The sequence below is a fragment of the Pseudarthrobacter sp. NIBRBAC000502770 genome (genome assembly GCF_006517815.1).
Taxonomy (GTDB): Bacteria; Actinomycetota; Actinomycetes; order Actinomycetales; family Micrococcaceae; genus Arthrobacter; species Arthrobacter niigatensis.
This window is the reverse complement of the sequence record NZ_CP041198.1, coordinates 3,289,067-3,344,498: the sequence shown is the minus strand read 5'-3', so window position 1 is coordinate 3,344,498 and position 55,432 is coordinate 3,289,067. Positions and strand designations below refer to the sequence as shown.

The window sequence follows — 55,432 nt, the reverse complement described above, 5'->3', positions numbered from 1 at the left end:
GGTCCGCGGAACGGGAGCCGACGACGCCGTCCGACGCCGCGTCCAGGGCCTCCAGGTGCGCCGGGGTGAGGTCCAGGGCAAGCGCGCCAAGGTTTTCGTCGATGCGTGCGGCCTTGCGGGTGCCGGGGATGGGGACGACCGGAAGTCCGAGCCGCTTGCCCTGGGCGAGGAGCCACGCCAGGGCAACCTGCGCCGGCGTGGCGGCCAGCTGGTCCGCCACAGTCCGGACGGCGTCCACCACCGCCTGGTTGGCGCTCGCGGCGTCCGGGGCGAACCGGGGGATGTTCCGCCGGAAGTCCTTCTCGCCCAGGCTGGCAGTATCCACGGTTCCGGTGAGGAAGCCACGGCCCAGGGGGGAGTACGGGACGAATCCCACTCCCAGCCCGGCGGCGGCGGGAACAACATTGCGTTCCACGTCCCGGCTCCAGATGGACCATTCGCTCTGGACCGCGGCGATCGGGTGGACCGCTGCCGCGTCCTGCAGTTCCTGTGCCGTCACCTCGGAAAGGCCCAGGTGCCTGACCTTTCCCTGCGCGACCAGCTCCGCCATGGCGCCCACGGTTTCCTGGATAGGGACGCGGACGTCACGGCGGTGCATGTAGTAGAGGTCGATCACGTCGGTGCCAAGCCGCTGAAGGCTCCGTTCCACTGCCTCGTGGACATAGGCGGCGTCACCGCGGATGTCCGTGTAGCCGTCAGTGGGTGTGCCCACCAGCGCGAACTTGGTGGCCAGCTGGACTTCGTCCCGCCGGTCCTTGAGCAACTGGGAAATGAGTTCCTCGTTGCTGCCGCCGCCGTAGATGTCAGCGGTGTCGATGAAGCTGACCCCGGCGTCGACGGCGTGGTGCAGGGTCTGCAGCGCCTCGGCAGGGTCCACCTCGCCGTAGACCGGCGTGAGGGCCATGCCGCCGAAGCCCAGGGGGCTGACGGTCAGTCCGTCGCCGAGCTGGACAGTTTCTGCGGGTCCAGTGCTGCCGGATTCGGTGGGTGCGTTTGCCATGGTTCTCCTGTTCGGTTCCTGCGTTGAAATTACAGCCAAGGTAGGACGCGGTCCGCTGCCGGGCGGGTGGCCTGGATCAGGCGGGCATTGGCTTCGTCAGGTCCAGTGGCCCAGGCAACCGCAGCCTCCCGTTCCATGCCGAACGAAACGTGCCGTTCCACCAGGCGCTGCAGCCGGAGCGCGGGCGGCGTTTTGAGGAACCACACTTCGTCCAGCTGCGCCCGCACGTCCTTCCACGGTTCCTGGTCCGCCAACAGGTAGTTTCCCTCGGTGATCACCAGCTGGACGTCGGCCGGGACGGCGATCGAAGCGGCCACCGGCTCGTCCAGGGTGCGCCTGAACTCCGGTGCGTACACAACTGCCTCGTCCCGGAGCGACAGGCGGCGCAGCAGGGAAAGGTAGCCACCGGCGTCGAACGTATCAATGGCTCCCTTGCGCTGCCGGAGCGGGGTCCCCTCGATAATTGCGTTGCCCAGGTGGAACCCGTCCATCGGCACCACCACTGAGGCGCCGGGGCTGAACTGCTCCTGCAGCCAGGCGGCGAAGGTGGATTTGCCGGACCCCGGCGCCCCCGCTATGCCCAGGATGGTCCGCGTTCCGCGCACCAGCCGGCGCCGCAGCGCGTCGACGGCCATGGTGATCTCGGGGGAGTGCATGGCAAAAGCCTAGTCACCGCCGGGCGCCAGCGGCGCATCTTTTTCTGCCGGCAACGCCTTCAGGCCTGCGGCGCAGCCCACAATCCCCGTGATGAACAGCAGCTTCACCACGCTGAACGGCTCCACGCCGGTGGCCATGGCCCAACCCACGGTGAGCGCGGCGCCGATGCCCACCCAGATGGCATAGGCCGTACCCAGCGGGATGGTCCGGACGGCCATGCCCAGGCCCAGCATGCTGAGCGTGGCGGTGACGGCGAAGACCACGGTGGGCAGCGGGCGGGTGAAGCCGTCGGACAGGCCGAGCGCAGTGGCCCAGACAGCTTCCAGGACGGCCGACGCCAGCAGCACCAGCCACGGAACGGAACGCTTCACCATCACGCCACCACCTTCAGGCCAACCACGCACGCGGCGATGCCGGACAGCAGGAGCAGGCGCGCCGCCGTCGGGCGTTCAACCCTGGTGACCATCGCGTAGGCGGAGGTGAGGACCACCCCCACGCCCACCCACACGGCATAGGCCGTTCCGGTGGGAATGGCCTGCATGGCCACGGCAAGGCCGCCGGTGCTGGCGGCAACGGCCGCCAGGAACAGGGCCGCGGGGGCGATTCGGCGGCGTCCGGAAACCTGCGAGGTCCGGTGCAGCGCCGCTGCCCACACGGCCTCCAGCGCGCCGGAAAGAATGAGGATGATCCACGGCATGACAGTTCCTTTGGCCAGTCTTGTCGCGTGCCGGGTACTGAACCGTCGTCCGGAGGCCCGGGGAGGGCCTTGGCTTCCAAGGTAGCAAGGCACGACGACGGGCTGCCACCGGTGGTGCGCAACCTCACCACCCGCGCGTGTGCTTACGTCGCAGGTTCCAGGGGGTCGATGGACACCACAGCCAGGAAGCCGCGGCCCAGGATTTCCGGGGAATCGCTGTCCGACCCCACCACGGCGTCGTAACGGCCGAGCTCAAGCGGGTCTCCAGCACTGTCGCTGACCTTCGCCTGGCCCTGCAGGAGCACCCCGAGTTGCCCTTCGAACACGGGGTGGGCGCGTTTTTTGGACAGTTCGACGATGGAGGTGAAGGCCTTGAACGCCCCGGTCCGGGTGATGACGTTGAGGTCACGGATGTCGCCGGTGGGCAGTGCAGCTGTTGTAGCTGCGCCACCGTCGAACCGGAACGGACGGTACTTTTCAAGGGGTTGTTCCGCGCCGCCAACGGTCAGCAGCAGCAGTTCCCCCTCGATGACCGTCAGTACGCGCTCCATTCCAGGGAAAGCGGAGAAGTCGCCGGCCTTGGCCACATCGGCGATGCTCACCCGCCAGTCCCAGCCGCCGTCCGCCGACCCCTGGCGTGCGATTTCCCTTGTCACCCCGCCACCGTTGCGCCATGGTTCGGCTTTGAGCCCTTCGAAGCGGATGATCTGCATCAGCCCAGCGTAGTTCCCCGCCGTGGCTGCCCGTCGCACACCGGTCCCGTGCCTGCTACTCTCCTCCGGGGGGTCAACACGAAAACAGCCTGAAGGAGCCCGGGAATGTTCGTCAAAGTGTGTGGTCTCAGCACGCCCGAATCGGTCCGCGAAGCAGTGGACGCCGGCGCGGATGCGGTGGGGTTCGTCCTCACCGCCAGCCCCCGGGTTGTCTCACCGTCACAGGCCGCCTCCCTGCTGGCCGGAGTACCGGACAGCGTCTCCCCGATCGGGGTGTTCCGCGACGAGCCTGTCACAGACGCCATCGCCATCGCCCGCGCCGCCGGCCTGGAATGGATCCAGCTGCACGGCGCCCGGTCCCGCACGGACGTGGAGACAGTGCACGACGCCGGCATGAAGCTGGTCAGGGCCATCACCATGGGTGCCTCACCGGACGAGTTCGAGGACTGGGGTGAGGACCTCCTCCTGATCGATGCCGCCGTTCCGGGTTCCGGGGAGTCCTGGGATTACGCCTCCGTGGCGGGCCTGCCCGTGCTGGAGGGCCGGAACTGGGTGCTTGCCGGTGGCCTCGAGGCGGCCAACGTGGGCCAGGCAGCAGCCGCTGCCCACGCCTGGGGCGTTGACGTCTCCTCCGGCGTTGAAGCGTCCCGCGGCGTGAAGGACCTGGCTAAGATCCGCGCGTTCGTCAATGCTGCCAAGGCCGCTGCCACGGCTTAGCGGCCATCCGCCTGCGCCTGACCGGTGCCGGGTCAGGGCCCGCTCAGGGATGTCCCCCATCTTTTGGCCGGACAGCCTTTTTGTCAGGGGGTCGAGGGCACAATGGGTGCATGAAGACACTTTTGAACATCATCTGGCTGGTTTTCGGCGGCTTCTGGCTGGCCCTGGGCTATTTCCTCGCGGGCGTGGTCTGCTGCCTGCTGATCATCACCATCCCTTGGGGCATCGCCTCATTCCGGATTGCCTCCTACACCCTGTGGCCGTTTGGCCGGATGGTGGTGGACAAGCCCGGCGGTACGGGTGTCTTTTCGCTGCTGGGCAACGTGATCTGGCTGCTCGTGGCAGGGATCTGGATTGCCATTGGCCACGTGGTCACCGCGTTCGCCATGGCCGTGACCATCGTCGGCATCCCGCTGGCCATCGCCAACATCAAACTCATCCCGGTGTCCCTGATGCCCCTGGGCAAGCAGATCGTGCCAACCAGCACGCCGTTCGTCAGCACGTACCGCTAAGGTTTGCCGGCTGGTTACAGCGGCCGGAACGATCCGTCCCGGAGGATGGCCGCCCGCTCGCTTCCGTCCAGCTCAGCGGCGATGTCCACGTCCTCGGCGTAGCCTGCCCCGGACAGTTCGCGGCCGCTGGAGCAATTCTGCAGCAGCTCGCGCAGCCGTGGTTCGGCGGACTCGAAAACAGCCATGGCCGCCACGGCCTCCGGAGCATAGCCGTGCCGTCCGTCACCGGCTTCGTAGCCGCCCTTGCTGGCGGCCACCAGCCCCGCGATGAAGGCGCCGGCTCCGATCTGGTCCTCCACGGAGGGCCGGATTGTGCCGTCGGGCCACCGCTCACCGGCGGCGACCACGGCCACCACGGCATCGGCGGCAAGGTTGGCGGCCACCCATTCCGCCGTGGCCGCCGCGTTCCGCAGGCAGGCTGCGGCCACGAGTGGCACTTCGGCGGCCAGCGCATGGCAAAGTTCGGAACCGTTGGGCGAGGGCAGCACCACACGGTCCAGCGAATCCGCAGCGCGGAGGCTTGCGGGGGAGAGGCTCAGGCCTCCGCCGCCGCGGGGCCCGGCCAGCTGGGCGCGGTGGTGGGCGGCGAAGTCCTCGGCCGTGGTGTCCCGCCAGCGGTAGGGAAAGACTTCAGCGCCCCGGTCCAGGGCCACGCTGACGCAGGTACTGAAGGACAGGACATCCACCACTACCGCGATGTCGGCCCCGGGTGCCACCGTCCTGGCTCCCTCCAGCCCCCATTCCAGCCGGACGGCGAAAGGGAGTTGGCGGTGGGCTGCATTGGCGGAGTGCGTGTGCCGCGGACTGGTGCCGGGTGCGTTCATGCGAGTTCGCCTTCCAGGTTGCGGTGTGCGGCGTCCAGCCACAGGGCCCTGGCCCGCCGATGGTGGAACAGCGGGTCCAGTTCCAGCAGGTGGCGGACGACGGCGGACCTGCCGGCTGCGAAGTCGGCGTCGCCGATGTGCGCGTAATCCTTCCGCACGGCAGCGACGTAGCGGGCGTACTCGTCCGGTTCGGCGCCCAGGATGGAAAGGTCCGCGTCGCAGAGGAGGGCCCCGCCGTCGTCACCAGGCTCCGGCCGGTGGTCCGACGTCAGGCGGACCAGCCGGGCAACTTCCGCCACTTCTTCCTCCGGAAGCCCGGCGTCGGCCAGCCGGTCTTCGGCCAGGCGAGCTGACTCCTCCTCGTCCTGTTCAGCGATCCCGCGGTAGACGGCATCGTGGAACCAGGCCGCCAGCAGCACTGCCCGCGGCGGCTCGCCAGGTTCCGTGAGCAGGTCGATCGCCTCCAGTACGGAAAGCAGGTGGGTGCAGCCGTGGTAGTGGCGGTGTGGTTCGCTCCACCGGTCCAGCAGGTCCAGGAAGAGTGCGTCGTGCCCGGGCATGATGACTTCCCAGCGGTTCAGCAGCGGGACCTTCAGCGACTTGTTCCGCCGGCGCGCCGGGATCCGCAGGCCGCTGGCGATGAGCCGGCGCACCAGCACCCTTCCCTCCACCGGAGCCGCGCCGGCGGCCACCAGGTCATTGAACCGGCGTTCCGGCACATCGTAGTGATCGCCGTCGAACGCCCGCTCAGGAATCCCGGCGGCGGCCGCGAACGAATGAAGCTCGTCCAGCGATACGTCCGACACCAAGTGCGAGAAGTGCGTTCCGTGGGCAGGCCACAGCGGCGGGTCGATGTAGATGGCCATGGAAGGAGTCTAGTGCCGCCGCCGGCTGGGCCCGCGGAGCGGCCGGGAGGCCTGCCCGCAACCTCGCTTGCGAATACATGCAGGCCAAAAAACCGTATTTGCGGAATATAATCCTCCTATGGCACTCATCCGCATTTCGGAGGCTGCACGGTTCCTGGGCGTGAGCGACGATACTGTCCGCCGGTGGACAGAGCAGGGGACCCTGACCGCGCTCCGGGACGCTTCCGGCCGCCGGGCGGTGGACGGGCTGGAACTGGCAACGCATGCACAGAAGCTCGCCCAGCTCCCGGAGGACCCCAAAGGCGGCAGCAGTTCGGCACGGAACCGGTTCGTCGGGCTGGTCACCAATGTCATTACGGACAAAGTCGTGGCGCAGGTGGAACTGCAGTGCGGTCCTTTCCGGGTGGTCTCCCTGATGAGCAGCGAAGCCGTGCGTGAACTGGGGCTGGAACCGGGGGCCGTTGCCACCGCCGTGGTCAAGGCGACCACTGTCATCATCGAATCCTCGAAGGGCCGGGCCACTGCATGAAACAGCCACCTGCCCGGTCCGGGCACCCGCCACTCCGGAAACACGTGCTTTCCCTCGGTGTCCTGCCGGTGGTCGCGCTGCTGCTGGCCGTCCTCCCGGGCTGCGCCGCAGGGGGCTCCGTAACCGGTGCCGGTGCGGGCACCACCGCAAATGACAAGCCCAGCGGCGAAATCACCGTCTTCGCGGCGGCCTCCCTCAAGCAGGCTTTTACCGAGCTCGCCGGCACCTTCGAAGCGGAACATCCCGGCACATCGGTCGCGCTGAGTTTCGCCGGTTCCTCGGACCTCGCAAGCCAGATCAGCCAGGGTGCGCCCGCGGACGTCTTCGCGTCCGCGGATACTGCCAATATGAAGAAGGTGCAGGACGCGGGCCTGGCTGATGGCACGCCGGAAAACTTCGCCACCAACACCCTGGCAATCGCGGTGCCGCCGGGCAATCCTGCCGGTGTCACATCGCTGAAGGACCTGGCCCGGCCGGGCATCAAGCTGGTGACCTGCGCCAGGCAGGTTCCCTGTGGGGCCGCCGCGGCCAGGGTGGCCCAGGCGGCGGGGCTCACGCTGAGCCCGGTCAGCGAGGAAAACGCAGTCACCGACGTCCTGGGCAAGGTCACCTCCGGCGAGGCGGACGCCGGACTGGTCTACGGCACCGACATCAAGGCGGCGGGGTTCAGGGCGGCAGGCATCCAGTTCCCGGAGGCGGGGAGTGCCGTGAACACCTACCCGATTACGGGCCTCGCCGGCGGCAGGAACAAGGCCGCCGCCCACGCATTCATCGACTTGGTGGCAGGCCCGGAGGGCCAAAAAGTCCTGGCCGCCGCGGGTTTCGGGCCCGGCGGACAGTAGGGTGGGGCGAGGAACGGCCGGCAGGTCCGCCGGGCCGTGCCGGTCGACACCACCGTCAAGCATCCAGCGTTCTTAGCCGACATGTCCGAAGGAAACCAGCATGGCCCACGCAGAAAACAGCATCACCATCAACCGGCCGGCACGCGAGGTCTACGACTTCCTGGCCGACGGCCTGAACAACATCGCCTGGCGTGAGGGCGTAAAATCCATTTCCCTCAAGGAAGGCAGGGCAGGTGAGCCCGGCGCAATCTACAGCCAAACGCTGACCGGACCCAAGGGCCGCCCGTTGCAGGGTGACTACAAAATCACCACCGCAGAGCCGGGCCGCCTGCTGGGCTTCGAGGTGGTTGCGGGGCCGGCCCGGCCCACAGGCACGTATACCTTGGCCGGGGAAGCCGGCAGCACCACCGTTCACTTTGCCCTGGACGCCAAGCTTCCGCTCCTGATGCGTGTCCTTGATTCGATGGTCACCAGGACCATGGAATCTGAGGTAGCCCAACTGTCCAGGCTCAAGCAGGTCCTCGAAGGCCGCTGAGCACTTGGGTACAGCAGGCACGGAAACGGGGAAAGGCAGAGAGGGAGTGCGGCAGGTGGACAGGCGCGCGTACTCCGGCATCCCCGCCTGGGTCCGGGTGCTGGCCGTCCTGGCGGCCGTCGTCGTCGTCCTGCCCCTGCTGGCCATGGTGCTGCGCGTCGACTGGGCCCAGTTCATTCCGTTGGTGACGTCGGGCCCATCACTGACTGCGCTGGGGCTGAGCCTTCGAACGTCCGCGGCGAGCACCGTGCTGTGCGTCGTGCTGGGGGTTCCGCTGGCACTGGTCCTCGCCCGCGATTCCTTCCGGCTGCAGGGGCTCCTGCGCTCATTGGTGCTCCTGCCGCTGGTGCTTCCGCCGGTGGTGGGCGGAATCGCCCTGCTGTACACGTTCGGCCGCCAAGGGCTGCTGGGGCAGGCCCTGGAGGTGCTTGGGCTGCGCATCGCCTTCTCCACCACGGCGGTGGTCCTGGCGCAGACGTTCGTGGCGCTGCCCTTCCTGGTAGTCAGCCTGGAGGGGGCCCTGCGGACGTCGGGCTCCCGCTACGAAGCAGTGGCCGCCACGCTGGGAGCCCGGCCGGGAACGGTGTTCCGGCGGGTCACGCTGCCGCTGGTCCTGCCCGGCCTCGCGTCCGGCGCCGTCCTCTCCTTCGCGCGCAGCCTGGGCGAGTTCGGTGCCACGCTCACCTTCGCCGGCAGCCTCCAGGGGGTGACCCGGACCCTGCCCCTGGAGATCTACCTGCAACGGGAAACGGACCCCGCTGCCGCCGTCGCGCTGTCCCTGGTCCTGGTGGCAGTCGCCGTCGCCGTCGTGGCGCTCGCGTACCGGCAGCCGGCAAAGAGCCGCCCATGGACTGCCAAACGGACGACGACGCCCGCACCCGTTCGCGGGGAAGTCCCGTGACGCTGTCCTTCCAGGCAGCCGTGGCCGGGCGGGGCTTCGACGTGGACCTCGCCGTCCGGCCGGGCGAAACGCTGGCCGTGATGGGACCCAACGGCGCCGGCAAATCCACCCTGCTGGCCAGCATCGCGGGCCTGCTGCGGCCGGACAGCGGCCGGGCGGAACTCAACGGCAGGACCCTTTTCGACCTCGACGGCGCCAACCGGACCTGGCTGCCTCCCCATCACCGCGGCACGGCCCTGCTTGCCCAGGAACCCCTGCTGTTCCCCCATCTCAGCGCGGTGGACAACGTATCCTTCGGGCCCCGCAGCGGCGGTGTCCCGAAGCGGGACGCGAAGCAGCAGGCCATGCGCTGGCTGGCTGATGTGGAAGCGGAACACCTCGCCGGACGCCGTCCCGCACAATTGTCCGGCGGCCAGGCCCAACGCGTGGCGGTGGCCCGCGCGCTCGCCGCCGATCCCGCACTCCTGCTGCTCGATGAACCGCTGGCCGCCCTGGACATCCACTCTGCTCCGCTGCTGCGCCGCCTCTTCAAGCGGGTCCTCGCGGGGCGGCAGGCCATCATCGTCACGCACGACGTCCTGGATGCGCTGGTGCTCGCGGACCGTGTGGTCATCCTGGAGAACGGGAAGGTTGCGGAGGAAGGGCCCACGCGGACGGTCCTGGAACGTCCCCGCAGCTCCTTTGCCGCCGGACTGGCTGGACTGAACTTCATCCCTGGCACGTTGGACGGCGCTGGGGTGCATACCTCCCGTGGCATGAGGATCGCGGGGCACCACCAGGAACAAGCCTTCCCCGAAGCCGGCTTCCCGAAAGCAGGCGGTCCGGGCGTTGCCGTCTTCCCGCCGTCGGCTGTGTCAGTGTTCCTCGACGACGCCCACGGAAGCCCGCGGAACTCGTTCGCGGTCACCATTACCGACCTCGAACCCCACGGTGACCAGATCCGGGTGAGGGCAGGCGGCCTGGCCGCCGACATCACGCCTTCCGCTTCCGCAGACCTGGGCCTTGCGCCGGGCATGACGGTGCACTTCGTGGTCAAGGCCGCCGCCGTCTCCGTGTACGGGACTTAGCGACCGGAAGGGGCAACCAGGGGATTCCCGGCGGGAGGGACCTCCGGCTCTGGACAGCCGTTTCGCCGTGGGCAAACATGGCTAAGGAACGTCGCCACGCAAAGTTGAGCGTAGTACACTCAACTTAGTCAACCAGCCCCCGAAAGGAGCTCTCTTTGGACGTCAAATTCACCACCAAGAGCCAGGAGGCTCTTTCCGCGGCGGCAATGAACGCCTCCACGGCCGGCAACCCGCAGGTGGAACCGGCACACCTCCTCAAAGCGCTGATGGACCAGCGGGAAGGCGTGGCCGTTGCGCTCCTCCGCGCCACCGGCACGGACCCGGACGTTGTCAGCGTGCAGGCCAGCAGCGGGATCAAGGCCCTGCCCGCCACCTCCGGCGGCTCCAGCCAGCAGGCGCAGCTGTCCCGGCCCGCCCTGCAGGCCATCCAGCACGCCAAGGAGGAGGCGGACCGGCTGGGTGATTCCTTCGTTTCCACCGAGGTGCTGCTGGTGGGCCTCTCCGCCGGCAACGACGCTGCTGCCCGGCTCCTCCGCGAAGCCGGAGCGTCCCGGGAAGCCCTGCTCGCTGCGCTGCCCGGGGTCCGCGGCGACCGGAAAGTGGACAGCCCGGACCCCGAAAACACCTTCCAGGCCCTGGATAAGTACGGCACGGACCTCACTGCCATGGCCCGCGCCGGCAAGCTGGATCCGGTGATCGGCCGGGACTCGGAAATCCGCCGTGTTGTCCAGGTGCTCTCACGGCGCACCAAGAACAACCCGGTGCTGATCGGCGAACCCGGTGTGGGCAAGACGGCCGTCGTCGAGGGCCTGGCCCAGCGCATGGTGGCGGGCGACGTCCCGGAAAGCCTGCGCGGCAAGACGCTGATCTCCCTGGACCTTGGCTCCATGGTGGCCGGCGCCAAATACCGCGGCGAGTTCGAAGAGCGGCTCAAGGCTGTCCTCGAGGAGATCAAGGGCTCCGAGGGCCAGGTTGTCACGTTCATCGACGAGATCCACACGGTGGTGGGTGCAGGCGCCACCGGAGATTCCTCCATGGACGCCGGCAACATGCTCAAGCCCATGCTGGCGCGCGGCGAGCTGCGCCTGATCGGTGCCACCACCCTGGATGAGTACCGCGAGAACATCGAGAAGGACGCAGCCCTGGAACGCCGCTTCCAGCAGGTGTACGTGGGCGAGCCCAGCGTGGAGGACACCATCGGCATCCTCCGCGGCCTCAAGGAGCGCTACGAGGCGCACCACAAGGTCGCCATCGCAGACTCTGCCCTGGTGGCCGCCGCCACGCTGTCCAACCGCTACATCACGGGCCGCCAGCTGCCGGACAAGGCCATCGACCTTGTGGACGAGGCAGCCTCGCGCCTCCGCATGGAGATCGACTCCGCTCCGGAGGAAATCGACCAGCTGCGGCGGCAGGTGGACCGGCTCACCATGGAGGAGCTGGCCCTGACCGGCGAATCGGATCCCGCGTCCGTGGAGCGCCTCGCCGCACTCCGCGCCGACAAGGCGGACAAGGAGGAGGAGCTCTCCGCCCTGAATGCCCGGTGGGAAGCGGAGAAGGCCGGCCTCAACCGCGTGGGTGACCTGAAGGCAAAGCTGGACGAACTGCGCTCCGCGTACGACAAGGCTGCCCGCGAAGGCGACCTCGAAACTGCCTCCCGGATCCTCTACGGGGAGATCCCGGCCCTCGAGCGCGAGGTGAACGCCGCTGCCGAGGCAGAGGCCGCCGTGACGGACAAGTCCACGCAGATGGTTGCCGAGGAAGTGACTGCCGAGGATATCGCTGAGGTCATCTCTGCGTGGACGGGCATCCCGGCGGGCCGCATGCTGCAGGGCGAAAGCCAGAAGCTGCTCCACATGGAAGAGGAGCTGGGACGCCGCCTGATCGGCCAGGCCAAGGCCGTGACGGCCGTGTCCGACGCCGTCCGCCGCGCGCGGGCCGGCATCAGCGACCCCAACCGGCCCACCGGTTCCTTCCTGTTCCTGGGACCCACCGGCGTGGGCAAGACCGAACTGGCCAAGGCGCTGGCGGATTTCCTGTTCGACGACGAACGCGCCATGGTGCGGATCGACATGTCCGAGTACGGCGAGAAGCACAGCGTCGCCCGGCTGGTCGGGGCGCCTCCGGGATATGTGGGCTACGAGGAAGGCGGGCAGCTGACCGAGGCCGTGCGCCGCCGCCCCTACTCCGTGGTGCTGCTGGACGAAGTGGAGAAGGCGCACCCGGAGGTGTTCGACATCCTCCTGCAGGTGCTCGACGACGGCCGCCTCACCGACGGCCAAGGCCGCACCGTGGACTTCCGCAATGTCATCCTGGTGCTGACATCCAACCTGGGCAGCCAGTTCCTGGTGGACCAGACCCTGGACGCGGAGGCCAAACGGAACGCCGTGATGGCCACCGTCAACGCTTCCTTCAAGCCGGAGTTCCTTAACCGGCTCGATGAAGTGGTCCTCTTCGACGCCCTCAATGTCGAGGAACTGGGCCGCATCGTGGAGCTGCACGTGGACGAGCTGGGCCGGCGCCTCCATGACCGCCGCCTCACGCTGGAGGTCACCGACGGGGCCAAGGCGTGGCTGGCGCTGTCCGGCTTCGACCCCGCCTATGGTGCCCGGCCGCTGCGCCGCCTGGTGCAGCGTGAGATCGGCGACCGGCTGGCCAAGGCCATCCTCGCCGGGGAGATCAGCGACGGCGACACCGTGGTGGTTGACACCGCCGCGGACCTTGGGGAACTTACCGAGGGCAACGTGGACGCGCTTACGGGTGTCCCGAGCTCTGGCCTCTCAGTACGCCGGAAGGATTAACCGCAGCGGCCGTGATGCAGGCTGTGCTGCTCTGGTGACTGTCAGGGCAGCACGCTCGCGTTAATCACGTTGCCGGCGTCGGCCGTAACGTAGCAATCCACCCTGCGGTCCCCGGATTCCCAGCTGGTGTTGCTGGGATAGCTGCGCTGGTAGTTGAGCTGGAACTGCTTGGCCGCCGGGCCGAGCTTCGCTGCCTGGCAGACTTCCAGCGCCTTGGCCTTGAGCGGGTCCGCCCCCGGATACTTGGCGCTCTCCGGGTAGTGGAGGGTGGCGACGAGCTGTGCTGAATGGCCCGTGTCGCATGGCACCAAAGTGGACGCCAGGGCCTGCGGGTCGAAGTCCTTGAAGCAGTCGCCCACGGCATAGTCTGCCGGTGCAACCCCATCGCGGGGCAGGGGCTGCGGGGTGGCCGGCGGGGTCACGGCGGTCTGCAGCACGCCGGGGCCTGAACTTGTCGCCGAGTCCGTCCCGGGCGACGAGTTCAGCCACACGGCGAGCCACACCAACGAACCGGCGACCGCGATGATGACCGTGACGAGGAATGCCTTCCAGAAGGCAGGCCTCCTGTTGACGCGCTGGTCCGGTCCCGGCTCCCGGCGCGGCTGGGACCAGGTGACCGACTCCGGGGCGGGCGCTGGACCGGCGTCCCGCCCCGGCACCAGGGGCAGGTTTCCGGTTCGAGGCGGGAGGGCCGGCTTCGGCGGGACGTCCTGGTTCACGGGTGCGCATCCTCCTGGGTTGTGGTTCCGCGGCTCGCCAAAGGCCACACAAAATCGACACTTCTTTAGTGACTCTACCGAAGAAAAATCCCGGAATCCTGCGGGTGGAGGTGCGTCATGGTACCCCACGCCACTGCACGGGCCGATTGGCGGCAAGCAGGGGGCGCCGAAAGCATGTAATCTAGGTGTACGACAAATTGACCAAACATTCCGGGGCCTCACCGATCGCCAAGGTGACCACCTCCGGTCCAAGTACAAAAGGGGGTCACGCCATGGGGCGCGGCCGTCAAAAGGCAAAAGCTACCAAGCAGGCTCGGGACATTAAGTACTACTCCCCGAACACTGACTATTCGGCACTTCAGCGGGAGCTGACGGGTCCGGGCAGTCGTTCGACGAGCCATTACTCGAGTGAGCCGGTTGAGCCGGACTATTCGGCTTATGTGGACAAGTACGCGGATGATTTGGATGACGATGACGACGAGGTTGACAGCCGTCGCATCGGCTAGTTGTCGCAAGCCTGCCGTGGCCCCGCGCCCGGCTGCTGTGATCTCCTTCTTGTAACCCGGTTTCGGGTCACCGCATACATCATGGAGCCCGTTTCCGCCCCGGAGTACCGGTGCGGCAGCGGGCTTTCCGTGTTTCTCCGATGCCCGGCTTGGTAACCTGACCGGATGAGTGTTCGAACCACCTATGCCACCGGCGAGCCCTGCTGGGCAGACCTGCAGACTCCCGATGTTGCGGCCGCGAAGGTTTTCTATAACCGCCTCTTCGGCTGGACCTACCAGGATTTTCCCACCCCGGACGGCCGCAGCTATGCGCAGGCCTTTGTCGGCGGGCAGCTGGTGGCCACCATTGCGCCGCAGAGCCCGCTGCAGCTGCAGGCCGGCACCTCCGCGAAGTGGAACGTCTACTTTGCCGCCGCGGACGCTGCGGAAGTGCTGGAGGAGGCCGGACACGCAGGAGGGACGGCCCAGTTTGGGCCGGAGCAGGTGGGTGATACCGGTGTACTGGGCTTCCTTGCCCCTCCAGGTGGCGGAACCACAGGTATCTGGCAGGCAGGAACCCACTACGGCAGCCAACTCTTCAACGAGCCGGGCGCGCTGGCCTGGGCGGAACTTTTCACACCCGAGCCCCAGGCCGCCGTCGGCTTCTTCCAGCAGCTTTTCGGGCATGACGTCACCGAATACCCCCAGGACGACGGCGGCAGCTACAGTACGCTGCTCATCGGCGGCAATGAGGTAGCAGGCGTCGTTCCTGCCGATGAGGGCGATCAGGCGGACTGGCAGGTCTATTACGGCGTGGCAGATGTTGCCGCAGCAGTTGCGGCCGCCCAGGCAGCAGGGGGCCAGGTCATGGTGGAGCCGGACGAGCGTCCCGCCGACGGGTCACTGGCCACCATCCAGGACCCGCAGGGCGGCGTCCTCAACCTGATCCAAACCACCGCTTAGACATCGAGGGCTCCCCACCGGTGGCGGGGAGCACTCGACGAAGGCCTTAGGCGTAGGCGTTGACCAGGCGGACAGCGCCGCCGTCCACGCCCTTGGCGCCCTGGACATAGTCAGGTCCGGACTTGGAAATGGCGTCTGAATCCCCGGTGACGGTGCCCATGATCCAGGACGGCAGGCCGCGTTCGTTCAGGCGTGCGACGGCGGCATCCGCGGCTTCCGGGGACACGATGGCCACCATGCCCACGCCGAGGTTCAGGGTCCGTTCCAGGTCGGCCAGCGGAACGTTGCCCAGCTCGGACACCAGCTTGAAGATGGCCGGCAGCTCCCACGTGGCACGGTCCACCGTGGCCACAAGGCCTTGGGGGAGGACGCGGGCCAGGTTGGCGGCAAGGCCGCCGCCGGTGACGTGGCTGAAACCGTGGACGGCCGCGCCGGCGCTGACCGGGAAGGTCCGGGCGAGGTCCAGGCAGTCGGCCGCGTAGACGCGGGTGGGTTCCAGGAGTTCCTCGCCCAGGGTGCGGCCCAGTTCGGACACCTGGCGGTCCAGGGCCCAGCCGGCGTGGTTGATGACGCGGCGGACGAGGGAGTAGCCGTTGGAGTGGAGGCCGGATGAGGCCATGCCGATCACCACGTCGCCGGCGCGCACGCGGTCCGGGCCCAGCAGGGCGTCGGCTTCCACCACGCCGGTGGCTGCGCCGGCAACGTCGTATTCGTGCTCGCCCAGCAGGCCCGGGTGCTCGGCAGTCTCGCCGCCCACCAGGGCGGTGCCGGCCACGGAGCAGGCGGCGGCGATGCCGCGGACAATGCCCGCGATGCGTTCGGGGACCACCTTGCCGCAGGCGATGTAGTCGGTCATGTACAGCGGCTCAGCACCCACCACGACGATGTCGTCCACCACCATGCCCACCAGGTCGAACCCGATGGTGTCGTGGATGTCCATGGCCTGGGCGATGGCTACCTTGGTGCCGACGCCGTCCGTGGAAGTGGCCAGCAGCGGCTTCTTGAAGGTCAGCAGCCGGGAGACGTCGTAAAGCCCGGCGAAGCCGCCTACCCCGCCGATCACCGAAGAGTTGTGGGTTGCCTTCACGGCATCCTTCATGAGCTCGACGGCGCGGTCCCCGGCTTCGACGTCCACGCCCGCGGACGCGTAGGTGATGCCGGCGTTGTCTGCGGCAGGGCTGGCGGAGGTCATACGGAGTCCTTCTTGTCGGCGCTGGTGGCGGCGTGTACGTCGGGCACGAGGTCGGCTTCGGTCAGCAGGTTTTCGAATTCGGAGTCCGGGCCGGGATCGCAGCCCGTGGCGCCGGCCTTTTCCGCCGGGTCCTCGGTGGCGTCAACGGCCAGGGCGGCCGTTTCGCCCGGAAGGGCCGCGGGGGAGGGCTTGATGCCGCCCAGGTCGGTACGCTCCAGCAGGTTCTTGCCCAGCTTGTCCGCGTCGGGCAGCTTGATGGGGTACTTGCCGGTGAAGCAGGCGGTGCAGAGGCGTTCGCGCGGCTGCCGGGTGGCGCCGATCATGCCGTCCTCGGAGATGTAGGCCAGCGAGTCCGCGCCGATGGCCTGGGAAATTTCTTCGATGGTGGCGCCGTTGGCGATCAGCTCGGCGCGGGACGCGAAGTCGATGCCGTAGAAGCAGGGCCACTGGACGGGCGGGGAGGAGATCTTGACGTGCACGGCGGCGGCGCCGGCTTCCCGCAGCATCCGGACAATGGCCCGCTGGGTGTTGCCGCGGACGATGGAATCGTCCACCACCACGACGCGCTTGCCGCGGATCACGGACTCAAGGGCGTTCAGCTTGAGCCGGATGCCCAGCTGGCGGAGGGTCTGCGAGGGCTGGATGAAGGTGCGGCCCACGTAGGAGTTCTTCACGAAGCCGTGTGCGAACGGAATGCCGGATTCCTCGGCGTAACCCACGGCTGCCGGAGTGCCCGATTCCGGCACCGGGATGACGATGTCGGCCTCGTGGGTGTTCTCCCGGGCCAGCTGGCGGCCCATCTCCACGCGGGACTCATACACGGAACGGCCGGCGATAGCGGCGTCCGGACGGGCGAGGTAGACGTATTCGAAAACGCAACCGGCCGGCGTCGGCTCTGCGAACTTCTTGGACCGCACGCCTTCTTCGTCAATGGCGATGAACTCGCCGGGCTCGATCTCGCGGATGAAGCTGGCACCCACGGTGGCCAGGGCTGACTGTTCGGAGGCGACAACCCAGCCGCGTTCCAGGCGGCCCAGGACCAGCGGGCGGATGCCGAAGGTGTCGCGGGCTGCGTAGAGGGTTCCCTCGTCCATGAAGACGAAACAGAAGCCGCCCTTGATCTTGGGCAGGAGCTCGGTGGCGGTCTCTTCGAGGCTCTTGCCCGGCTCGCCTTCCAGCAGGGCGGTGACCAGCGCGGTGTCCGAGGTGTTGCCCTGTTTCATCTCGCCGGTAAGCTGCCCGCCGTTGCGCTCCGTGATCATGGCGTTGAGTTCGGCGGTGTTCGTCAGGTTGCCGTTGTGCGCCAGGGCCACGGTGCCCGTAGAGGTCGCGCCCAGGGTGGGCTGCGCGTTGGCCCAGTGGCTCGCGCCGGTGGTGGAGTAGCGGCAATGGCCCACGGCCAGATGCCCGGTCAGGGTGTTCAGCGTGGTCTCATCGAAGACCTGGGATACGAGGCCCATGTCCTTGTAGACATTGATCCGCTTGCCGTCGCTGGTGGCTATGCCAGCCGACTCCTGACCGCGGTGCTGCAGTGCATACAGCCCGTAGTAGGTAAGTTTTGCTACTTCTTCACCGGGTGCCCAGACACCGAAGACGCCACAGGCATCCTGGGGTCCTTTTTCGCCGGGAAGAAGATCATGGGAAAGTTTGCCATCGCCGCGTGCCACTGATCGATTATCGCACGTTGTGGGGTATGACTTTCCCCTGCACCTAATTGTGACCCCGGTTAGTCCTGGGGACCGGTATCAGTTTCCGAATCCGGAACGGCCTCCACGACGGCACGTTCCTGCCGCCTCACGCTCCGGCGGTCCAGGACAAGCGCCAGGGCTGCGCCAAGGATTGCGCCGACGGCTGCGAACATGATCAGGAAGAAGCCGAACACGGCACCGGGATCGAACGTCGAGTCGCCGGGCGCCGCGTATGCCACTACAGCGGCGGCAACAATGCCTGCCAGTGCCCCCGCAATCAAAAAGGGGACATACTTCGGCGCGCGGCGCACGGTCACCTCGCGCCGTTCGGCAGGGGTTTGTTCAAAAGCCATGCCATCCAGCCTAATGCTGGACCAGAGAGTGCGTATAACGCAGGGTACGCGGCCGGGCGGCGGATCAGCGGGACGGACGCAGAACCGAGCCTGGTAGCCACGGGGGCTGTAACTGATATATCTATTGACATGGAGTGTGGCCACTGTCATATTTTCCCGTAGCCGCTATGTGCATTCTGTTGCGTAATACGCAATTGGGCAAGGTTGCAGCTGTGGCATGACGTGGTGGTCTCCCGACGTGGCATGTCAGCTAGATTGGCATTTGGTGCCGACTCACCGGATCCGGCCCGGATCCAGGAAAGGAACACAAGAACCATGGTCCATAAAGTTCAAGCTGTCGTTGTCCGTGAGAAGAATGCCCCGGTGTCGCTGGAGACCATCCTGGTGCCGGATCCGGGCCCGGGGGAGGCGCTGGTGGACATCCTGACCTGCGGTGTCTGCCACACGGACCTGCACTACAAGCAGGGCGGAATCGGCGATGACTTCCCGTACCTGCTGGGCCATGAGGCCACCGGTGTAGTCAGCGCTGTGGGCCCGGACGTGACATCTGTGGCGCCCGGGGACAGGGTGATCCTGAACTGGCGCGCCGTCTGCGGCGAATGCCGGGCCTGCGCCAAGGGTCAGCCGCAGTACTGCTTCAACACCCACAACGCCACCCAGAAGATGACTTTGGAGGACGGCACGGTCCTCTCTCCCGCCCTGGGCATCGGCGCCTTCGCCGAGAAAACCCTGGTGGCTGCCGGGCAGTGCACCAAGGTGGACCCGGAGGTCGACGCGGCCGCAGTGGGGCTGCTGGGCTGCGGCATCATGGCCGGCATCGGCGCCGCGATCAACACCGGCGAGGTAAAGCGCGGCGAGTCCGTGGCCGTCATCGGCTGCGGCGGCGTGGGCATCGCCGCGATCGCCGGCGCCCGGCTGGCCGGTGCGACGACGATCATCGCCGTTGACATCGACGACAACAAGATCGACATGGCAAGGTCCCTCGGTGCCACCCATGGCGTGAACTCCAAGCAGGAGGACGCGGTGGAGGCCATCCGCGCCCTCACCGGAGGCAACGGCGCTGACGTGGTGATTGACGCCGTCGGCCGACCCGAAACGTACAAGCAGGCTTTCTACGCCCGCGACCTTGCCGGCCGCGTGGTCCTGGTGGGCGTCCCGACGCCGGAGATGACGGTGGAACTGCCGCTGCTGGATGTCTTTGGCCGCGGCGGCTCGCTGAAGTCCTCCTGGTACGGCGACTGCCTGCCCTCCCGCGACTTCCCCATGCTGGTGTCCCATTACAAGCAGGGCAACCTGGACCTGGACGCGTTCGTGTCCGAGCGCATCTCCATCGACCAGGTGGAGGAGGCCTTCGGCAAAATGCACGAGGGCAAAGTCCTGCGCTCAGTTGTCGAGGTCCAGCCGGCGGGGGCGCCGGCATGAGCGTCACTGTCGAGAACCTGGTCACCTCGGGCACATTTTCGCTCGACGGCGGCACCTGGGATGTGGACAACAACGTCTGGATCGTGGGCAATGACGAGGAATGCGTCATCATCGACGCGCCGCACGACGCTGCCGCGATCATCGCCCAGGTACGCAGCCGGAAGGTCAAGGCCATCCTGCTCACGCACGCGCACAACGACCACATCGGTGCCGCCCGCGAGGTTGCCGATGCCCTGGGCGCCCCGATCCTCCTGAACCAAGAGGACCTGATGCTGTGGGAGCAGGTCTACCCTGACGCCAAGCCGGACCGCTACCACTCCGACGGCGACCTGTTCGAGGTGGGCGGGGCAACGCTGAAGGCAATCCACACCCCCGGCCACTCCCCGGGGTCCACCTGCTTCTACCTTGAAAACGAAGGAACAGTGTTCACCGGGGACACCCTGTTCAACGGCGGCCCCGGCGCCACCGGCCGGTCCTACAGCGACTATCCCACCATCCTGAAGTCCATCCGCGAACGGCTGCTGACGCTTCCCTCGGAAACGATGGTCCGCACCGGCCACGGCGAGGACACCACCATCGCCGCCGAACAGGAAACGCTGGCGAAGGTTTCCCAGTAGCGGACATCAGCAACGAGTGCCCTGGAGGCGCGCCGGGATTTCCGGCGCGCCTCCACTGCAAATGAACAACAGAGGCCGGCACGGGAACTCCCTGGTGACGGCGAGGAAGTGGGAACAATGAAGTTCGGCAAGCAGCCTGCCCCCGTCGCGGACATCAATGAGGACGAGCTCCAAGTCCACAAGCCCAAGACCGAGGCCGCCGGGGTCAAGGCCGTCATGGTTGCCCTGGAGCGCGCGGTGGCACAGGCCGGCGTCACCCGCACGGCACAGTCCCTGCTCCGGCTGAACCAGCGCGGCGGCTTCGACTGCCCGGGCTGCGCGTGGCCCGAGTCGGACAAGAAGCGCAAAGCTGCCGAGTTCTGCGAGAACGGTGCCAAGGCTGTGGCCGAGGAAAACACCGTGCGGACCGTAGGCGCGGAGTTCTGGGCCAAGCACTCCATTGCCGAGCTGTCAGGGAAGACCGAGTACTGGTTGGGAAACCAGGGCCGGCTCAGCGAACCGATGGTGATCCGGGAGGGCGACACCCAATACTCGCCAATCTCCTGGGCTGACGCCTTCGAGCTGATCGGTGAGCACCTCCGGGCCACCACCCCGGACCGCAGCGTGTTCTACACCTCCGGCCGCACCGCGAACGAGACCGCGTTCCTGTACCAGTTGTTCGCCCGGTCACTGGGCACCAACAACCTGCCGGACTGCTCCAACATGTGCCACGAGTCTTCCGGATCGGCGCTGAACCCGACCATCGGCATCGGCAAGGGCACCGTGTCCCTTGACGATATCCACGACGCCGAACTGATCTTTGTCGTGGGCCAAAACCCCGGCACGAACCACCCGCGGATGCTGTCCGCGTTGAAGGAATGCAAGGACAAGGGCGGCAAGGTGGTGGCCGTGAACCCGCTGCCCGAGGCCGGCTTGTTCAACTTCAAGGACCCCCAGACCGTTTCCGGTGTGGTGGGCTGCGGGACGCCGTTGGCCGATGAGTACCTGCAGATCAAGGTGGGCGGGGACCTGGCGCTGTTCCAGGCGCTGGGCCACCTGCTCCTGGAGGCCGAGGAACGAAACCCGGGGACCGTCGTCGACCATTCCTTCATCGCCGCCCAGACAGACGGGTTCGGCGCCTACCGCGACGCCCGCCGCACCCTCGACTGGGACGAGACCGAGAAGGCCACCGGCCTGACCCGCGAGCAGATCGAGAAGGTGGCGGGGATGCTGGTGGCATCCAAGGCCTCCATCTTCTGCTGGGCGCTGGGGGTGACGCAGCAGCCGCACTCGGTGGACACCATTAAGGAAATGGTCAATGTCCTGCTGCTGCAGGGCAACTTCGGCAAGCCCGGCGCCGGCGCCTGCCCCGTCCGCGGCCACTCGAACGTCCAGGGCGACCGGACCATGGGCATTTGGGAGAAACCCAAGGAGTGGCTCCTCACGGCACTCGATTCCGAGTTCGGCATCGACTCCCCGCGGCACCACGGCTATGACGCTGTCGAGTCCATGGAAGCCTTTGAGCGCGACGAGGTGGACGTATTCGTTTCCATGGGCGGCAATTTCTCGCTGGCGTGCTCCGACACCGAAGCGTTGGAAGCCGGCATGCAGCGGATCGGGCTGACCGTGCACATCTCCACCAAGCCCAACCGCTCGCACATCGTGCATGGCCGGACATCGCTGATCCTGCCCACGCTGGGCCGCACGGACAAGGACGACAAGCATCCCAAGGGCGCGCAGTTCCTGTCCGTGGAGGACTCCATGTCCGTGGTGCACTCCACCCAGGGCCGCCTCACCCCGGTCTCCGAACATCTGCTCGCCGAGCCCGTCATCGTGGCGCGGATGGCCGAGGCCACGTTCGGGCCGCAGCACGCCGTGGACTGGCGCGGCATGGCCGAGGACTACGATGTGATCCGCGACCACATCGCCCGCGTCCTGCCCGGCTTTGAGGACTTCAACGCCAGGGTCCGGACCAAAAACGGGTTCGTGCTCCCCAACCCGCCACGGGACACCCGTTCGTTCGCCACGGACATCGGCAGGGGCCGGTTCACCGTCAGCCCGCTGGAATACCTCACCCCGCCCGCGGGGCACCTGGTGCTGCAGACCATCCGCAGCCACGACCAGTACAACACCACCTTCTACGGCCTGGACGACCGGTACCGCGGCATCTCCGGCGGACGCCGCGTCATCCTGATCCACCCCGAGGACCTCGCCGAGCAGGGATTCCAGGACCGCGAGCTCGTGGATGTGGTGAGCACGTTCCAGGGCGTGGACCGCCGGGCGGACAAGTTCCGCCTGGTGGCGTACCCCACCGCGAAGGGCTGTGCCGCGGCGTACTTCCCCGAAGCCAACGCCTTGGTCCACAAGGAAAACGTGGCCCGCGTATCCAACACCCCCGGCTTCAAGGCCATGTTCGTCCGGTTCGAACCGCACCAGGGCGGGGCGGCAGCAGCCGAGGAATCTGCAGGGGAGCTGGCCGGCACGCACGCTTAGCCCCACCGGCTGGGGAAGCTGCGCCGGTGCGGGCAGTGACGACGGCGGCAGTCCGGCAGGTGCCGGCTGTCGCCGTCGCAGTTCCCCACTTAGCTTTTGGGCCGGGTGGTTCCCGTCGGGACCGGCCTCCGGGTACAGGTTCTTGCCATAGCGGTGGACGACGCTTGCCGGGCCGCAACATACTCACCGTGTCAGGCGCTTGCGGTGTCAGGCGGAGGGCGCGTGCAGGACCAGCTCCAGCCAATCTTCTGCTGGGGATACCTGGATCTGCACCAGGTCCGGAACAGTGCAATGCGAGCTGCCCTCCTCCGGAACCCGGACGCGGTCTTGGGTGTCCGGCCACCGGGGTGGTTCCCAGTCTTGGTGTTCGCTTTGGTAGTGGCGGCCTGTGGGTGAGGTCCAGCCGGGTGGGTCGTTCTTGGTGGCGGGGGTGGGTTTCCAGCCGGTGGCGTGTCGGAGTTTGTGGTGTTTCGGGCAGGGCTGTCCCAGGTTGCTGATTCCGGTGGTGCCGCCCTTGGCCCAGGCGAGGATGTGATCGGCATCGTTGTCCAGGGAGTTGTTGCTGCACCCCGGGAACGGACACTTCCCGTCCCGCATCCGCAACCACGCCCGCATTGGACCTGTCACCCGGTAACTCGTCCGGCAGATCTCCAACGGGGCCCCGTCCCGCGGATCCACCAACACCCGGTAAAACGACCCCGCCCCGTTTGCGACCAGCTCCCTGGCCATGGACGGCGGAATCGGCCCATACCCGTCCAGCACCGCCGGCTCATCGGCCAGGCCGAGCAGCGAGAACACCGGAACCGTGACCAGCACCTGCGCCCGGACCGGCGACGGCACACGGTCCCGGACAGCACCCGCGCCGTCGCTGGGGCTGCCGCCAGCACCCGCGCCGTCGCTGGAGCTGCCGCTCGCGCCCTCGGTCATACCGCCGCTGCCGCTTGCACGGGTGTCGCTGGCGCCGGTGCCGTTGGTGAGGATCGCATCGGCGAAGGTGTCGGCCCGGAGCTGGGTCAGGGTCCTGCCCTCGCCGGGGCCCTGCAGGCTACGGGCGGTCGCGGTGAGCCGGTTCCACCCGGCCAGGGCCTGGTCCGCGGGAAGATACGCGGAGAGCCAGGCCATCCCGTCCTGGTCCGCCCGGAACTCCACCCGCCGCTCCGACACCCCCTTGGCGTGGCGTGTCTCGATGCTCTCGGCGTGGTGGCGTTCCCGCCAGGTCCGGGCCTTGGCCTTGAACCGGTGCGCCGGCAACGCACCCACCGGGCAGCCCCGTGCCGGGTCCGCGGCGCCCGGGTCCAGGAAATGGGCTTCCAACGCCGCCGCCCCCGCAGCATCCAGGCACGCCGTCTCGTCCGCCATCACCACCGCGTGGCCCCAGGAGATCACCCCGGCCTGCAACGCCGACAAGGTCAGCGGCAACAAGGCAGTCACCGCATAGGAAGCAGCCAGGAACGACGACGCGGCCCGCGGACCCAGGGCCAGCACGCACCCGATCTCCGCCGCGACCGCCATCTCCTGCGCACGCACCGGCACATCCGGCCCCGCAACCACGTCGGCGCTCTCCGCGTACGTCACCGCAGCCCTCGCCTTCAGGCCAGCGAACCCGGCCTCGACCTCCCGGGCACCGGCCAGAATGTCCAGGCACCCAGCCGCCACACCAGCCAACGGATCAGCCGCAGAAAACGGCTCCAAACCAGCCCCGTCCACCTCAGCATTCAGCACAGCAAGGGCAGCCCGGATCTCCCCAAACGCCCTCACCACCGCCGATTTCCCCATAAACCCATCATGACAAGGGGGTACGACATTAATGGGACCGCCGGGCCTGTCCTCGGGAGGGGACGGTCAGCCATACGACGGCTCCAGCAACGGATTCTTTACGTTCAGAAACAGCGGTCCTCCGTGGCCCCGACCGTGCTTTTTCGTCATATCCGAAATTGATTGACAGTGGGCGTGGCAGGAGTCACACTGTTGCATATGGTGATCGTTGTTGCGTTAGGCGCTTCAGTTTTTTCCGGAGTTATCGCTTCTGTTGCTGATGAACCTCCCCACATTCATTGACGGAACGTCTTGGACACCCCTTGTAGCCCCACCTGCTCCGTAACCACCCTCAAATCGCCCAATGCCCAGCCCTATCGGGAGGAAACACATTGACTACCTCAGTGAACGCGCCCCTCAGCGCACGCGGAAAGCTCGCCTCAACATTGCCTGCCGAGCAGCTGGCCGAAATTACCGAGTTGTTTGCTTTGCGGCGCACCGGCTACTCCCTCGACGCCCCCTTCTACACCGACCCGACGATCTTCAAGCTCGACATGGAGGCCATCTTCGGCCAGCACTGGATCTTTGCCGGCAGCGTCGCCGAGCTTCCGGAGCCGGGCGATTACATCACGGTCGACTACGGCCCCTACTCCCTGATCGTGCTGCGTAACGACGACGGCGAGGTCAACGTCCTGCACAACGTCTGCCGCCACCGCGGTGCACGTGTCCTGACCGAAGCTGCCGGTTCCACCGGAAACCTGGTCTGCGGCTACCACTCCTGGACCTACTCGCCCGAGGGCAACCTGATCCACGCATCCGCCCCGGGGGAGGCCAAGTTCGACAAGAACTGCTTCGCGCTCAAGCGTGCCCACAGCCGTGAAGTTGCCGGCCTCATCTTCGTCTGCATCGCGAACGAGCCGCCGGCGGACTTCGACGAGACCGCCAAGATCTTCGAGCCCTACCTTGCGCCGCACGACCTGTCCAAGACGAAGATTGCCTACCAGCAGAACATCATCGAAGAGGGCAACTGGAAGCTCGTCATGGAGAACAACCGTGAGTGCTACCACTGCGACGGGCACCCGGAACTCGCCTGCTCGCTGTTCCCCACGTGGGGCCTGACCGAGGGCCTGATCCCGACCCACCTCGAGGAAGTATGGGACCGCAACAAGGAAGCCCAGTCCTCCCTTGAGGAGCGGTGCCGCCGCTATGGCCTGCCCTACGAGGTGGTTGAGGAACTCGATACCCGTATCGCCGGTATCCGCATTTCACGCGAATCCCTGGACGGCGAAGGCGAATCGTTCTCCGCAGACGGCCGCAGGCTCTCCAAGAAGCTCCTCGGCGACCTGCCGGACTTCCGCCTGGGCCGCTGCTCGATGCACCTGCAGCCCAACAGCTGGTTCCACTTCCTGGGCGACCACGTCATCACCTTCGGCGTTTTCCCCATCAACGAACACCAGTCCCTGGTCCGCACCACCTGGCTGGTGGCCGACGACGCCGAGGAAGGCGTGGACTACGACCTCGACAAGCTGACCTACACCTGGAAGCAGACCAACATCCAGGACAAGGCGTTCGTTGAGCTGTGCCAGCAGGGTGCTGCAAGCCCCGCCTACGTGCCCGGCCCGTACATGAAGAGCGAATACCAGGTGGAGGCCTTCATCAACTGGTACGTCCAGCGGGTGCAGGAGCACTTGGCATGATTGAAGTCCTCACTGAGACGCCTGTCCAGGAGCCACAGCGCATTCGCGGCCTTGAAATGCCGTGGAACCGGGTGATGGGCAGCATTGAAGGACCCGCCAGCGCAGCCAAGGCGCTGGGCCCGTGGCATCCGCAGGAGTTCATGGCCGAATGCGTCGAGACCATTCCCGAAGCGGGCGGCATGATGACGTTCGTGTTCCGCCGCTGCGACGGCGCCCCGCTGGCGTTCCGTCCGGGCCAGTACGTGAACATTGCCTTCCCCGTAAACGGCGAGGACCAGGAGCCGGTGGACCGCAGCTACTCGCTGTCCAGTTCGCCCACCGAACCGTGGACCTTCAGCGTCACCGTCAAGCGCGACGCCGGTGGACTGGTTTCACCCTGGGTACACCAGAATGTCAGGCCCGGCACCGTCCTGGACATGCTGGGACCCGTTGGGGCATTCCACCTGCCTGATGCCGACCGGCGCGCGCGGTACCTCTTCCTGGCCGCCGGCGCCGGCATCACCCCCATCATGTCGATGCTGCGGACCATCCACTCCCTGCCGGGAACTGCCGACGTTGTGGTGCTCTACCACGGCGCGGAAGCCGGCGGCTTTGCCTTCCACCGGGAGTTGGCTTACATCGCTTCCGTGGACTCGCGCATCAAGGTCTTCTATGCCCTGGGCGACCGTGGCAGGCCCGAGGACTGGGAAGGCTTCAGCGGACGGCTGACCTTAGCCATGATCGACGAAGTGGCCCCGGACGCCAACGGCCGGCAGGTCTACGCCTGTGGACCCGAGGGGTACCTGAACACCGCCACCGAACTGCTCAGGAGCGTGGGCGTCGACGACACTTCCACCTACATGGAGTTTTTCTCCGGCGACCGGCAGACCCTCCTTGAATACCAGGCCGAGCTCGCCCTGGCTGCGGACATTGCCGGGGAGATCGCTGATGAGATCGCGGAGTCCGCAGAGGACTACTTCGAAGGCCAGCCCGCAGCGTTCGAGATCTACGAGCCCGGCTACGACGAGGATGGAACCCTGCAGGCCACGGGCTTGGCGCTGGAAGCCGCCCCGACGGAAGTCCCTGCCGGGGCCGCCACTCCGGCTGCGGCCCCGGAGGCGCAGACACCCGACGCTTCAAGCTTCGACACCGTGGGAACGGGCAGCCTGACCCTGTCCTTTCTCCGCACCGGGATCAATGTGCGGATCGACCCCGAGGAGCACATCCTTGAGGTGGCACAGCGCGCCGGTGTCCGGATCGGCGCCAACTGCAAGGAGGGCATGTGCGGCTCCTGCAAGGTGGTCAAGCTGTCCGGGGAGATCGACATGAACCACCAGGGCGGCATCCGCAAACGGGAAATCGACGCCGGAAAGTTCCTTCCCTGCTGTTCCACTGCGCGCACCGACATGGTGATCGACGCCTAGCCGCGCCCTTGGAGCTGCGGGAGCCCTGCGCACCCCATGATTCACCGCAAGTGAAAAGTAAAACCACACGGAAGGTCTGATGCAGCCAGCGTCAGGCCTTCTGTTGTCTGCGGGTCCGACCAGCACATGGTGCGCGGCCGCACCACCGCCCCGGCGGGCCTCGTCCTGGGACACGAGATCACCGGCGAAGTCATCGAGACAGGGCCCGACGTCGAGTTCATCAAGGTCGGGGATATCGTCTCGGTCCCCTTCAGCATCTCCTGCGGGCGTTGCCGGAACTGCAAAGAGCGCAGGACCGGGATCTGCCTCAATGTGAACCCGGACCGTCCCGGCTCCGCCTACGGCTATGTCGACATGGGCGGCTGGGTGGGCGGCCCGACGAATACGTGCTGGTTCCGTACGCCGACTGGAACCTGTTGCGCTTCCCCGACCGGGACCAGGCGCTGGAGAAGATCATGGACCTGACCATGCTCTCCGACATCCTGCCCACCGGTTCCACGGCCCGGTCACGGCCGGCGTCGACTCCGGCATCGATGCCGTCGGTTTCGAGGCCCGCGGCCATGGCCATGGCGCCCAGGAAGCATCGGCCACGGTGCTTAACTCGCTGATGGACCTCACCACCGCCGGCGGCTCCGTGGGCATCCCGGGCCTCTACGTCACGGGCGGCCCGGGAGCCGCGGACGAGGCCGCCAGGAAGGGAAGCCTGTCCCTGTCCCTGGGTACCGGCTGGGCCAAGTCCCTGTCCTTCACCACGGGCCAATGCCCGGTGATGAAGTACAACCGGCAGCTGATGATGGCGATCCTGCATGACCGGATCCAGATCGCCAAGGCTGTCAACGCGAAGGCCATTTCGCTCGACGATGCCCCGCGCGGCTACGCCGAGTTCGACGCAGGCGCCGCCACGAAGTACGTCCTGGACCCGAACGGCTACCTGAACAACTGATGCCAGGCTACCGCTGCTGACAAGCGGCAAGGTCCAACGGCGGCACCCCACTCAACAGGTGTGCCGCCGTTGCCATGCCCGGGGGTAGCTCCGCGGGCACCAAAAAAGGTGGCTGGGCCTGCAGGTCTCAAGCAGGCCCAACCACCTGGTGCGGCTGGGGCAGGTCAGCCGCGGAGGCGTTCCATACCCGGGTCAAAGAGCGGCTCCGCCGAGACAGTGGCCGCCACGCGCCGACCGAAGTACTCGATCTCCACGGAGTCGCCTTCAGCCACCGACGTGGGCAGCCAGGCATAGGCGAGGGGCTTGCGGACGGTGAAGCCGTACGCCGCGCTCGTGACGTAACCAACGGCTTCCCCGGCCACGTACACCGGTTCCTTGCCCAGCACCACTGACGTGCCGTCGTCGACCGTCAGGCAGCGCAGCGTCTTGGCGGCCGGCTGCTCCTTGCGGACGGCGAGGGCTTCGGCACCCACGAATCCCGTCTTGTCCTTGGCCACGGAGAAGCCCAGGCCCGCCTGGTACGGGTGGTGCTCGGAGGTCATGTCCGTGCCCCAGAGCCGGTAGCCCTTCTCCAGCCGCATGCTGTTGAAGGCGCCGCGGCCGGCCGCGATGATGCCGTGTTCCCGGCCGGCTTCGAACAGCAGGTCCCACAGCTTCAGCCCGTACTCGGCCGTGGTGTAGAGCTCCCAGCCCAGTTCGCCTACGTAGGAGAGCCGCATCGCCGTGACGGGGATGCCGCCCACCGAGATTTCCTTGGTCCGGAAGTACTTCAGGCCGTCGTTGGTCAGGTCGTCCGTGCTGACCTTGCCGATGACCTCGCGGGCCAGGGGGCCCCACAGGCCGATGCAGCAGGTGCTGCCGGTGATGTCCGTGACGTGCGCCCACTGGGAGGGATCGGCCGCCGACTGCCGGCGGGCCTCCACCCGGAGGTAATCGAAGTCCACGTTGCTGTTCACGCCCAGCTGGAACTCTTCCTCCGCGAGCCTGGCCACGGTCACGTCGCTGCGGATGCCGCCGTCGTCCGCCAGCAGGAGGCAGTACGTCACGGCACCCGGCTTCTTGGCGATGTTGCCCGTGCTGAGCCGGTGCAGCAGCGCCTGCGCTCCCGGGCCGGTGACGGAGAGCCGCTTCAGCGGCGTCATGTCGAAAAGTCCGACGGCGGTCCGCGTCTTCCACGCCTCGGCGGCGGAAATGGGGGAGTGGAACATGGCGGACCAGTCGTCGCGCTCCGGAGCCCGCCATTCTTCCGGCAGGTCGGCCAGGAGTCCGCGGTTGGCTTCGAACCAGTGCGGTCGCTCCCAGGCGGCGGACTCCAGGAAGAAGGCGCCGAGCTCCTTCTGGCGGACGTTGAAGGGGCTGACGCGCAGGTCCCGCGGCGATTCGCGGGGCTGAAGCGGGTGCATGACATCGTAGATCTCCACGAAGTTCTGCTGTGAGGTTTCGCTGACGTAGGCGTCGGAGGTCTGGACCTTTTCGAAACGGGTCAGCTCGCAGCCGTGCAGGTCGGTCCGCGGCTGGCCGTCGATGATCAGCTCTGCCATGGCCTTGGCGACGCCGGCCGAGTGCGTGACCCAGACGGCCTCGGCCACGAAGAAGCCCTCGAGGTCCGGTGCTTCGCCCATGAGCGGGCCGCCGTCCGGAGTGAAGGAGAAGATGCCGTTGAAGCCGTCCTGGATTTCGGTGCTGCGCAGTGCCGGCAGCAGGTCCTGGCTGTCCTCCCACGCGGGCAGGAAGTCTTCGAGGGTGAAGTCCAGGCGGGAGGGCATCCGGTGGTCGGACATGTCCTCGGCTGAGACCTTCGGCAGTGCGGACATGTCGACGGGCATCGGGCGGTGGGCGTAGCTGCCGATGCCGATGCGGTCGCCCCATTCGCGGTAGTACAGGTCCTTGTCCTGGTAGCGCAGGATGGGCTTGCCGGCACCGTTGGGAAGCTCGTTGACGTTCTCGAGTTCGGCAAGGGGCGTGGTGATGGCGTACTGGTGGGCCAGCGGCAGCAGCGGCACCTCCAGGCCCACCATCTTGCCGAGTTCACGGCCCCAGAACCCTGCGCAGGACACCACGATGTCGGCAGGGATCAGTCCGGCGGAGGTTTCGACGCCGGTGACCTTGCCGCCGTCACGGGCGATGCCGGTGACGGTGGTGGAGCCGCGGTAGGTGACGCCCTGTTCGCGCGTGCGCTCAATCAGCAGCTGCACGGCCCGGGCCGCCAGGGCGAGCCCGTCGGTGGGGATGAGCAGGCCGCCAAGGACCTCGCGGCCGCCGGTGAGCTTGCCGGTGTTCAGCAGCGGGTAGATCTTTTCGCATTCGTCGGCGTCGATGATCCGGCTTTCCACACCCCAGGCGGTCATGACGCCCATCTTGCGCTTGAGGTCGGCCAGGCGCCCGGGAGTGGTTGCCAGCTCCAGGCCGCCCACCTGGTTGAAGCAGGACTGCCCGTCCTTGCCCAGGGCCAGGAGCTTGTTGACGGTGTACGTGGCGAACTCCGTCATGGTCCGGGACGGATTGTTTTGGAACACGAGTCCGGGGGCGTGCGACGTGGAGCCGCCGGCGAGCTCCAGCGGGCCTTGTTCGACGACGGTGATGTCGTTCCAGCCGCGGCTTGCCAGCTCGTCGGCGAGGTTGGTGCCGACGATGCCGGCTCCGATGATGACGACGCGGGGTGATGCGCTCATGGTTTTTGGTTCTCCTGGTTGGTGCTGGAATCCGCCTGACCGGGTGATGGTATTTGCTTCGCTATGAGCAACGCGCATCACTATAAGCAACAGAGTGTCGCAGCTCACAGGGGATGTCAAGGGTTTCCTGCTTTGTTGCGGCGGCTGGCGGCGCTGTGTCGAAAGGCGGCGAAGAGGCCCCCGCCGCTGGTGCGGCGAAGGCCTCTTTGGTGCAGCTCCGGTTATCCGGCGGCGGGTGGCCGTGCGGTCCGGTGTCAGTGGGAGAAGTCTGCTGAGATCTCGGCGAGGGTGCGCCCCTTCGTCTCAGGCGCGAGCCATTGCGAGAGGACGGCGCCGAGTAATGCGACGGCGGCGGCTACGACCATGGTTGCGCCCATGCCGATGTTGGCGATCGCCCATGGCAGGGCGAAGGTGCCGAGTGCGGCTCCGATCCGGCTGAAGGACGCGGCGAAGCCCATGCCGACGCCGCGCAGGTGGCCGGGGAATACCTCGGCCGGATAGACCTGGGTCATCGTGGTGTAGCCGGCATTGAAGTAGGAGAAGGCGAGAAACAGGACGAGCACGAGAATCGCTGGTGCGTTCCCCCATACCCCGATGACCAGCAGGATGCCCGCGCAGAGCCACTGCCCCGGAACAGTGAGGATTCGGCGGCCGAGCTTGTCAATGAGAAGTACGCTGGTGACAACGCCCGCGACCGCAAGTGCGGACAGGCCGACTCCACCGGCCCAGCCGCCGCCGAAGCCGAATTGGTTGAGTACCTCGTCGGCGAAGGTCGCGATCGCGAAGTACGGAGTGACCGCGCAGAACCAAAAACCTGCGGTGAAGACAGTGGCGCGCCAGTACTGCCTCGAGAACAGCATTCCGAAGGAGGCGTTCTTGATTTTGGTTCCACTCTCCGCGGCTTGGGCCTCCTGGAGCATCCTCAGATCCATCTCTCCGGTGATGCTGTCGTGCATCTGCGGCGATCCGATATATCGGTGTGCGATCTCGAGTGCTTCCTTGTGCCGTCCCTTCGTAATGAGCCAGCTCGGCGATTCGGGGAGGCCCATGCGGGCGAGGAACAGAACGAATGCCAGTATGGTGCTCGTGCCGAGTACCAGCCGCCATGGGGTGCCGGCGTCGTGCAGGAGCGTGCCGATGATGAATGCCATCATGAAACCGACGTACCAGGCGATCAGGGTCAGCCCGAGCAGCCGCCCGCGGAGCTTGGGTGGGGAGAACTCTGACAGCAGTGGCCCGCCGATTGAGTACTCGCCGCCGATCGCGACGCCCATCATGAATCGGATGATGGCCAGCTGGATCACGGCGCCGTCTCCAGAGGTTACGAAGAATTGGGCTCCTGAGGCGACCAGGAACAGGCCCATGTCCACGAGGAACATTGGCTTGCGTCCGAACTTGTCAGTAGCCCAGCCAGCCAGCGGGGAGCCGATGAAGATACCGGCCAGCGGGCCTGCAGCGATCATGCCCAGCGACAGGGCGTCGAGCTGGAGATCTGACCGCATGGATCCGGTGACCGGGCCGATGATTCCGAGGATGTAACCGTCGAGGAACATCCCGCCTATGAAGACCGCGACAAGCCGCATCATGAAGCGGCGCTTGAACGTGGAGCTGGTCTCTTTTGATGAGGAGGAGTCGACGGGTACCGTCGTCTTGGTTGGATTGATCATTGAGATTCGTTCCCTTCCGGCTTCAGCGCAAACCGCTGAAGGTGCCAGAGCGCTGTTTCCTGGACCCACGGACATACTTGGGCGTCGTTCCCCGGTTCCGGCGCCCCGCGCTGTGATCGATGGTGCTGCCATCCCTGATAGTCATAGACAGTTTCCTTTGGTGATCTGGCGCTGCCGCATGGATGCTGGCAGCGTTGTGCGGCCGATGCACGGGCCGAGGCCCGTTTCGAACCGGCCATCATGAATTCGTTCGGCTGTTCCCCAAAGTCATCACGGGTGGAGCCGGGGGACGGGAGGAGCGTATCCGGGCGAGCTTCGTTCCGTGATGATCAACAACCTTCGCTGTATGCAACAAAATCGTGCGCTAGCTCACATTTAATGTCAAGAGTGTGACCCGCTAAAGGCAAAGTGTGTAGGCGCTCCTGCCGAGTAGTCCGGGGCATGCCCAAAGCCCTGCCCGCGGGGCAGGGTGGCCTCTGCCGTGACGGCACAGGCCGGCTGCGGGCCCCGTTTTCCGAAAACGGTGCTTCGATGAGGAATACCTCCCCAGGTCTTAGGCCCACCGAAGCACCTTTTACGAAAAACGGGACACCGCTGCTGACTCTGTGCCGTGCCTAGCCCGCGGCTTCCAGGACCTGGGCTTCCGCGGCTTCGGCCGGCAGCGGCAGGGAGGACGATTGCCGGCGTGCGGCCTCCACCGTGTGGAGGAGCAGCAGTGCCGTGGTCACGGAGCCGACGCCGCCAGGAACGGGGGTGAGCCCCGCTGCGGTCCCGGTGACGCTGGCTTCGTCCACATCACCTACCAGCGAGCCGTCGGCAAGGACGTTCGTGCCGACGTCGACCACGACCGTCCGGGAGGAGACGTGGCTGCCAGTCAGCAGCCCGGCGCGGCCGGCCGCGACCACCACGACATCGGCATCCTTGGTGTAGCGCTCCAGCGGGCCCGATCTGGAGTGGCAGACCGTCACGGCGGCATCGCGGGCCAGCAGGAGGAGGGACAGCGGCTTGCCCACCACGGCGGACCGGCCCACCACCACCACATCCTTCCCCGCGACGGGAACCTGGTAATGGTCCAGGATTTCGACGACGGAGCGGGCGGTCGCGGGAGCAAAAGCCGGCTGGCCGACGGCAAGTCGTCCCAGGCTTAGCGGATTGGCCCCGTCGATGTCCTTTTCCGGGGCGATGAGGCCCACCAGGTGGTGGGTCCGGACTCCTGCCGGCAGCGGGGTCTGCAGGATGATGCCGTGCACGGATGGCTCCGCGCCCAGGTCCCGCAAGGCGCCGGCAAGCACCTGTTCCGTCGCATCATGGCCCAGATCGATGATCCGGCAGCCGACTCCGGCGCGCTCGGCTGCCCGCTCGATGGAGCGGACGTACCAGCGCGTTGACTCATCGGCGGTCGCCAGGACCACCGCCACGACCGGGCGGACGCCGTCCAGGTCAAGGGACCGGACCTGCTCCTTGACTTCCTGTTGGATCAACGCGGCCAAAGGCTTTCCGGAAAGTATTGCAGTACTCAACCCAGAATCCTTTCGCGAACGCGGGCCGAGAGGGCATCTGCCGCCAGGACCACTTTCTCTTCAATGCCGTCCGTCTGCTGGGCAAGCAGCGCGCGTGCCTCCGGATCCTTGACCGCCACGACGTTGATGTCGATGTTGACGCGCGCCGTGGTGGCAGCTGCGCGGGCGGCGTCAGCGGCCGCGGCAACGTCGCTGATGACGTTGGCGTTGGCGACGTCGAAGAGTTCGGTGGCGAGGTCAACGATGCCGCCCGACAGCTCGATGAGCCGGGCAGGGGTTTGGGCCGCCTGGATGAGCGCGGACTGGATTCCGGCCGCCCGGGCGGCCTTGAGTTCATCGGTGCCGGACGGGAGCTTATAGGAGTCGATGACGGCCTGGAAGGCCTCTTCATCTGCTTCAGCCAAGCCCAGCGCGTCGGCGACAAGGTCGTCGGCTGCCTGGGTGATGCGCTGCACCAGCGGTGCGTGCTGTTCGTGTTTGGCGCCGGTGGTATAGCGCGCCACCATGCCCACCAGGGCTGCGCCCTGGGCCGCGTGGAGGGCCGCCGCGGCGCCACCACCCGGCGTCGGCTGCTTTGCGGCCAACCGGGTGAGGTAGCTGCTGACTGTCTCTGAACTGATCATGGTGTTAGCCGCGCAGCCGGGACATGGTGGGGTCGTACAGCGGATCCTGGGTAACGGTGGCCACGATCCGGCGCCCGAAGTACTCGACCTCCACTGAATCGCCGATGGATACCTCCGCGGGGAGGTAGGAGTAGGCAATGGGCTTGCGGACGGTGTAGCCGTAGGCGGCGCTGGTGACGTAACCCACCGCCTGGTCCTTGTAGAACACCGGTTCCTTGCCCAGCACCAGGCTTCGTCCGTCGTCGACCGTCAGGCAGCGCAGGCGGCGCGCGGAGTTTTCCTCGGTGCGTCCCTCCAGGGCTGCCTTTCCGACGAAGTTCTCCTTGGCCATCTTCACCGCGAAACCTAGGCCGGCCTCGAAGGGGTCATGCTCGGTGGTCATGTCGGTGCCCCAGGAGCGGTAGCCCTTTTCCAGGCGGAGCGAACTGAAGGCGGCGCGGCCCGCGGCGATGATGCCGAACGGCTGCCCGGCCTTCCACAGCGCGTCCCAGAGGCGCTGGCCGTTGTCGGCGCTGGTGTACAGCTCCCAGCCCAGTTCGCCGACGTAGGACAGCCGCATGGCGGTGACCGGGACGCCGCCGATGACCAACTGCTTGGACCGGAAGTACTTCAGTCCGTCGTTGGAGAAATCATCGCTGCTGACCGCGCCGACCACCTCACGGGCCAGCGGGCCCCAGAGGCCGATGCAGCAGGTGCCGCCGGTGGTGTCGCGGACCTGGACCCAGTCTTCGGCGCTGCCGCTTGCTGTCTGGTGCCGGGCTGCCCGGTCGAAGTAGGCGGTGTCGATGTTGCCGTTGGCGCCGAGTTGGAAGGTGTCGTCGCTGAGGCGGGCCACGGTGATGTCACTGCGGACCCCGCCCTGCTCGTCCAGCAGCAAGGTGTAGGTGACGGCTCCGGGCTTCTTGTCCATTTCCGCGGTGGTCAGTTCCTGCAGCAGCTTCAGGGCGCCGGGTCCGGAGATTTCGAGGCGCTTGAGCGGGGTCATGTCGTACATGGCAACGGCGGTGCGCGTCTTCCATGCCTCGGCCGCGGCAATAGGCGAGCTGAACATGCCGGACCAGGAGTCACGGGCCGGCGGCTGCCAGTCTGCGGGCATCTCCTTGAGGAGCTCGGCGTTGGCCTCGAACCAGTAGGGGCGTTCCCAGCCGCCGCCTTCCAGGAAGTAACCGCCCAGCTGCTTGTGCCTGGCGTGGAAGGGGCTGACGCGCAGGTTGCGCGGGGAGAGCTTGGGCTGCAGCGGGTGCAGGACGTCGTAGATCTCCACGAAGTTCTGCTGCGAGGTTTCGCTGACGTACTCGGGGGTCAGCTGGACTTCCTCGAAGCGGTGGATGTCGCAGTCGCCCAGGTCGATGGAGGACTTGCCGTCCACCAGGAGCTCGGCCACGGCGCGGGCGATGCCTGCCGAGTGGGTTACCCAGACGGCTTCGGCCACGAAGAAGCCGTCCAGTTCCTTGGACTCGCCCACCAGGGAGCCGCCGTCCGGGGTGAAGGAGAAGATGCCGTTGAAGCCGTCCTCGATCTCGCTTTCGCGCAGCGCGGGCAGGATCTGCTTGGTGGCTTCCCACGCGGGGAGGAAGTCCTCGAGGGTGAAGTCCAGCCGGGAGGGCATGTTGTGCTCGCTGATCTCGTCCGGCTTGAAGCTGCCGAGTTCGTCCAGGTCCACGGGCATCGGCTTGTGGGCATAGGAGCCGATGCCGTAGCGGTCGCCGTGTTCGCGGTAGTAGAGGTCCTGGTCCTGGTGGCGGAGGATGGGCAGGCGGGCACCGTTGGGCAGCTCGTTCCTGCCCAGCTGGGCAGGAACCGGGGTGGTCTTGACGTACTGGTGCGCCAGCGGCAGCAGAGGTACGGACATGCCGATCAGTTCGCCGACCTTGGCGCCCCAGAATCCGGCGCAGGAGACGACGATATCTGCCGGGATCACGCCGTCGGGCGTCTGGACCCCGGTGACCCGGCGGCCGGACTGCTCGATGGCGGTGACTTCGGTATTGCCGACGTACTTCACGCCGGCCGCCTCGGTGCGCTTGATCAGCAGCTGGACCGCGCGGGCGGCGCTGGCCAGGCCGTCGCTGGGAACGTGGAGGCCACCCAGGATGTCCTCATCGTTGATGAGCGGATAGAGCTCCTTGCATTCCGCCGGGGAAAGTATGGAGCCTTCGATGCCCCATGCCTGCGCGTAGCCGAGCTTGCGCTTCAGGTCAGCGAGGCGGGTCTCGGTGGTGGCAACCTCCAGGCCGCCCACCTGGTTGAAGCAGCTGACGCCGTCTTCGGTGAGGGACAGCAGTTTCTCCACGGTGTACTTGGCGAACAGGGCCATGGATTTGGAGGGGTTGGTCTGGAAGACCAGTCCCGGGGCGTGCGAGGTGGAGCCGCCGGGCATGTTGAGGGGTCCCTGGTCCAGGACGGTGATGTTGTTCCAGCCGCGCGTGACGAGTTCATCCGCGAGGTTGGTGCCGACGATGCCGGCTCCGATAATGACAATGCGTGGTGACGATTCCAAGGGAGTCTCTCCTGCTGCTTTACGGGTTATGTCTGCGGGCGGGGGCTGCTTACCGGAACACCACGGTGCTGGTCTGGTCCAGCAGTACGCGGTGCTGGCAGTGCCAGCGGACAGCGCGGGAGAGGGCCAGTGCTTCGGCGTCCTGGCCCACGGTGGACAGCTGCGCCGGGCCGTAGGTGTGGTCCACCCGGATGACTTCCTGCTCGATGATCGGACCCTCGTCCAGGTCGGCGGTGACGTAGTGGGCGGTGGCGCCCACCAGCTTGACGCCGCGGTCGTAGGCCTGGTGGTAGGGGCGTGCGCCCTTGAAGCCCGGGAGGAAGGAGTGGTGGATGTTGATGGCCCGGCCCTCCAGTGCCCGGCAGAGATCGTCGGAGAGAACCTGCATGTAACGGGCCAGGACTACGAGGTCGGCCTCGTACTCATCCACCAGGTCCAGCAGCCGGCGCTCTGCGTCCGCCTTGGTGTCAGGGGTGACGGGGACGTAGATGAAGGGGAGCCCTGCTGCTTCCGCCATGGCACGGTGGGTCTCGTGGTTGGAAACGACCGCAACCAGTTCGCCGCCAAGGCTGCCGCCCCGCCAGCGGAAGATGAGGTCGTTGAGGCAGTGGCCGAACTTGGACACCATGACCAGGACGCGCTTGGCGGTCTGGTCGTGGAAGCTGAACTTCATGTCGAACCGGCTGGCGATGCCCGCGAACTCTTCCTCGAGCATGGCAGGCGTGTAGTTGGGGGAGCCGGAGAACGCGGTGCGCAGGTGGAGTGTCTCGCGCAGGCTGTCGTCGAACTGCTGGTGCTCGTCGATATTGAAGCCGCGCTCGAACAGGAACGTGGTGACGGCCTGCACAATTCCTGCCTGCTCCTTGCAGGACAGGGTCAGCACGAACTTCTGCGGCTGCTCTTCTTTGAGTGCCGGCAGGGTGGTGGTTGCTGGGGCTGTTTCGATGAGGGTCATACCCTGCTCCTTCTAGATATATTCAAAAGCAACGGACTGATATATTAGATTGGGTGCCAGCGTATACTGGTCTACAGGCGAGGTCAATAGGTTTTCTGGTTGGGAAGAAGGGGCTCAGCATGGCATTCGAAGCTTTGGCGGTGGCTGATGCCATGGGGAAGAAGTCCCTGGCTGACGTTGCCTATGAGAGCATCCGCGACTGGCTGCTGACCCTTGAAATTAAGCCCGGAGAGCTGCTGAACGATGAGCTCCTGGCCAAGAATCTGGGTGTCGGCCGGACTCCGGTACGCGAAGCCCTGAAGCGGCTGGAGCTGGACCGGCTGGTGAAGACCTACCCACGCCGTGGCACTTTCGCTACCCGGGTGGACGTGACCGACCTTTCCTTTATTTCGGAGATCCGCGCCCAGCTCGAGCCCCTTGCGGCCGCCCGTGCCGCACGGGTGGCTTCCCCCGCGGTCCGGGACGAGCTGCGTGCCACCCTCGAAAAGGTTGAGGCGTTCGATGTCTCTTCGGCAACCGTGACAGAGACGCTGCAGCTCGATGCCCGGGTGCACCAGGGCATCTACGCCGCCGCCGCCAACCCGCACCTGGAAGACATCCTGATCCGCTATGACAACCTGGCAACGCGCATCTGGTGCATGGTCATTGACCGGCTGCCGGACCTGTCACACCACGTTCATGAACACCTCGATCTGCTCCGCGCCGTCATCGACGGGGATGAGGAGCGGGCCGCGGAGCTTGCCCGGGCCCACGTCAGCGGATTCGAAAGCGCGGTCCGGGAGGCGCTTTTCAAGGCCTAGCGCCTTTCGCCCCGGGTACCTGTTGACAGGGAGTGTGACCTGGACCATACTCGAAATCCAGATTGATATATCAATCAAATATCAGTGATGGATTCGAGCGGCGACGGCGCCGGCGATCGGAGTGGCCAGTGGATTCCCGGACAACCCTTGAAGCCCCACGTGATGCCACCGACCCTGACCTCGAACAGGATGGCCAGGGCGGCGGCACGTCGAAAACGGCTCTCGGCCTCCGGGCCGACTGGGCGCGCCTGCCCGGCCGCAGCGTCCAGGTGTGGCTGCGGGGGAGCACGTGGCCAGCGGGGTGGTGGACCAGGCTGCGGAGGACGGCTCGGTGCTCTGGATCGCCGCCGAGGGCATCAGCACCCGGCGCATTTTCGACAAGTCCTCCGGCTACCAGATCTGGGTGTGACCCTGGAAAACCAAGGGAAAGCGGCCCGGGTACTAAACTCCTCCGGGCCGCTCCCCTTGGTACGGCAATGGGAACGCTTGTCAGCTAAGCCAAACATCCACCACGCTCTGGTGGGCATCCACCCACTTCTTTGCCGCCGCTTCAGGCGTCATGCCGCCTTGGATATCCGTAGCAACCGAATTCTGGTCCTCGTTGGTCCAGGTGAATGCCTTGGCCAGCTTGGCGGCCGGTGAGCCGCTGTCCGCCAGCTTTTTGGACATGACCTTGTTGAGCTTGTAGGTCGGATAGTCGCACGCAACCTTTTCGGGGTTGGCGTCGCAGCCCTCGGTCCACGCCGGCAGGTTCACTTTCTTCAACGGAACCTCGGAAAGGAACCACTGCGGCTCGTAGAAATAGCCGAGAAGGGGTGTCTTGTTCTGCTGCGCAGTCCGGAATGATTGGATGAGGGCCGCTTCCGATCCGGCGAAGACCACTTTGTAGTCAAGGTTCAGGTTCTTCACCAGCGCCTCGTCATTGGTGACGAAGGCGGGATCGCCGTCAAGGACCTGCCCCTTTCCGCCAGACTCTGAGGTGGTGAACATCGAAGAGTATTTATTGAGGTTCTGCCCGTCGGTGATGTCCGGGTACTTCTCGGCCATCCATGGCGGAACGTACCAGCCGATGTGCCCTTCGTTTCCGGTTGGTCCGGCATCGACGGCCACCTTCTGGTCAGTGATGTACTGCTTCGCCAGGTCGGCGTGCCCCCAGTTTTCGATAATGAGGTCCACTTCCCCGGAGGCGAAGCCCTGCCAGGAGACTTGCTCGTTGAGGTCCTTCTGGACGACGCTGCAGCCGAGCTTGTTTTTCGCCACGTAGCTGTAGACGGCTGCGTCGGCGGTGTAACCCACCCACGCGTTCATTGCGACGCTCACGCTGCCGCAGGGTGTTCCCGTGGCACCGCCTGCCGCAGCGGCCTGGTTTACCGATGCTCCGCCACAGCCTGCGAGGAACAGGGCTGCGGCGGCAGCTCCGGCCATTGCCGGCAACGTGCGTTTTATCAGCCTTTCAGCTTTCTTCATGGTGGGTCTCCTTTTTAGGGCATACGGGACTTCTCGCCTGGGAGCAGGCAAGTTTGCAGGGGCATTGGGGCGTAAGCGGGGGGGTGGGACGCTTACGTGGCGGGCGTGGACGCGGGGATTCTGCGCGTCGGAGCGGCGGCGGCAGCCTGCGTCATCCTGTCCATCATGATTCCGAGGAACACGATGGCCAGGCCGGCGGCAAGGCCCTTGCCGAAGATGGAGCTCTGGACGAAGCCTGCCACGACGTCGTATCCGAGGCCGCCGGCGCCGACCAGGGCTCCTACCACCACCATGGCCAACACGTAGATCAGCCCCTGGTTGGCAGCGAGGGCCAGGGATTGCCTCGCCATGGGCAGCTGCACCTTGGTGATTACCTGCCACGGCGTCGAACCGCTGGCGATCGCCGACTCGACGACAGTCGGTGAGATCGCCGCGATTCCATCGGCGGTGATCTTGATGGCGACCGGGGCGGCGTAGATGATGCCCGCCATGATCGCAGTGAAGCGGGTGGCTCCGAAGAGGCCAAGGAAGGGCACGAGGTAGACGAAGGAGGGCATGGTCTGGCCCGCGTCGAGCAGGGGCCGCATGAGCTGGTCGACGCGGCTGGACCGGCCCATGGCCACGCCAAAGACAATTCCCAAAATCATTACCACGGCGGTGGCAACGAGGGTTCCGGCGAGGGTGACCATGGCGTCGCTCCAGAGTCCGAGGTAGATGATGACCCCCTGGCAGGCAGTGGTTACGGCCGCGAGCTTCCAGCCGCCCAGTGCGTAGGCCACGATGGCGACCACTGCGACGAGGATGAAGAAGGGCGTCTCGGTCAGCAACGACTGGAACGGGTTGAGGATTGTTCCGGTAACGCCTTCACGCAGGGATACCGTGAACAGCGACACGTTCGATTGCAGCCAGTGGCTGGCGGTGTTCACGGCCTGGACGATGGCCGGTCCAACATTGAGGTCCTGGGGAAAGGCTGCTGCCCACAGCATGGTCCTGGACAACTGCACCATGACCAGGACCACAGCCAGCGCGATCCCGAGTAGTCCGGCACGGGCCTTGCGGCCCAGGCGGCGTTTGGCGGCTGCGCCGGGTTCCGCGCGGCGGCTGGCTGCTGTGGTCACCCGGTCCAGCACGATGGCCAGCAGGACGATGGAGAGCCCGGCATTGACTGCAGTACCAACGTCCAGGGACTGCAGGGCCCGGACCACCGTCTGGCCAAGGCCCGGAGCGGCGATCAGGGCGGCGATGGTCACCATGGACAGGGCGGCCATGGTCCCCTGGTTGATGCCCATCACGATGGTCCGGCGCGCCATGGGGAGCTGCAATGTCAGCAGCCGTTGCAGGCCCGTGGTGCCGAGCGAGTCGGACGCTTCGCGGGTGTTATCTGGAATGCGGCGGATACCGTGTGCGGTAAGGCGTATGACGGGTGGAGCAGCGTAGATCACCGTGGCGATCACTGCCGATGCCGGTCCGATCAGGAAGACCAGGGCAAGCGGGGCGAGGTAGACGAAGGTGGGCAGCGTCTGCATGAAGTCCAGCACGGGAGTGATGACCCGGGCTACCCTGCCGTAGATGCCGGACAGTACGCCAAGCGGGACGCCCACCAGCAGGGTCAGGAGCACGGACGTCAGAACCAGGGCGAACGTGTAGGTGGCTTCCACGAACAGGCCTTGAAATCCGAAGAAGACAAAGACCACAGCCGTCAGCAGGGCTACCCGGACGTTGCCGACAGCCAGTGCGATCCAGGTGAGCAGGCCTACCGTTCCCAGCCAACCGATTTCCGGAAGGCGCAGGCCGGTGGACGTTGCTGCGAAGGTGGTGGTAAACAGGTTCGCCACCGCATCCACGGCGGTCCGAAGCGGCGTGAAAAAGTAGAGGAAGACCGGGTTGTCAGCCCGGTTTGCCGCCACCCAGGCGTTGAGTTGGTTCAGCGAGCGGTGCAGGTCCGTCAGTTCCGAGGCTGGCAACGCCAGGGTTGCCGTGCCGTTGAGGAGCAGGAATCCCAGGATCCAGAGTGCGCCGGCGGCCAGCAGGAGGACTGTCCTTCGGCTCGGCCTGCGGCGTGCTTCAAGGATGATGGGGGCAGCCGGGACGGTTTTCTGTTTTTCGAGGAGGGCAGACATCAGGCCGCCGCTTCTGCCGGTTGCAGCACGGAAAGAATGCTGTCGCGATCGATCTGTCCGGTGATCCTGCCGCCCTCTTCGACAAGGACCGGGCAGGCGGAGTGCATGACAGCCGGGATGGCGTCGCGGATGATCATCCTGGAGTTGAGCACTGCTGCATCCCTGGGCGTGGTGTCGGCCAGCGGCCGCGTGATCCATTTAAGGGTCAAGACGTCGGCACGGGGGACTTCCGAGACGAAGTCCTCGATGTACTTGTCCGCCGGGGCGCCTACAAGGTCGTCACCGGTGCCACACTGGACAGGCTCTCCGTTGCGCATGATCAGGATCCGGTCTCCGAGTTTCAGCGCTTCGGCGAGGTCGTGGGTCACGAACACCATGGTCTTGCCCATTTCCTTGTGGAGCCGGATGACTTCTGCCTGCATGTCACGCCGGATGAGCGGATCCAAAGCCGAAAAGGGCTCATCGAAAAGGATGGTGTCCGGATCTCCGGCAAGGGCTCGCCCCAGGCCGACGCGCTGCTGCATACCGCCGGACAGTTGGTCCGGGTAGTGCTGTTCGTAGCCTTTGAGCCCAACGAGTTCAATGATTTCCCTGGCCTTGGTGTGGCGTTCGTTCTTCGCCGTTCCGCGTATCTGCAGTCCATACGAGACGTTGTCCAGGACCGTGCGGTGCGGCAGCAGGCCGAAGTGTTGGAAAACCATCGATACTTTCCGCCGCCGGAGCTCCCGAAGTTCAGCCACGCCTGCCCGCAGGACATCGTTGCCGTCCACCAGGACCTGTCCGGACGTCGGCTCGATGAGCCTGGTAAGGCAACGGATCAGGGTGGATTTGCCTGAGCCGGACAATCCCATGACCACGAAGACTTCGCCCTTTGCGACGTCGAAGCTCAGGTTGCGGACCGCGGCTACGCAGCTGGTGCGTTCAAGCAATTCTGCGGAGCCGAGGGTGGCCAGTTCCCGGTTTCCCGGGATCTTCTCTCCCCCTGGTCCGAAGACCTTCCAAAGGTTGCGGACCGATATCGCGGGGCTGTTCATTGCTGTACTCCTGCTTGTGTGGAGGCTGTAATCAATGGCTGGGCCGAAGGCAGAGCTGTGCCAGGTGTTGATGCTTCGCGAATCCGGAGCTGGCACTGGTACCGACGTTGGGGAGGTATTCGGGCCGTGCTTAGGGGGAATCTGTGGGAGGAGAGGCACGGCTCCCGTGTGCCTTACCTGCCATTGGGTGACGCTGGTGGGCGGCATGCCCGGTAAAACGGAGTTCTTCTGTCGAAACTGGTTTCCCAGGAGATGACGCAACGGACTTCGTATTACGCAACAGAGTGATTTATGCCACTCGTATTGTCAAGGCTTTCCGGATAACGCCGCGATGTTACGGGGCGGCAGATAACAACTGCGCAAGGGTCTTGACACGCCGGCTGTCAGGGCCAAGCGTGTTGCATTTAGTGATTCAAGTTGCGCAGGAGGCGCCGCTTGGAGGGCGCTTTCGGTAGGCGCTCGCCGTAGTGGAAGCCCCGGGCAACGGCGTGCAGACAAGCAATGGCCCCGAGCCCTCTGGGATTCGGGGCCATTGCCATGGTGAGTCAGGGGCCTTTCAGCGGTGCGTGTACCCCATATTCGCGCTGACTTTGAGGCCAGCATCCTTGAGGGTTTCCAGCAGGCCCGGGATCTTTTCGGGGTCGAAGCGGAACGCCGGCCCGGAGATGCTGACCGAACCGATCACGGTGCCCTGGTGGTTGTAGACGGGTACCGCCACGGCGTTCAGGCCGATTTCGAACTCCTCACGCACCACGGCGTACCCTTTGGCCGCCACGTCGAGCAGCTGGGCGTCCAGTTCCTTCCGGCTGGTGATGGTGCGGGAGGTGCGCGCCGACAGTCCGGTCTCCTTCAGGATGCGCTCGCGCTCGTCCGCCTCCAGCGCCGCAAGCAGGACCTTGCCGCTGGAAGTGGCGTGCAGCGGGGTCAGGCTTCCCACCCAGTCGTAGGTGGCCAGGGTTGAGGGACCCATGGCCTGGTCCACGTTAACGGCGTAGTTGGAGCGCAGGACAGCGAGGTTGACGGTTTCCTTAAACTGCTCGGCCAGGCTTTCCAGGACGGGCCGTGCCTCACGAACCAGGCTCAGGCGGCCGGGAATAGAGCTGGCCAGGCGAAGGATCCCAAAACCGAGCTGGTACTTCCCGCGCTCGCTGTTTTGATGGACCATCTCGCGCGTCACCAGCGAACCCATCAGCCGGGACACGGTGGACTTATGGATCCCCATTTCCTCGGCGATTTCGCTCACGCCCGCATGTCCCTCGCGTGCCAGGATCTCCAGGACGGTCAGGGCGCGCTCCACGGACTGGACCCCGCCGGACTGGCCGCCGCCGTCGGCATCGGTATCGGTTTCCGGTTCATTTTTAGGAGCCATACTTCCTGATCCTATGCCGCTTGATGTGATGGGCGTGACATTGAGTCCGGCTCCCGGCGGTTGCGGCAGCCGGGATTGCCCTAGCTGCCGCGGTAGGTGGAGTAGGCGAACGGGCTTAGGAGCAGCGGCACGTGGTAATGCTCGGGCCCGGTGACCTCGAAGACCAGGTCCACTTCCGGGAAGAACGTCTGCGTCTGCAGGCCCGCGTAATAGGCGCCGGTGGCGAAGTTCAGTTTGTAATGGCCAGGTTCCAGGCGCTCCGGCCCCAGGTCCTTGGCCCGGCCATCGGCGTCAGTGCTGGACGCTGCCAGCTCACGCCAGGTGCCGGCGTCGTTTCGGGAAAGGACGACGGCGACCCCCGCCGCCGGGCGTCCGGCACCGGTGTCGAGAATGTGGGTGGTCACGTGGGAGACGCTCATTCGCTGATCAGTCCTTCGAGCCGCAGTACGGCGATTTCGCGCAGCTGCTGGGCCACGATCCTGTCTTCTTCTTCCGCGGAGTTGGTGAGCCGCTGGTTCAGGGCCGCCAGGATGTCCTGGGCGCTGCGTCCGGCGGCCCGGATCAGGAACACGCGGCCGAACTTCTCCTCGTACTCCCGGTTCCCGCGCGCCAGGGCCTTGGCGACAGCAGCGTCGGCCGGGTCCACACCGGCCTGCTCCGAACGGGACATGGAGGCCTCGGTGCTGGCCGCCGTCGGGCGTTCCCCGATCCGTGGGTGGTGGGCCATGGCGGCTTCCACCTCGGCCGGCGTGAACGGGCTGGCAGCCTGGGCGGCGAACGCCAGGAGCTCGTCGCGGCCCCCGTAGGGCCGGGCTCCTGCCACTGCTTCCACCCAGCGGCCGATGTCGATGCAGGGCCGGAGGGTGGCCTGGGCGGCGGTGGGATCCGCGCTGTTGAATTCGGCTAGCTTCATGCTGGCAGTAATCCTTGGGGTGATGCTGGCATCCATGGTGACGGCTATGCGGACGCCGGGGAGTCCGACACCTGCTTGTGGCAATACCACCAGCGGGCTTCCGCATCATGGAACTGTTATTTCAGCATACGTAATATTCAAGGGCAGCTCCTGCGTGCTGTCAAGCAAAGGGCATCCGGCTGCGATGTGACTGGCAGCGCTTAGCCCTGCGAGGACGTCCTGGACAGCACCCAGGTGTTGGTGCCGTCCTGCCGCTCGAAGGTCACTGTAGTTACCAGGGCTTCAATCAGCGCCAGTCCGCGTCCGGACTCGGCGTTGTCGTCCGGGGTGGAGGCCTCCATCGGGCCGAACGGCGGCTTCGCGTGGTAAGCGCTGACCCGTGCCTGCAGCAGCGCCGGCTGCACGGTGGTCTCCACTCCGAGCTCCACCTCCTGCTCACCGGCCGGCTCAGCGTGCTGGACGATGTTCGACGCTGACTCGATGACCGCCGTCGTGAACGTCATCTGGTCCATGTCGTCCACGAAGGGGACGTCCCGCCAGAGGCTGTCGAGGCCGTTATGGACGGCTTCGATGGCGTCCTCGGCAGCCGGTCCCCGGAAGCTGCGCGAGGCCAGGACCTCAGTCATTGCTGAACGCTGCTTCGGCTGTGGCATACGCCGTAAGGACCTTGTCCATGCTGGTGAGCTTCAGGACCATGTTCACCTGGGGCTGCACCGCCGCGATCCGCAGGTCGCCGCCGGCCTGGCGGGCCGCCTTGAGGCAGCCGATCAGCGCGCCCAGCCCGGAGGAATCCATGAAGGCGGTGTTTTCCAGGTTCACCACGATCCGGTTGGACCCGCCGGCAATGACATCCGTGACGAACTCGCGCAGCTTGGGCGCGGAGACCATGTTGAGCCGCCCGTCCGCCTTGACTTCCGCGTACGAATCTTTGACCTCGTAACTGAACTCCATCAGGGTTCCTCTCTGTTTGCAGGTTCTGCGGCCGGTTCGTACCCCTTGTAGAGCACGGCGCGGACCAGGATGCTCATGACCACCAGGTCAAAGACCACCCAGACGACGTTGACCAGGGTGCCCAGCGGTTCCGCCAGCCCGGTGGCAAGGCGGATGATTCCGACGACGGCGGCGACGGCAAGCAGGATGGACACCACGATCTGGGGCCGGATGAGGCTCCAGCTGGGTCCGCCGCTTTGGCGCGCCTTGGGGGTGACCGCGAACCCAAGGGGACGGCCGAACCACACGTTACGGGCCGCCGTCGTGCATGCCTTGATCCAGGTGGGGAACAGCGCCAGGCTGTACTGCTGCCCGCGCCAGGTGGGGATTCCGCGGCCGGCCACGGCGAACAGCAGCTGGTTGACCACCATGAACGGGATGAAGCGGATGAAGAAGTCCCAGCTCAGGCTGCTGACCGGCAGGATGCCTAGCAGCAGGTAGATGATGGGGGCCGCGAAGTAGATGACCGCGGCGAACCCGCTGAGGTAGGTCCACATGGTGGCGAAGTACATCAGGCGCTGGCCGAGCTTGAGGCCCTTCTGGACCAGCGGGTTCTCGCGGAGCAGCACCTGGATGGTGCCCTGCGCCCAGCGGAGGCGCTGGGTGAGCATGGTCTTCAGGTCCTCCGGCGCCAGGCCGTAGGCCAGGATCTCGTGGTGATAGACGCTCTCCCAGCCCATGGCGTGCATGCGCATGGCGGTGGCCATGTCCTCGGTGACGGAGATGGTGGCCAGCGGCATTACCGGCTGGGCCTCGTCGCTGCGCTCCACGGTCAGCGCATCCAGGACGGCCTGGACGGATTCCAGGGCGCCCAGCGGCGACCAGTCGCGGGCGGACATGCGCTGGACGGCGTCGTCGGCCACCACCGGGACGCCGGACTCGCCCACGTGGGCCAGTTCCATGGCGGCGATCTCTTCGAGGTCGGCCTGCAGGGCGGCGACGTCGGCCTGGACCAGGGTCTGGACGGCGGCATCCACGCGGCGGCGGACGCGGTACGTGACCTCGCTGAGGGGCCTGCCGGCGTCCACTTCCTCCTGGGCTTCGCGGGTGGCGGCCTCCACCTCGTCGAGGACCTCGGCCACCAGGGGAGAATCCACGTCCGCCGACTTGCGGGCCTGCTTGATGGCTGCCCGGGATGCGGCCAGGGCACGGCGGATACTCTTCTCGGTCTCCTTGACGTAGCCCACCAGGCCCAGCTGCATCAGGGCCTCGCGGCGAAGGATGGCGTTGGAGCCGCAGAAGAAGGCGGCATTCCAGCCGTCCTTGCCCTGCTGGATGGGACCGTAGAACAGGGGCGCCTGGCTGCCTAGCGGATCATCGGCCGGCACATTGCTGAAGTATTGGGGGGTTTGGACCAGGGCCACCCGGCGGTTGTTGAAGTAGCCCAGGGTCTTTTCCAGGATGTCCGGCTCCGGGATCTGGTCCGCGTCCAGGATCAGCAGGAACTCGCCGTGGGTCACCATGAGGGCGTTGTTCAGGTTCCCGGCCTTGGCGTGGCGGGGGAGGTCCTTGGTCCAGTCTTCGCTGCGGGTGACGTAGCCCAGGCCATGCTGTTCGGCCAGGGCCTTGAGCTCGGGCCGTGCGCCGTCGTCCAGGATCCAGGTGCTGTGCGGGTGCCGGATCTTCTGGGCTGCCAGTGCGGTGGTGAGGACCATGTCTAGGTCTTCGTTGTAGGTGGTGATGAAGACGTCCACGGTTGTATCGTGCGGCGGCGCGGGAGCGCCCTTGCGGATCCTCAGTTTCCACACGGTCATGCCGAAGAGCATGACGTCGATGAGGCTGTAGGTTTCGGCCACCACCAACGGCAGGGCGATCCACCAGGCGTCCCAGTTGAGGGACGCCATCCAGCGCCACGCGATGTAGTTCAGGCCGGTCAGGACGGTCAGGACAACCACCACGCGGGTCCAGAAGCGGATCAAGCCGGCACCTCCACGGGCAGGCGGCGGACCACAACCACGGTGACATCGTCTTCGGCGGTTTCTGCCGGGGCCAGGGCCAGGATGGAGTTGCTGGCTTCCTGCGCCGTACCTGCGGACTGCGTTGCGTGCTGTACTGCCTCGGTGAAGTCCTCCACTGACCCGAACACATCCAGCACTCCGTCGCTGACCACAACCAGCGAGTCGCCCGGGGCCAGCTCCAGGCCCGCCTGCGGCCACTGAGTCCCGGGCCAGGCGCCAACCGGTGGTCCGCCGGAGGGGAGGCGGTCCGCCGGCCCGGCCGGCTGGACATGCAGCGCAAGGCCGTGCCCGGCGTCTACATAGCTGACCTTGCCTGATGCCGCGTCCAGGCGGGCATGGAACAGGGTGACAAATGAGTTGGAGGAGTCCAGGTCGGCGGCGATCGCCTTGCTGGCGGCGCCGAACCCGGCGTCGAGGTCCTGCCGCAGGCCCGTGGAACGCATCACTGCGCGGACTGTTGCCGCGATCAGCGCCGCCCCCATGCCTTTGCCCATGGCATCGGCGAAAGTGAGGTGGAGCCCGTCCGGCGTCTGGTACCAATCGTAGAAGTCGCCGCCCACGCTTTGGGACGGGCGGAAGAGGCCCGCCACGTCGTAACCGTCAACCCGGATGTCTTCCTTGGGCAGGAGGCTTTGCTGCACTTCGGTGGCGCGTTCCAGCTCGCCCCGGGCGGCGGACTCCGCCGCGGCTGAGGGCCGGCGCCGGAACAGTGCATTGATCCGGGACTGCAGTTCCCGGGGGCTGAACGGCTTGCTGATGTATTCGTCGGCGCCGTTGTCCAGGCCGGTCAGCTTGTCGAGTTCGTCCGCACGGGCGGTGAGCATCACGATGAACGCGTCCGAGAACTCGCGCAGGAGCTTGCAGACCTCCAGCCCGTCAAGGTCCGGCAGGTTCAGGTCCAGGGTTACCAGGTCCGGCCTGGTGCGGCGGACTTCCTCCACCCCCGGGAGCCCTGCCCCGGCCTGGGTGACGTCGAAACCCTGCTTCACCAGGACGCGGACCAGGAGCCCGCGGATGTCCGGATCATCTTCGATGACCACCGCACGGCGGGATTCGGAGGGAGAGACCATAGCTCTACTTCTACAGTATTAAGGCGCACGGGGCATGTCTTAGGCTCCACAGTTTCCGGTGACTTCGCTGACAAGTGCATCGTGCGGGAACCACGCACACCCGATCTTGCGGGAATCTTGGGGTCCGCTTGCCGGGACGTTGAGGAACGCCGGTCACACTCGACATAACGCAGCAGCTTTCCAGGAACAGGGTACGACGACGACCGCGTGGAAGCTGACAAGGTTGCGGAAGGCGGGGAAGCCAATGGAACACGTAAAACAGAACGGAATGGACAAAGCCAGGGCTTTCCTGCGCGTCTTCTTCCACTCACGGAAGGTGCGGGCCGCTGCCAGGGAACTGGAGCAGGCCCTCGCCGAATCCCGGGAGGTCTCCAGTTGGCCCGGGGACCGGCTGCAGGTGGGGGAACACATGTCCAGGCAGGTGGAGAAACTCACGCATCGGCTCAAGCTGGAGACCGAGGCGCATGGCAGGCTGGAGGGCCTTTTAAAGACTGCGGGCCGAGGGCATTCCGTACCCGCCTTGTAGGTGCCACACTTAGCAGCAATCGATTGGCTGGGGATAGTCAGGAGATTGCTGTGAGTTTGTTTGTCGGTTGGTCGTACCTGATGGCTGGACTCATGACCATGGACGCGATGCTGCTGGCGTTGTGGGCCATGGAAGTCGATTGGCGAAAGTACTGGCGCCGGAAGTAGCGCTGTTATTCCAGTTGCAGCCGCATCAGCACCCGGGGGAAGCCGTTGAGCACCGAGGTGGTGTCCGCAGCCTTGGTAAAGCCAGCAGCCTCGAAGAGCTTGCGGGTACCCACGTAAGCCATGGTGAGGTCCACCTTGTGGCCGCCGTTGTCCACGGGATAGCCCTCCACAACGGGAGCCCCGTAAGCGCGGGCCATGGCGACGGCACCGGCCAGCAGATGGTGTGAGATTCCCTTGCCGCGGTGGCCGGGCCGGACGCGGAGGCACCACACCGACCAGGCGTCCTGGTCGTCAACGTGGGGAATCCGCCTGTTGCGGGCGAAGCTGGTGTCCGCCCGAGGGTGCACCGCTGCCCACCCGACCGGTTCGCCGTCGTCGTACGCCACCACGCCTGGCGGCGGATCCTGCGTCACCAGCTCCCGGACCAGTTCCCCGCGCTCTTCGCCCCGCAATGACACGTTTTGCTTCGAGGGAATCCGGTAGCTCAGGCACCAGCAGACGGTGGCGTCGGGCCGTTTGGGGCCCACGAGGATCTTGACGTCCTCGAAGACCGTTGCGGGTCGCACCTCAATGGCCATGCTGCGATCCTAGCCGCCGCTGGCCGGGAACCGCCTGCCGGGCTGATCTCCACTGTTGGCTCCTGTTGCCCGTCACTACACTGGGACGCATGACCCAGCAGGAACCGGGCAGTGCTGCCGCGGATCCGGATACCGTTGCCGCCGCCCTGCGAACGCCGGCTGAGCGCTCCCGCACCTTCGCCGGAATCCTGGTCAACACGGCATTGGCCAACATCACCACCAGCTACCTGTGGTTCGCGCTGACGTTCTGGCTGTACCTGGAGACGCGCAACGTGATTGCCACCGGTGTGGTGGGCGGCGCCTACATGCTGCTGATTGCCCTGTCCAGCATCAGCTTCGGCACGTTCGTGGACCGCTGCCGGAAGCTGGCCGTGATGCGGTTCGCCGCCGCCTTCACCTTGGTGATGTTCTTAGTGTCAGGGGTGATGTTCCTGCTCACTCCTGCCCCGTCCCTGCTGGACCTGGGGCAGCCGTGGTTCTGGATCTTTACGCTGATCATCCTGATCGGCGCCGTGGTGGAGAACATGCGGAACATCGCCCTGTCCACCACGGTGACCATCCTCATCGAGCCGGAGCGGCGGGCGAATGCCAACGGATTGGTGGGAATGGTGCAGGGGCTGATGTTCATCGTCACCTCCCTGCTGTCCGGGCTGTCCATCGGGTTGCTGGGCATGGGCTGGACCATCGCCGTCGCGCTGGTGCTCACGGCGCTGGCTGCGGTGCACCTGCTGACCCTTCGGATGCCCGAGGAGGTACACGTGGCGGCATCGGACGCCCATGGCGGCTTCGACCTTCGGGGTTCGTTCACTGCCGTCCTGGCCATCTCGGGGCTGTTCGCGCTGATCGTGTTTTCCACGTTCAACAACTTCATCGGCGGCGTCTACATGGCGCTGATGGACCCCTACGGGCTGGAGATGTTTTCGGTGGAGATGTGGGGTGCCGTCTTCGCGGTTGGATCCACGGGATTCATCATCGGCGGCGCGCTGATTGGGAAATTCGGGCTCGGCGCCAACCCGTTGCGGACCCTGCTGGTTGCCGTGGCGGCCATGGGAGTGCTCGGCGCCGTGTTCACGCTGCGGGAGTGGCCATGGCTCTACATCCTGGGGATCTGGCTGTACCTGGTGCTGGTGCCATTCGTGGAGGCCGCTGAACAGACGGTCATCCAGCGGATGGTGCCGCTGGAACGGCAGGGACGCGTCTTTGGCTTCGCCATGGCCTTCGAGTCCGCCGCCGCTCCCGTCACGGCGTTCCTCATCGCCCCCATTGCCCAGTACTGGATCATCCCGTACGCCCGGTCCGCGGACGGTGCCGCGCTCCTGGCGCCACTCCTGGGCGAGGGCACCTCGCGCGGCATCGCCCTGGTATTCCTGGTGGCCGGGCTCATCATGATCCTGGCCGCCCTGCTCGCCTTCCTTTCCCCGGTCTACCGCCGGGTGTCGGCGTCGTATGCGCAGGCGGCAATGGAAACTGCGGATTAAGCCCGGACGCCCCAAGCACGCAAGGTGCTGGGGCGTCCGTGGAAATGCTGCGGGAAATGGTGGCGGGTTTAGATTCCCAGGGCTTCCTTGAGGCGGGCGACGTGGCCGTCGGCCTGCACCTGGTACTGGGCCAGGGTGACGTTTCCTTCAGGGTCCACCACAACCGTGGAGCGGACGATGCCCTCATGGATTTCGCCGTGGACCAGCTTTTCGCCCCAGGCGCCGTAGGCCAGGGCAACCGCGTGGTCGGGATCGGACAGGAGGGGGAAGGTGAGGGAGAAGTCGCCGCTGAAGCCGGCCAGGGCTTCCTGGGCGTCCGGGGAGATGCCGACTACCTCGTAGCCCTTGCCCTGCAGGGAGGCCAGGCTGTCGCGGAAATCGCAGGCTTCGGTGGTGCAGCCGGGGGTTGCCGCCTTCGGGTAGAAGTAGACAATGACGTTCTTGCCACGGTAATCGGCCAGCGAGGTCTCGCGGCCCTGGGCGTCCCGGAGGGTGAAATCAGGAGCCGGGGTACCGGGCTGAAGCTTGGTGGTCAGGGTGGGGCTCATGGCGTTCCTTTGTAAGACTCGGTCAGTGATGGCCAAACATCAAGTGAAGCGGGTCACCGCTTACTGATACAAACCAGCGCGTCATATGCAGTATTCCGCCGGACCCCGAACGGCTGCGTGCGGGCCCGGCACAAACTGGTAGCCGCCGCCGCGGACGGTGGCCACGGCGTGGCGGGCATTGCCCAGTTTCTTGCGGATCCTGCCCACGTAGACGTCGATGGAACGGGCGGTGGCGCCGGGAAAATCCAGCGATTCCAGGAACTCCTGCAGTTCCTCGCGGCCTACCGTGCGGGACAGGTGCGTCACCAGGTAGCGCAGCACCTTGTATTCGACGCCGGTCAGCGCCACCGGGCTGCCGTCCAGCAGGACGGAGTCGGCGGCAAGGTCCACGGCGACCCGGCTGACGGGGCCGGCCGACGGCGGCAGGCGCGTGCCGCCGTCGGGCCCGGTTGCGCCGGGGTTCTCCGCTGCGGAAGGAGCGTGAGAGGAGTCGGCTGCGACTCCTTCCGTCCCGGCGGAGACCCCGGACATGGGGGCTCCGGCGGCAGGCCAATGGACTTCCGCCTCCGGAGCAGTTTCGAGGGCCCTGGCGAGGACCATTTGGGCGGCGTGGCGCAGGAGGTCCGGGGTGGTTCCTTCGGCCGGAACCACCCAGACGGCCAGCCCGTGGGCGGTGGCCCGCCGGGCCGGAACCGGCTGATGGACCCGATGCGGTACTGCCGTCCGGGGATGGTGTGCTTCCACTGCCATGGCGCGTCCCTAGACGCCGCCGCGGCGGATCAGCCTGCCCGTGGGGGTCTGGCCGTCCACTGCGGCGCCGCGGAGGAAGGTCTTGCGCACCACGCCGGACAGGGCCTTGCCGTCGTACGGGGTGATGGGGTTCTTGTGCTTGAGCTTGGACACGTCCACCACGAAGGCCTCGTCGGGGGCGAACACGGCAAAGTCGGCGTCATAGCCCAGCGCCAGCTGGCCCTTGTTGGTGAGCCGTGCGAGGTTGGCAGGCCGTTCCGCCATCCAGGACACCACCTGTTCCAGCGGGATGCCGCGGTGCCGCGCCTCCGTCCAGATCAGGGACAGGCCCAGCTGCAGGGAGGAGACGCCGCCCCAGGCCACGGCGAAGTCGCCGTTCTCGAGGTCTTTCAGGTCCAGCGTGGAGGGGGAGTGGTCCGAGACGATGCAGTCGATGGTGCCGTCCAGGAGGCCCTGCCACAGCAGCTCCCGGTTGGAAGCCTCGCGGATGGGCGGGCAGCACTTGTAGGCGGTGGCGCCGTCCGGGATTTCCTCCGCCATCAGGGTCAGGTAGTGCGGGCACGTTTCCACGGTGAGCTTGACGCCGTCGCGTTTTGCGCTGGCGATCATGGGCAGCGCATCCGACGACGACAGGTGCAGGATGTGGGCCCGGGCACCGGTCCAGCGCGCCCGCTCAATGACCTCGGCAATGGCCTTGTTCTCGGCTCCACGGGGGCGGGAGGCCAGGAAGGTTTCGTAGTGGTCCCCGCCAGGGTGCGGTGCCCGGTCGATGGCGTGCGAGTCCTCGGCGTGGACGATCATGAGCGAATCGAAGGACTTCAGCTCGGCCATGTCCTCCTCCATCTCGTCCGCCTCGAGGTGCGGAAACTCGTCCACGCCGGAGTGCAGGAGGAAGCACTTGAAGCCGAAGACGCCTTCGTCGTGCAGCGGACGGAGGTCGGCCTTGTTGCCGGGGATGGCGCCGCCCCAGAACCCGACGTCGATGAACGCCTGGTCCTCGGCCACCTCGCGCTTGAGCTTAAGGTTTTCCACGGTGGTGGTGGGCGGAACGGAGTTCAGCGGCATGTCGATGATGGTGGTGACGCCGCCGGCTGCCGCGGCGCGGGTGGCTGAGGCGAAGCCCTCCCATTCGGTGCGGCCGGGCTCGTTGACGTGGACGTGGGTGTCCACCAGGCCCGGAAGCAGCGCCTCGTCGTCGGCCAGTTCGATAACCTCGGCGCCGGCCAGGCCGTTGCCCAGCGGCTCGATGGCCACGATCCTGCCGTTGCGCACCCCCACTTCGCGCGGGGCGATGCCGGCGGTGGTCAGGATGCGCCGGCCACGGATGACGAGGTCAAAGCGTTCTTCAGACACGGAGGTCCTC

At 66.4% G+C, this 55,432-nt stretch carries 52 protein-coding genes, 1 pseudogene and 1 riboswitch (2 of these 54 cut by a window edge); of the genes and pseudogenes, 20 read left to right on the top strand and 33 right to left on the bottom strand.

Going from position 1 to position 55,432, the window contains the following annotated elements; translation table 11 throughout:
- The 5 genes from NIBR502770_RS16025 to NIBR502770_RS16005 form a co-directional block, all read right to left on the bottom strand.
- Nucleotides 1–1,000: the 5' portion of an aldo/keto reductase gene (locus NIBR502770_RS16025; protein WP_141182600.1), read on the bottom strand. The gene continues 29 nt to the left of window position 1, outside the view; the window shows 1,000 of its 1,029 coding nt (coding positions 1–1,000); it begins with the start codon at nucleotides 998–1,000; the stop codon falls past the left edge of the window.
- 29 nt (nucleotides 1,001–1,029) lie between these two features.
- Nucleotides 1,030–1,656 (bottom strand): nucleoside/nucleotide kinase family protein, encoded by a 627-nt coding sequence (locus NIBR502770_RS16020; protein WP_141182599.1) that lies wholly within the window; start codon nucleotides 1,654–1,656, stop codon nucleotides 1,030–1,032.
- Between the two features lie 9 nt (nucleotides 1,657–1,665).
- Nucleotides 1,666–2,031, bottom strand: coding sequence for a multidrug efflux SMR transporter (locus tag NIBR502770_RS16015; protein ID WP_141182598.1), 366 nt, complete (start codon nucleotides 2,029–2,031; stop codon nucleotides 1,666–1,668).
- Entirely contained in the window at nucleotides 2,031–2,354 is a 324-nt protein-coding gene (locus NIBR502770_RS16010) for a multidrug efflux SMR transporter (RefSeq protein WP_141159153.1), read from the bottom strand. Before NIBR502770_RS16010 ends, NIBR502770_RS16015 begins: the two co-directional genes overlap by 1 nt.
- Nucleotides 2,355–2,363: 9 nt before the next feature.
- Nucleotides 2,364–2,428: riboswitch (guanidine-III (ykkC-III) riboswitch) on the bottom strand.
- A 69-nt stretch (nucleotides 2,429–2,497) separates the two neighbouring features.
- Nucleotides 2,498–3,067: a HutD family protein gene (locus tag NIBR502770_RS16005; protein ID WP_141182597.1), complete on the bottom strand. Its 570-nt coding sequence runs from the start codon at nucleotides 3,065–3,067 to the stop codon at nucleotides 2,498–2,500.
- A gap of 105 nt (nucleotides 3,068–3,172) precedes the next feature.
- Between NIBR502770_RS16005 and NIBR502770_RS16000 the strand changes: the two genes are divergently transcribed.
- Both NIBR502770_RS16000 and NIBR502770_RS15995 read left to right on the top strand, forming a co-directional pair.
- Nucleotides 3,173–3,784, top strand: a complete 612-nt coding sequence (locus NIBR502770_RS16000) for a phosphoribosylanthranilate isomerase (protein WP_141159155.1) — start codon at nucleotides 3,173–3,175, stop codon at nucleotides 3,782–3,784.
- 110 nt (nucleotides 3,785–3,894) lie between these two features.
- Nucleotides 3,895–4,296, top strand: a complete 402-nt coding sequence (locus NIBR502770_RS15995; protein ID WP_141182596.1) for a YccF domain-containing protein — start codon at nucleotides 3,895–3,897, stop codon at nucleotides 4,294–4,296.
- 14 nt (nucleotides 4,297–4,310) lie between these two features.
- On the opposite strand, the gene NIBR502770_RS15990 is transcribed toward NIBR502770_RS15995, so the two are convergent.
- On the bottom strand, nucleotides 4,311–5,120 hold the full coding sequence (locus NIBR502770_RS15990) for a 2-phosphosulfolactate phosphatase (protein WP_141182595.1): 810 nt from the start codon (nucleotides 5,118–5,120) through the stop codon (nucleotides 4,311–4,313).
- Entirely contained in the window at nucleotides 5,117–5,986 is an 870-nt protein-coding gene (locus NIBR502770_RS15985) for a DUF4031 domain-containing protein (protein ID WP_141182594.1), read from the bottom strand. The genes NIBR502770_RS15990 and NIBR502770_RS15985 overlap by 4 nt, the downstream gene beginning before the upstream one ends.
- Before the next feature lie 118 nt (nucleotides 5,987–6,104).
- Here NIBR502770_RS15985 and NIBR502770_RS15980 point away from each other — a divergent pair, with 118 nt between their 5' ends.
- The 6 genes from NIBR502770_RS15980 (at nucleotide 6,105) to clpB (ending at nucleotide 12,658) form a co-directional block, all read left to right on the top strand.
- Nucleotides 6,105–6,515: a molybdopterin-binding protein gene (locus NIBR502770_RS15980; protein WP_141182593.1), complete on the top strand. Its 411-nt coding sequence runs from the start codon at nucleotides 6,105–6,107 to the stop codon at nucleotides 6,513–6,515.
- Nucleotides 6,512–7,357 carry a molybdate ABC transporter substrate-binding protein gene (gene modA / locus NIBR502770_RS15975; protein ID WP_141182592.1) on the top strand — a complete coding sequence of 282 codons (846 nt, stop codon included), beginning with the start codon at nucleotides 6,512–6,514 and terminating at the stop codon, nucleotides 7,355–7,357. Before NIBR502770_RS15980 ends, modA begins: the two co-directional genes overlap by 4 nt.
- 100 nt (nucleotides 7,358–7,457) lie before the next feature.
- On the top strand, nucleotides 7,458–7,892 hold the full coding sequence (locus NIBR502770_RS15970; protein ID WP_141182591.1) for an SRPBCC family protein: 435 nt from the start codon (nucleotides 7,458–7,460) through the stop codon (nucleotides 7,890–7,892).
- A 55-nt stretch (nucleotides 7,893–7,947) separates the two neighbouring features.
- Complete coding sequence (locus NIBR502770_RS15965) at nucleotides 7,948–8,793, top strand: ABC transporter permease (RefSeq protein ID WP_141182590.1); 846 nt, start codon at nucleotides 7,948–7,950, stop codon at nucleotides 8,791–8,793.
- Nucleotides 8,790–9,860 (top strand): sulfate/molybdate ABC transporter ATP-binding protein, encoded by a 1,071-nt coding sequence (locus tag NIBR502770_RS15960; protein WP_141183464.1) that lies wholly within the window; start codon nucleotides 8,790–8,792, stop codon nucleotides 9,858–9,860. Before NIBR502770_RS15965 ends, NIBR502770_RS15960 begins: the two co-directional genes overlap by 4 nt.
- A 155-nt stretch (nucleotides 9,861–10,015) precedes the next feature.
- Nucleotides 10,016–12,658 carry an ATP-dependent chaperone ClpB gene (clpB, locus tag NIBR502770_RS15955; protein ID WP_141182589.1) on the top strand — a complete coding sequence of 881 codons (2,643 nt, stop codon included), beginning with the start codon at nucleotides 10,016–10,018 and terminating at the stop codon, nucleotides 12,656–12,658.
- Nucleotides 12,659–12,699: 41 nt separating this feature from the next.
- On the opposite strand, the gene NIBR502770_RS15950 is transcribed toward clpB, so the two are convergent.
- A complete protein-coding gene (locus tag NIBR502770_RS15950; protein ID WP_141182588.1) occupies nucleotides 12,700–13,377 on the bottom strand; it encodes a septum formation family protein in 678 nt (225 codons plus the stop codon).
- A 272-nt stretch (nucleotides 13,378–13,649) separates the two neighbouring features.
- Here NIBR502770_RS15950 and NIBR502770_RS15945 point away from each other — a divergent pair, with 272 nt between their 5' ends.
- On the top strand, nucleotides 13,650–13,883 hold the full coding sequence (locus NIBR502770_RS15945) for a DUF3073 domain-containing protein (protein ID WP_141161457.1): 234 nt from the start codon (nucleotides 13,650–13,652) through the stop codon (nucleotides 13,881–13,883).
- A 165-nt stretch (nucleotides 13,884–14,048) separates the two neighbouring features.
- Nucleotides 14,049–14,825 carry a VOC family protein gene (locus tag NIBR502770_RS15940; protein ID WP_141182587.1) on the top strand — a complete coding sequence of 259 codons (777 nt, stop codon included), beginning with the start codon at nucleotides 14,049–14,051 and terminating at the stop codon, nucleotides 14,823–14,825.
- Between the two features lie 46 nt (nucleotides 14,826–14,871).
- Here the strand turns inward: NIBR502770_RS15940 and purM are convergent, their stop codons facing one another.
- From purM to NIBR502770_RS15925, 3 genes are read right to left on the bottom strand one after another with little or no spacing between them, the layout of a single operon-like run.
- Nucleotides 14,872–16,017 carry a phosphoribosylformylglycinamidine cyclo-ligase gene (gene purM, locus NIBR502770_RS15935; RefSeq protein WP_141159166.1) on the bottom strand — a complete coding sequence of 382 codons (1,146 nt, stop codon included), beginning with the start codon at nucleotides 16,015–16,017 and terminating at the stop codon, nucleotides 14,872–14,874.
- The gene (purF, locus tag NIBR502770_RS15930; RefSeq protein ID WP_141182586.1) at nucleotides 16,014–17,684 is read right to left on the bottom strand and encodes an amidophosphoribosyltransferase; all 1,671 of its coding nucleotides are present in this window, start codon (nucleotides 17,682–17,684) and stop codon (nucleotides 16,014–16,016) included. The genes purM and purF overlap by 4 nt, the downstream gene beginning before the upstream one ends.
- A gap of 59 nt (nucleotides 17,685–17,743) precedes the next feature.
- On the bottom strand, nucleotides 17,744–18,058 hold the full coding sequence (locus tag NIBR502770_RS15925) for a hypothetical protein (protein ID WP_141182585.1): 315 nt from the start codon (nucleotides 18,056–18,058) through the stop codon (nucleotides 17,744–17,746).
- 315 nt (nucleotides 18,059–18,373) lie between these two features.
- Here NIBR502770_RS15925 and NIBR502770_RS15920 point away from each other — a divergent pair, with 315 nt between their 5' ends.
- From NIBR502770_RS15920 to NIBR502770_RS15910, 3 genes are all read left to right on the top strand, one after another.
- Nucleotides 18,374–19,480 (top strand): S-(hydroxymethyl)mycothiol dehydrogenase, encoded by a 1,107-nt coding sequence (locus NIBR502770_RS15920; protein WP_141182584.1) that lies wholly within the window; start codon nucleotides 18,374–18,376, stop codon nucleotides 19,478–19,480.
- Nucleotides 19,477–20,097: an MBL fold metallo-hydrolase gene (locus NIBR502770_RS15915; protein WP_141182583.1), complete on the top strand. Its 621-nt coding sequence runs from the start codon at nucleotides 19,477–19,479 to the stop codon at nucleotides 20,095–20,097. The genes NIBR502770_RS15920 and NIBR502770_RS15915 overlap by 4 nt, the downstream gene beginning before the upstream one ends.
- Before the next feature lie 117 nt (nucleotides 20,098–20,214).
- Nucleotides 20,215–22,569 (top strand): FdhF/YdeP family oxidoreductase, encoded by a 2,355-nt coding sequence (locus tag NIBR502770_RS15910; protein ID WP_141182582.1) that lies wholly within the window; start codon nucleotides 20,215–20,217, stop codon nucleotides 22,567–22,569.
- A 207-nt stretch (nucleotides 22,570–22,776) separates the two neighbouring features.
- Here the strand turns inward: NIBR502770_RS15910 and NIBR502770_RS15905 are convergent, their stop codons facing one another.
- Nucleotides 22,777–24,345 (bottom strand): HNH endonuclease signature motif containing protein, encoded by a 1,569-nt coding sequence (locus NIBR502770_RS15905; RefSeq protein ID WP_141182581.1) that lies wholly within the window; start codon nucleotides 24,343–24,345, stop codon nucleotides 22,777–22,779.
- 371 nt (nucleotides 24,346–24,716) lie between these two features.
- Here NIBR502770_RS15905 and NIBR502770_RS15900 point away from each other — a divergent pair, with 371 nt between their 5' ends.
- The 3 genes and pseudogenes from NIBR502770_RS15900 to NIBR502770_RS15890 all read left to right on the top strand — a co-directional run.
- Nucleotides 24,717–26,021: an SRPBCC family protein gene (locus tag NIBR502770_RS15900; protein WP_141182580.1), complete on the top strand. Its 1,305-nt coding sequence runs from the start codon at nucleotides 24,717–24,719 to the stop codon at nucleotides 26,019–26,021.
- Nucleotides 26,018–27,424: a ferredoxin reductase gene (locus NIBR502770_RS15895; RefSeq protein ID WP_141182579.1), complete on the top strand. Its 1,407-nt coding sequence runs from the start codon at nucleotides 26,018–26,020 to the stop codon at nucleotides 27,422–27,424. The genes NIBR502770_RS15900 and NIBR502770_RS15895 overlap by 4 nt, the downstream gene beginning before the upstream one ends.
- 105 nt (nucleotides 27,425–27,529) lie before the next feature.
- Nucleotides 27,530–28,367, top strand: a pseudogene (locus NIBR502770_RS15890) (alcohol dehydrogenase catalytic domain-containing protein); the annotation flags it as partial.
- Between the two features lie 164 nt (nucleotides 28,368–28,531).
- Here the strand turns inward: NIBR502770_RS15890 and NIBR502770_RS15885 are convergent.
- From NIBR502770_RS15885 to purU, 6 genes are all read right to left on the bottom strand, one after another.
- Complete coding sequence (locus tag NIBR502770_RS15885) at nucleotides 28,532–31,039, bottom strand: FAD-dependent oxidoreductase (RefSeq protein WP_141182578.1); 2,508 nt, start codon at nucleotides 31,037–31,039, stop codon at nucleotides 28,532–28,534.
- 254 nt (nucleotides 31,040–31,293) lie between these two features.
- Nucleotides 31,294–32,706: an MFS transporter gene (locus NIBR502770_RS15880; RefSeq protein WP_141182577.1), complete on the bottom strand. Its 1,413-nt coding sequence runs from the start codon at nucleotides 32,704–32,706 to the stop codon at nucleotides 31,294–31,296.
- Between the two features lie 614 nt (nucleotides 32,707–33,320).
- Nucleotides 33,321–34,226: a bifunctional 5,10-methylenetetrahydrofolate dehydrogenase/5,10-methenyltetrahydrofolate cyclohydrolase gene (locus NIBR502770_RS15875; RefSeq protein WP_141182576.1), complete on the bottom strand. Its 906-nt coding sequence runs from the start codon at nucleotides 34,224–34,226 to the stop codon at nucleotides 33,321–33,323.
- The gene (locus NIBR502770_RS15870) at nucleotides 34,223–34,849 is read right to left on the bottom strand and encodes a cyclodeaminase/cyclohydrolase family protein (protein WP_141182575.1); all 627 of its coding nucleotides are present in this window, start codon (nucleotides 34,847–34,849) and stop codon (nucleotides 34,223–34,225) included. The genes NIBR502770_RS15875 and NIBR502770_RS15870 overlap by 4 nt, the downstream gene beginning before the upstream one ends.
- Before the next feature lie 4 nt (nucleotides 34,850–34,853).
- A complete protein-coding gene (locus NIBR502770_RS15865) occupies nucleotides 34,854–37,346 on the bottom strand; it encodes an FAD-dependent oxidoreductase (RefSeq protein ID WP_141182574.1) in 2,493 nt (830 codons plus the stop codon).
- Between the two features lie 49 nt (nucleotides 37,347–37,395).
- Nucleotides 37,396–38,301, bottom strand: coding sequence for a formyltetrahydrofolate deformylase (gene purU / locus NIBR502770_RS15860; protein WP_141159180.1), 906 nt, complete (start codon nucleotides 38,299–38,301; stop codon nucleotides 37,396–37,398).
- A gap of 119 nt (nucleotides 38,302–38,420) precedes the next feature.
- On the opposite strand from purU, the gene NIBR502770_RS15855 reads away from it, so the two are divergent.
- Both NIBR502770_RS15855 and NIBR502770_RS21575 read left to right on the top strand, forming a co-directional pair.
- Entirely contained in the window at nucleotides 38,421–39,101 is a 681-nt protein-coding gene (locus NIBR502770_RS15855) for a GntR family transcriptional regulator (RefSeq protein WP_141159181.1), read from the top strand.
- Nucleotides 39,102–39,372: 271 nt separating this feature from the next.
- Nucleotides 39,373–39,510 (top strand): hypothetical protein, encoded by a 138-nt coding sequence (locus tag NIBR502770_RS21575; protein WP_246857297.1) that lies wholly within the window; start codon nucleotides 39,373–39,375, stop codon nucleotides 39,508–39,510.
- An 80-nt stretch (nucleotides 39,511–39,590) separates the two neighbouring features.
- Here the strand turns inward: NIBR502770_RS21575 and NIBR502770_RS15845 are convergent, their stop codons facing one another.
- The 10 genes from NIBR502770_RS15845 to NIBR502770_RS15800 form a co-directional block, all read right to left on the bottom strand.
- Nucleotides 39,591–40,568, bottom strand: coding sequence for an ABC transporter substrate-binding protein (locus NIBR502770_RS15845; RefSeq protein ID WP_210418876.1), 978 nt, complete (start codon nucleotides 40,566–40,568; stop codon nucleotides 39,591–39,593).
- 92 nt (nucleotides 40,569–40,660) lie between these two features.
- Nucleotides 40,661–42,688, bottom strand: a complete 2,028-nt coding sequence (locus tag NIBR502770_RS15840; protein WP_141182573.1) for a proline/glycine betaine ABC transporter permease — start codon at nucleotides 42,686–42,688, stop codon at nucleotides 40,661–40,663.
- Nucleotides 42,688–43,722 (bottom strand): glycine betaine/L-proline ABC transporter ATP-binding protein, encoded by a 1,035-nt coding sequence (locus NIBR502770_RS15835; protein ID WP_141182572.1) that lies wholly within the window; start codon nucleotides 43,720–43,722, stop codon nucleotides 42,688–42,690. Before NIBR502770_RS15835 ends, NIBR502770_RS15840 begins: the two co-directional genes overlap by 1 nt.
- A 556-nt stretch (nucleotides 43,723–44,278) precedes the next feature.
- Nucleotides 44,279–45,091: an IclR family transcriptional regulator gene (locus tag NIBR502770_RS15830; protein ID WP_141182571.1), complete on the bottom strand. Its 813-nt coding sequence runs from the start codon at nucleotides 45,089–45,091 to the stop codon at nucleotides 44,279–44,281.
- Nucleotides 45,092–45,171: 80 nt separating this feature from the next.
- The gene (uraH, locus tag NIBR502770_RS15825) at nucleotides 45,172–45,510 is read right to left on the bottom strand and encodes a hydroxyisourate hydrolase (protein ID WP_141182570.1); all 339 of its coding nucleotides are present in this window, start codon (nucleotides 45,508–45,510) and stop codon (nucleotides 45,172–45,174) included.
- The gene (gene uraD, locus NIBR502770_RS15820) at nucleotides 45,507–46,004 is read right to left on the bottom strand and encodes a 2-oxo-4-hydroxy-4-carboxy-5-ureidoimidazoline decarboxylase (RefSeq protein WP_141182569.1); all 498 of its coding nucleotides are present in this window, start codon (nucleotides 46,002–46,004) and stop codon (nucleotides 45,507–45,509) included. The genes uraH and uraD overlap by 4 nt, the downstream gene beginning before the upstream one ends.
- 200 nt (nucleotides 46,005–46,204) lie before the next feature.
- Nucleotides 46,205–46,630, bottom strand: coding sequence for an ATP-binding protein (locus NIBR502770_RS15815; RefSeq protein WP_141159188.1), 426 nt, complete (start codon nucleotides 46,628–46,630; stop codon nucleotides 46,205–46,207).
- Nucleotides 46,623–46,955 carry an STAS domain-containing protein gene (locus NIBR502770_RS15810; RefSeq protein WP_141182568.1) on the bottom strand — a complete coding sequence of 111 codons (333 nt, stop codon included), beginning with the start codon at nucleotides 46,953–46,955 and terminating at the stop codon, nucleotides 46,623–46,625. Before NIBR502770_RS15810 ends, NIBR502770_RS15815 begins: the two co-directional genes overlap by 8 nt.
- Nucleotides 46,955–48,913 carry a glycosyltransferase family 2 protein gene (locus NIBR502770_RS15805; protein ID WP_141182567.1) on the bottom strand — a complete coding sequence of 653 codons (1,959 nt, stop codon included), beginning with the start codon at nucleotides 48,911–48,913 and terminating at the stop codon, nucleotides 46,955–46,957. Before NIBR502770_RS15805 ends, NIBR502770_RS15810 begins: the two co-directional genes overlap by 1 nt.
- The gene (locus NIBR502770_RS15800) at nucleotides 48,910–50,022 is read right to left on the bottom strand and encodes a PP2C family protein-serine/threonine phosphatase (RefSeq protein WP_141182566.1); all 1,113 of its coding nucleotides are present in this window, start codon (nucleotides 50,020–50,022) and stop codon (nucleotides 48,910–48,912) included. Before NIBR502770_RS15800 ends, NIBR502770_RS15805 begins: the two co-directional genes overlap by 4 nt.
- A 244-nt stretch (nucleotides 50,023–50,266) precedes the next feature.
- Between NIBR502770_RS15800 and NIBR502770_RS15795 the strand changes: the two genes are divergently transcribed.
- Nucleotides 50,267–50,548: a hypothetical protein gene (locus tag NIBR502770_RS15795; protein ID WP_246839834.1), complete on the top strand. Its 282-nt coding sequence runs from the start codon at nucleotides 50,267–50,269 to the stop codon at nucleotides 50,546–50,548.
- A 172-nt stretch (nucleotides 50,549–50,720) separates the two neighbouring features.
- Here NIBR502770_RS15795 and NIBR502770_RS15790 read toward each other — a convergent pair whose 3' ends face one another.
- Nucleotides 50,721–51,293 carry a GNAT family N-acetyltransferase gene (locus NIBR502770_RS15790; protein WP_141182565.1) on the bottom strand — a complete coding sequence of 191 codons (573 nt, stop codon included), beginning with the start codon at nucleotides 51,291–51,293 and terminating at the stop codon, nucleotides 50,721–50,723.
- An 89-nt stretch (nucleotides 51,294–51,382) separates the two neighbouring features.
- On the opposite strand from NIBR502770_RS15790, the gene NIBR502770_RS15785 reads away from it, so the two are divergent.
- On the top strand, nucleotides 51,383–52,771 hold the full coding sequence (locus tag NIBR502770_RS15785) for an MFS transporter (RefSeq protein ID WP_141182564.1): 1,389 nt from the start codon (nucleotides 51,383–51,385) through the stop codon (nucleotides 52,769–52,771).
- 68 nt (nucleotides 52,772–52,839) lie between these two features.
- Here NIBR502770_RS15785 and bcp read toward each other — a convergent pair whose 3' ends face one another.
- The 4 genes from bcp to NIBR502770_RS15765 all read right to left on the bottom strand — a co-directional run.
- Entirely contained in the window at nucleotides 52,840–53,319 is a 480-nt protein-coding gene (gene bcp / locus NIBR502770_RS15780) for a thioredoxin-dependent thiol peroxidase (RefSeq protein WP_141159194.1), read from the bottom strand.
- 81 nt (nucleotides 53,320–53,400) lie between these two features.
- Nucleotides 53,401–54,069, bottom strand: a complete 669-nt coding sequence (locus tag NIBR502770_RS15775; protein WP_141182563.1) for a winged helix-turn-helix domain-containing protein — start codon at nucleotides 54,067–54,069, stop codon at nucleotides 53,401–53,403.
- A gap of 9 nt (nucleotides 54,070–54,078) precedes the next feature.
- Complete coding sequence (gene allB, locus NIBR502770_RS15770; RefSeq protein ID WP_141159196.1) at nucleotides 54,079–55,422, bottom strand: allantoinase AllB; 1,344 nt, start codon at nucleotides 55,420–55,422, stop codon at nucleotides 54,079–54,081.
- A protein-coding gene (locus NIBR502770_RS15765; protein ID WP_141182562.1) for a glycerate kinase crosses the window boundary here: on the bottom strand, nucleotides 55,415–55,432 show its 3' end. The gene runs 1,176 nt beyond the window's last position; 18 of the gene's 1,194 nt are visible here — the last part of the coding sequence; its start codon lies beyond the right edge, outside the window; its stop codon occupies nucleotides 55,415–55,417. Before NIBR502770_RS15765 ends, allB begins: the two co-directional genes overlap by 8 nt.

Bases quoted from the DNA above. Each gene is read 5' to 3' on its own strand.
- NIBR502770_RS16020 (WP_141182599.1), bottom strand. From the start codon at position 1,656: ATGCACTCCCCCGAGATCACCATGGCCGTCGACGCGCTGCGGCGCCGG.
- NIBR502770_RS16015 (WP_141182598.1), bottom strand. From the start codon at position 2,031: ATGGTGAAGCGTTCCGTTCCGTGGCTGGTGCTGCTGGCGTCGGCCGTC.
- NIBR502770_RS16010 (WP_141159153.1), bottom strand. From the start codon at position 2,354: ATGCCGTGGATCATCCTCATTCTTTCCGGCGCGCTGGAGGCCGTGTGG.
- NIBR502770_RS16005 (WP_141182597.1), bottom strand. From the start codon at position 3,067: ATGCAGATCATCCGCTTCGAAGGGCTCAAAGCCGAACCATGGCGCAAC.
- NIBR502770_RS16000 (WP_141159155.1), top strand. From the start codon at position 3,173: ATGTTCGTCAAAGTGTGTGGTCTCAGCACGCCCGAATCGGTCCGCGAA.
- NIBR502770_RS15995 (WP_141182596.1), top strand. From the start codon at position 3,895: ATGAAGACACTTTTGAACATCATCTGGCTGGTTTTCGGCGGCTTCTGG.
- NIBR502770_RS15990 (WP_141182595.1), bottom strand. From the start codon at position 5,120: ATGAACGCACCCGGCACCAGTCCGCGGCACACGCACTCCGCCAATGCA.
- NIBR502770_RS15985 (WP_141182594.1), bottom strand. From the start codon at position 5,986: ATGGCCATCTACATCGACCCGCCGCTGTGGCCTGCCCACGGAACGCAC.
- NIBR502770_RS15980 (WP_141182593.1), top strand. From the start codon at position 6,105: ATGGCACTCATCCGCATTTCGGAGGCTGCACGGTTCCTGGGCGTGAGC.
- modA (WP_141182592.1), top strand. From the start codon at position 6,512: ATGAAACAGCCACCTGCCCGGTCCGGGCACCCGCCACTCCGGAAACAC.
- NIBR502770_RS15970 (WP_141182591.1), top strand. From the start codon at position 7,458: ATGGCCCACGCAGAAAACAGCATCACCATCAACCGGCCGGCACGCGAG.
- NIBR502770_RS15945 (WP_141161457.1), top strand. From the start codon at position 13,650: ATGGGGCGCGGCCGTCAAAAGGCAAAAGCTACCAAGCAGGCTCGGGAC.
- NIBR502770_RS15940 (WP_141182587.1), top strand. From the start codon at position 14,049: ATGAGTGTTCGAACCACCTATGCCACCGGCGAGCCCTGCTGGGCAGAC.
- purM (WP_141159166.1), bottom strand. From the start codon at position 16,017: ATGACCTCCGCCAGCCCTGCCGCAGACAACGCCGGCATCACCTACGCG.
- NIBR502770_RS15925 (WP_141182585.1), bottom strand. From the start codon at position 18,058: ATGGCTTTTGAACAAACCCCTGCCGAACGGCGCGAGGTGACCGTGCGC.
- NIBR502770_RS15920 (WP_141182584.1), top strand. From the start codon at position 18,374: ATGGTCCATAAAGTTCAAGCTGTCGTTGTCCGTGAGAAGAATGCCCCG.
- NIBR502770_RS15915 (WP_141182583.1), top strand. From the start codon at position 19,477: ATGAGCGTCACTGTCGAGAACCTGGTCACCTCGGGCACATTTTCGCTC.
- NIBR502770_RS15910 (WP_141182582.1), top strand. From the start codon at position 20,215: ATGAAGTTCGGCAAGCAGCCTGCCCCCGTCGCGGACATCAATGAGGAC.
- NIBR502770_RS15905 (WP_141182581.1), bottom strand. From the start codon at position 24,345: ATGGGGAAATCGGCGGTGGTGAGGGCGTTTGGGGAGATCCGGGCTGCC.
- NIBR502770_RS15895 (WP_141182579.1), top strand. From the start codon at position 26,018: ATGATTGAAGTCCTCACTGAGACGCCTGTCCAGGAGCCACAGCGCATT.
- NIBR502770_RS15885 (WP_141182578.1), bottom strand. From the start codon at position 31,039: ATGAGCGCATCACCCCGCGTCGTCATCATCGGAGCCGGCATCGTCGGC.
- NIBR502770_RS15880 (WP_141182577.1), bottom strand. From the start codon at position 32,706: ATGATCAATCCAACCAAGACGACGGTACCCGTCGACTCCTCCTCATCA.
- NIBR502770_RS15870 (WP_141182575.1), bottom strand. From the start codon at position 34,849: ATGATCAGTTCAGAGACAGTCAGCAGCTACCTCACCCGGTTGGCCGCA.
- purU (WP_141159180.1), bottom strand. From the start codon at position 38,301: ATGACCCTCATCGAAACAGCCCCAGCAACCACCACCCTGCCGGCACTC.
- NIBR502770_RS15855 (WP_141159181.1), top strand. From the start codon at position 38,421: ATGGCATTCGAAGCTTTGGCGGTGGCTGATGCCATGGGGAAGAAGTCC.
- NIBR502770_RS15845 (WP_210418876.1), bottom strand. From the start codon at position 40,568: ATGAAGAAAGCTGAAAGGCTGATAAAACGCACGTTGCCGGCAATGGCC.
- NIBR502770_RS15840 (WP_141182573.1), bottom strand. From the start codon at position 42,688: ATGTCTGCCCTCCTCGAAAAACAGAAAACCGTCCCGGCTGCCCCCATC.
- NIBR502770_RS15835 (WP_141182572.1), bottom strand. From the start codon at position 43,722: ATGAACAGCCCCGCGATATCGGTCCGCAACCTTTGGAAGGTCTTCGGA.
- NIBR502770_RS15830 (WP_141182571.1), bottom strand. From the start codon at position 45,091: ATGGCTCCTAAAAATGAACCGGAAACCGATACCGATGCCGACGGCGGC.
- uraH (WP_141182570.1), bottom strand. From the start codon at position 45,510: ATGAGCGTCTCCCACGTGACCACCCACATTCTCGACACCGGTGCCGGA.
- uraD (WP_141182569.1), bottom strand. From the start codon at position 46,004: ATGAAGCTAGCCGAATTCAACAGCGCGGATCCCACCGCCGCCCAGGCC.
- NIBR502770_RS15815 (WP_141159188.1), bottom strand. From the start codon at position 46,630: ATGACTGAGGTCCTGGCCTCGCGCAGCTTCCGGGGACCGGCTGCCGAG.
- NIBR502770_RS15810 (WP_141182568.1), bottom strand. From the start codon at position 46,955: ATGGAGTTCAGTTACGAGGTCAAAGATTCGTACGCGGAAGTCAAGGCG.
- NIBR502770_RS15800 (WP_141182566.1), bottom strand. From the start codon at position 50,022: ATGGTCTCTCCCTCCGAATCCCGCCGTGCGGTGGTCATCGAAGATGAT.
- NIBR502770_RS15795 (WP_246839834.1), top strand. From the start codon at position 50,267: ATGGAACACGTAAAACAGAACGGAATGGACAAAGCCAGGGCTTTCCTG.
- NIBR502770_RS15790 (WP_141182565.1), bottom strand. From the start codon at position 51,293: ATGGCCATTGAGGTGCGACCCGCAACGGTCTTCGAGGACGTCAAGATC.
- NIBR502770_RS15785 (WP_141182564.1), top strand. From the start codon at position 51,383: ATGACCCAGCAGGAACCGGGCAGTGCTGCCGCGGATCCGGATACCGTT.
- bcp (WP_141159194.1), bottom strand. From the start codon at position 53,319: ATGAGCCCCACCCTGACCACCAAGCTTCAGCCCGGTACCCCGGCTCCT.
- NIBR502770_RS15775 (WP_141182563.1), bottom strand. From the start codon at position 54,069: ATGGCAGTGGAAGCACACCATCCCCGGACGGCAGTACCGCATCGGGTC.